The sequence below is a fragment of the Yersinia ruckeri ATCC 29473 genome (genome assembly GCF_000754815.1).
GTDB lineage: Bacteria > Pseudomonadota > Gammaproteobacteria > Enterobacterales > Enterobacteriaceae > Yersinia > Yersinia ruckeri.
In genome coordinates, this window is record NZ_KN150747.1 from 1,245,937 (window position 1) to 1,303,607 (window position 57,671).

Below are 57,671 nucleotides of genomic sequence, written 5' to 3' on the forward strand. Positions count from 1 at the left end.
TGGCGAAATAAATGACAGATTATCGAGCAGGAAGGTTTTGGTACCAGGATGTCGCCAGTAAATTTTCCCAGCGGAGTTTCGACGAGCAGCATGCTGAGTCTTTCGACACGCTGGCAAGTTCAGATGTCATCAAACAGGGCTAAAATTTCGTTCGGCTATGTGCTTGATACCAAGCGATTTTGACTATTTATCCAAAATAGAGAAATTTATCAAAAATAGAGAAGTGCAGCGGAATAACTCAGTTCATGATTAATATATTGCCCTGTTCGCCAGCTCAAGGAAATAAATATTTTTATACCAAAGTGGTGGGGAAAAATAATATCCGAGTATTACGCCAGGATATAGAGTGGGCAAAAAAAGGAATGACTCGGTAGACCGGTTATTGCTTTCAATGTCATGAGTTAATGGACGGATTCGGCGTTGGTAAGGGTATCACTGGCAAGGGTATCACTGGCAAACTCCACCTTATTTCGTCCATTCTTCTTCGCCTGATAAAGCGCTTCATCAGCTGCTTTCAATGAAGCACCTAAATCAGTGGGGTGTAGTGGTGATATTCCTGCGCTTAGTGTCACGGTAGTTGATACTTTATGATTGAATACATGAGGAATATCAAAGCCTAATACGCGCTGACGTACTCTTTCAGCCAATTGAGAAGCATATTCCTCACTGACGTGGGTAAGCAGTACCAAGAACTCTTCACCACCGTAACGTACCACGATATCGCGGGAGCGTACTGCGTCACGGATGGCTGCTGCAACGCGAACCAACGCTTGATCGCCCATGGTGTGGCCATAATTATCGTTATAGGCCTTGAAATGGTCGATATCGAGTAGCAAAACATAATGATTACCCGGTGATTGTGCCAGTAACATCCCCAGTCTATTTTCCAGCCCACGGCGGTTATACAACCCGGTTAGTGGATCTATCATACTTAAATCACTAAATTTTTCTCGTTCATCGTAAAGATGATCAACCAGTTTTCGGGTGAATTCATCACTGCGTCGCAGCATTAGATGATGCAGGCAGAAGCCGATTAACGGCAGCATAATCGTGAATATGATACGGAAAATATTCTGGAAATCGTCGAGCACAATCACTGCGATGGCAGCCGGTGCAGAGTGTAGACAAAAGGCAATAAAATTATCTGATAACGCAATAGTGCTGATAAAGAAAATAGTAAACAGACTAATTAATAAGAAATTATTTTCATCCCGACCTAAATATTCATATTTTAAAGTGACTTGCCATGCCCATAAGATGCCAAAAAAGAATGCGAATAAATTCAGTTTAATTGCATGATTCTTTGGGAAAAAGGCAATATAAAGTAAGCCAACAATACTGATGATAGCAATCATTACCACAGGGATAGTCAATTTCGGCGTATTATGTGCCGGTAATAACATATTGAAAATAGATGAAGACGCATTTAAAAATAAAAAAAGGAGTAAAGAAAGCCGATGCTTACTTTTTAATAACTGTTCGTAGGAATGGCCGTTCATATTTGATTCACTCTGTGTATGTAGTGCTGTCAGCAGATAAACAGATAATAACTTCGCGACCCAAATTTTAGGACACACGATAAATAGTTTTAATTTGAAATTATTATTATTTAAATCTTTTTAAGATTTTTCTTAAACACAAAATTACCATCTTTGGATCGGCATGTCATCATGATGTCGACTGACTAAGCAAAATGATGCACTTGGCTATAGAATACTATATGATATTGGTTATCATTATCACTTGGTGTGGGCGTTATCATGTTTGCAGCGACAATGGCAGCCTGTCGTTCGTGGTGGCTGAATGACTACTTACTGCGTCGAATTGCCAGTGGATGGGGGGCATTGCTACTCAGTGCATGTTTACCTTTGCTAGGCTGGAGTAGTTTTAGCATGACTGAGCTGCGGGGCATCATTGTAGTGGCGATGTTGGTCACTTTGCTTATGTTGTACCATCGGCGTTTGCGGCACTTTTTGCTGCTTCCAGCCTGTTTGGCAATGGCGGGTGGCGTTATGGCTATTTTGATGCATATGGATATTAATTGAGCGGTATGATTTTTTGAACAAAATAAGTTTGAGCGGAGAATATCGGGGGAGTATCAAAAACAAACGAAACGATTTGGGGATAGACTGAAAAGCGGTAAAACGAGGGCGACTCAAAGAGTCATCAGTGTGGTGCGAAGGGAGGGACTTGAACCCTCACGTCCGTAAGGACACTAACACCTGAAGCTAGCGCGTCTACCAATTCCGCCACCATCGCACATCTGATTTTACTGCTTTGATTTATGTCACCAGCTTGGTGCGAAGGGAGGGACTTGAACCCTCACGTCCGTAAGAACACTAACACCTGAAGCTAGCGCGTCTACCAATTCCGCCACCATCGCATGTGCTGTGTAACATAAATCTTGTGATTGTTTGGTGCGAAGGGAGGGACTTGAACCCTCACGTCCGTAAGAACACTAACACCTGAAGCTAGCGCGTCTACCAATTCCGCCACCATCGCGTACCTGTTCATCACTTTTGTGATGCAACCACGGAGGCGAATTCTAGAGATTTTCCTGTGCAGGTCAATACTTATTTCCCTTTATCGGGACGGTTGCTGTAAAAAACAGCGTATCCGCTTTGATTGTGCGGATTCATTGAGATATTTGGTTTTCCGGCCATATTGGTTGACAGAAGAGTGGGGCGTGGTGATAACAATCCTGAAGGTAAGCGCTGCTATTCATCCTCGATAGATTCGATAGACTCGTACAGCGTTTGGTCATAAGCCGATCGCGGTATCAACATGTTTAAGTCGTTTGATTCCGCGCAGTGAGATTGAATCTCACTGCGCGGTTTTCAAGACACATTTCAGCGTCCAGATTTAACGCTTGGTTTTTGCCCGAGGTGCGCGACCAACCGTAGCCTGATAGACCTTGAAACGACCATTCTGGGCCAGAACTTCATGGCTGCCAAAAGCCGCATCCAGCAGCGCCGGGTACGGCAAGAAGGAGTTGGCTACAATACGCAGCTTCCCCCCCACATGTAGATGGCCGGTTGCGCCACGAATTAACATTTCTGCGGCGTGGAAGCTGGTTTGTAGCCCGTCGTGGAACGGCGGGTTGGAAATGATCATATCGAAACGGCCCTGAATATCAGAGTAAACGTTGCTGGCGATGACTTCGGCTTCAATATCATTGGCTGCCAGCGTTGCACGGCTAGCATCAATGGCCGCTGCGCTAACATCGCTCAATGTCCACTTGATTTTCGGTGACTGTTTGGCCAACACTGAGGCCAGAACGCCTGCACCGCAGCCGACATCCAGTACCCGGCCTTTAAACGGCTCATTGAAGGTAGACAATAACAGGTAGCTGCCTGAATCCAGAGCATCTTTGCTGAATACACCTGGCAAGGTTTTCACCGTGACCTCACCGATTTGATAGCTGTGCCACCAAGCATCGGCATCGAATTCCGGCTGTTTATCCAAACGTCCATGATATAAACCGCAGCGACGAGCACTGTCAATTTTGTTCAATGTCACGAATTTGGCCAGCATTTCTTCTGCACTACGCACGCCACAGCGGTTTTCACCCACAATGAAAATATCGGTGCCGGTAGGCAAAATAGATAACAGATTAGCCAGTTGGAACTGAGCTTCCTGCTTGCTTTTTGGCCAGTAGTAAATCAGCGTGTCACATTGCGCCAGAAAATCGGCATCAGCCAGCAGACCGAATTGAACATTGTCTTCCAGCGTATTGCTCAGTAATTGCCAGTGGTGATATTGGTTAGTGTGAACACGCACCTCGGCGGCTTCAAACTGCGCCGGTAACGCGTCCTGTAAGTCGCCGGCAAAGATCACGCGGCGTTGAATAAACTCATCACTATGGCGCAGCATCACTTCACTGGCTGGGGTTAATGCGGACATCAGTCGTTGGCTCCTTAATAATATGATCGGGGATTATAGAGGTTTGTTGGCGCATATTCGATGTGTTTGCTAGCATAGCGCCGAAACACGGGTATCTTGACAGGAAATAGCATGGCATCAAGACGAGACTGGCTATTGCAACAGCTTGGCATTACGCAGTGGACGCTACGCCGTCCAGCCGTATTGCAGGGCGAAATTGCAGTAAGTTTACCCGAGGATATTCGCCTGCTTATTGTGGCGCAAACGCTCCCCGCTCAGGACGATCCGTTGTTGTGTGATATTCTGCACAGCCTTGGCCTGAGCACGGCTCAGGTATATAGCCTAACGCCGGATCAGGTGGCGATGTTGCCGGAAGATACGCAGTGTAACAGTTGGCGATTAGGTATCAGCGAGCCACTTGCGCTGGCCGGTACCCAATTACACAGCCCGGCGCTGGCCGAGCTTTATCAAGATGCGGGCGCAAAGCGCGCACTTTGGCAGCAGATTTGTCACCATGAAGCAGATTTCTATCCTGACACCGGTCGATCTGGCCACCGCGTTTCAGATTGAGCAAGCCAGCCACGATTTTCCGTGGACGGAAAAGACCCTGGCCAGTAATCAGGGCGAACGTTACCTCAACTATAAGCTGACGGTCGATCAGCAAATGGCTGGCTTTGCTATTACACAAATTGTATTAGACGAAGCTACGTTGTTTAATATCGCCATTGCTCCGCAGCATCAACGTCAGGGTTATGGTCGCTTGCTGCTAGAACACCTGATTGAACAGTTGGAGACGCGTGATGTCGTCACTCTCTGGCTGGAAGTCAGAGCCTCAAACGCCCGCGCCATCGCGCTGTATGACAGCCTTGGCTTTAATGAAGTGTCGGTGCGGCGTAACTACTATCCCAGCGCGAATGGGCGCGAAGATGCCATCATGATGGCGTTACCTTTGGCTTAAAGCCGGTTTCGCTGTCGTTGCTATCTTCAGCGATTGTCTATCCCGGTTAAATCAGGGAAAATATCGCGCTATAACACTGATTCTCGCTTTCCTGAATCACGCATGACCATGATGTGATGCCAGATCAGGACGGCCTAAAGTAGAAATATCTAATTATGTCTCCAAGTGAATACGCACAAGAAGTTGCGAAAAGACGCACTTTCGCCATTATTTCCCACCCCGATGCCGGTAAGACTACCATCACTGAAAAAGTGCTGTTGTTCGGACAGGCTATTCAGACCGCCGGTACGGTAAAAGGCCGTGGTTCCAACCAGCATGCCAAGTCTGACTGGATGGAAATGGAGAAACAGCGTGGTATCTCCATTACTACCTCGGTGATGCAATTCCCATATAAAGAATGTCTGGTAAACCTGCTGGATACTCCGGGACATGAAGATTTCTCTGAAGATACATACCGTACTTTGACCGCCGTCGACTGCTGTCTGATGGTGATCGATGCGGCGAAAGGGGTCGAAGACCGGACGCGTAAGCTGATGGAAGTGACCCGTCTGCGCGATACACCGATTTTGACCTTTATGAACAAACTGGATCGTGAAGTTCGCGATCCAATGGAAGTGCTGGATGAAGTAGAACGTGAGCTGAGAATTGCCTGCTCACCTATCACTTGGCCGATTGGCTGTGGTAAGTCGTTTAAAGGGGTTTATCACCTTTATAAAGATGAAACTTACCTGTATCAGACCGGCAAAGGCCATACTATTCAGGAAGTTCGTATTGTTAAGGGCTTGAATAATCCAGATCTGGATGTGGCGGTCGGTGAAGACCTGGCCAAACAATTCCGTCAGGAACTGGAACTGGTGCAGGGCGCGTCTCATGAGTTCGACCATGAGGCTTTTCTGTCCGGTGACTTAACACCGGTATTCTTCGGTACAGCATTGGGTAACTTCGGCGTGGATCACATGCTGGATGGCTTGGTTGCTTGGGCTCCAGCACCGATGCCGCGTAAAACCGATACCCGTGAAGTCGTGGCTGCGGAAGATAAATTTACCGGCTTCGTGTTTAAAATTCAGGCCAACATGGATCCGAAACACCGCGACCGCGTGGCATTTATGCGCGTGGTTTCTGGCCGTTATGAAAAAGGCATGAAACTGCGTCAGGTACGGACCAAAAAAGACGTGGTGATTTCCGATGCGTTGACCTTTATGGCCGGTGACCGTTCTCATGTGGAAGAGGCTTATGCTGGCGATATCATTGGCTTGCATAACCACGGCACGATCCAGATTGGTGATACCTTCACTCAGGGTGAAGATATGAAGTTCACCGGTATTCCGAACTTTGCACCTGAATTGTTCCGTCGTATCCGTCTGCGTGACCCGTTGAGACAGAAACAGTTATTGAAAGGTTTGGTTCAGCTTTCGGAAGAAGGTGCGGTGCAGGTATTCCGTCCTATCTCCAATAACGATTTGATCGTGGGTGCGGTCGGGGTACTACAGTTCGAGGTGGTATCTTCACGCTTGAAAAGCGAATACAACGTCGAGGCGGTGTATGAGTCGGTTAACGTCTCTACCGCTCGTTGGGTTGAATGCAGCGATGTGAAGAAATTTGAAGAGTTCAAACGTAAAAATGAACTTAATCTGGCGTTGGATGGTGGCGATAATCTGAGTTATATCGCACCAACCATGGTGAATTTGAATATTACTCAAGAACGTTATCCTGAAGTGACTTTCCGTAAAACCCGCGAGCATTAATTTCCGCTGTCAGCCTGACTCATCGGGGTATTCATTACCCCGATTATTTAATTTTATTTATTATTTTCCCAACGAAGATATTTCTAACTCATCCTTTATCGTTACCCCTTTAGGCGTATTCCTACTGTTTTTCCTTTCTAATGGTCTATATTAATTAAGGTGTTCAGTCATCATCAGGCGTAAAACATCACGCCGAATCAGCGGCTTTGACCATATCGTCGGCTGGCATTACCTTTGTAGCCAGCCTAACCATATCAGTCTCAGGCCGGCGGAGGATGATGACTGAAGATACCATTATTGTGAAGTATCCATTGAGTGAGCCACGAACGCAGTGGCTAAATAATCTGACACTGATTGGATTCACACCAAAAAGGAAAATCGATGAAAAACACTACTTTTGCCCGTTCAGTGATGGCTGTTGTTTTAGGTTCTGCTTTAATTGGCGGGAGCGTAATGGCTGAAGACACTTTACTTAATAAAGCATCCAGCACAATTGACAGCACCGGTGCGAAAATCGATAGCTCCATGAAAAAAGTGGATAACTATATGGATGAGAGCGTAACTACGGCTAAAGTTAAAAGTGCGCTGCTTGAAAATAAAAAGATTAATAGTGGTGATATTTCAGTGAAAACTGACAACGGTGTCGTCATTCTTAGTGGTTTTGTATCCAGCCAGGCTGTGGCCGAGAGTGCGGTTGCGATAGCTGGCAAAGTGGAAGGCGTAAAATCTGTCAGTGATAAACTGCATGTAAAAGATCAAAAAACACAGTCGGTTAGCGAATATGCCGGTGATGCAGCAACCACCAGTAAATTAAAAGCAAAGCTGCTGGCTGATGACATCGTACCATCACGAAAAATTACCGTGGAAACTACCGATGGCGTGGTTTTGTTGACGGGTAGTGTAGAAAATAAAGCGCAGTCTGAGCGAGCGGAAAGCATCGCCAAGAGTATTGACGGCGTGAAAAGTGTAAAAAACGATCTGAATATTAAGCCTTAACACTGCTTCTGGCCGTTGGCGAGTGCGTCAGTCTGACTTGAGAATTTAAGACTAGAAAATTGACTTGCTAGCCGTTACTTCAGTGACCAAAGGGATTTGGTCAATAGGTCATCAACGGCCAGCACGTTTGTGAGGCCGTTTTTTTAATACGAATATGAGGAGAGGCTTATGCTTCGTTGGGGCATTATTTTCTTGGTCATCGCGTTGGTCGCGGCGGCGCTCGGTTTTGGTGGTTTGGCGGGTACCGCTGCTTGGGCTGCCAAAGTCGTGTTTATCGTCGGTATCATCCTTTTCCTGATCAGCTTGTTTACCGGACGTAAACGGCTTTAGTCAAATAGCTTGATCATTCTGAACCTTTGCCGGTATCGAGGGTGACATCACTATGGTTAGTGTTAGCCAATGGACAAGCCGGTTTACCGGAGCACGGACTGGAGGGTTTAATCGCGATGGTGATGGTATATGACTGACTGCCTACTTGATTGATTATGTCTTCAGTGTTGACAAGATGGTGACGCAAGAGAGCAAGAAAGGGTATCCTCGGAGCCTATTGCTACTCATTGAGGATGGATGGTGGGATACAGAATACCTATCACTCTCGGCAATATTGAGCCGTTAGCGTATAAACCCTATCAGCCCGGAAAAATGGCGCTGGTATGCGAAGGGGGCGGTCAACGGGGGATTTTTACCGCCGGAGTGCTGGATGAGTTTCAACGCGCCCGCTTTAATCCATTTGATCTGATGATTGGAACTTCTGCCGGTGCGCAGAATTTGTCAGCTTTTGTCTGTGGCCAACCTGGCTATGCCCGCCGCGTGATCACGCGCTATACCACCAACGCCAATTTCTTTAATCCGCTACGTTTTGTGCGTGGTGGTCATCTTATTGATCTTGATTGGCTGATCACTATTACCTCTGAACAACTGCCGTTGGCGCTGGATCATGCGGAAAAATATCTGTCTGATGGTCGCGAGCTTTTAATGTGTGCTTGTCGCAGTGATGATTTCACTCCAACCTATATTGCACCGACTAAAGAAAACTGGCTGCCGGTCATCAAAGCTTCCAGTGCTATTCCTGGATTCTATCGTTCTGGCGTCGATTTGGACGGGATCAGTTATTTGGATGGTGGAATCAGCGATGCCATTCCGGTGGAAGAAGCCCATCGCCGTGGGGCAGATACGATTGTCGTGATTCGTACCGTACCGTCCCAAATGTATTACACACCGCAATGGATTAAGCGGATGGAACATTGGCTGAGTGAAAGCAGTCTGCAACAGATGGTACATATTATGCAGCAGCATGAGCACAGCTATCACCGCATTCAGAAATTCATTGAAAAGCCGCCGGGAAAATTACGTATCTTTGAAATTTTCCCACCGAAGCCTCTGGCCAGTAATGCGCTGGGCAGTCGGATAGCTTCTCTTAACCAGGATTATCATCTAGGACGCCGTTGTGGCCGTTATTTCCTGGCGGCAGTAGGCCATTGGCTATTGCCGAAAGATAATCAATTACATGAAATCAGTGACGTCACTTTCTCCCGTCGCTGGCTGAAAGCTCGCGATGAGACATTACCCACTATTAGCGCCGGACCGTTGTTTACCGAGTCTGGCAAGCTACTGCCGCCGAAACAGCTCCCCATGCCCAGCGGATTGATTTTACCGTCAAACATCAGGAAGAAAATGGCAAAGGTCATCACCCAGATGACGGCATCAGGCAAGGTGGAAAAGTCGAAAGGTGAGCAATCCTGATGTCAGCGCCTGCAATTCACACCAGTGGCTTTATCGACACGCACTGCCATTTTGATTTCCCGCCTTTCAGCGGAGCAGAGGCAGCGAGTTTGTTGTCTGCAGCAGAGGCGAATGTACGCCAGTTGATTATTCCGGCGGTCGGTGCTCAATATTTTGAGCGCATACTGAGCTTGATCAATACTTATCCACCACTCTTCGCTGCGTTGGGATTGCATCCGCTTTATATCGAACAACATCAGGAGCAGCATCTGATCCAATTGGATGCGTTGTTGGCAGAAAAATCGGAAAAAGTAGTGGCGGTTGGCGAAATTGGGTTGGATCTGTATATGGAAAACCCGCAGTTTCCCCATCAGTTGACGTTATTACAGGCGCAACTTACATTAGCCAAAAAGCATGATTTACCGGTCATTTTACATTCCCGACGCACTCACGATCAGTTAGCGGCTGCTTTACGCAAAGCGGCGTTACCGCGAACGGGCGTGGTACACGGTTTTGCCGGTAGCCTGGAACAGGCGCAAGCGTTTATCAAACTGGGTTATTACATTGGCGTCGGTGGCACCATCAGTTACCTACGGGCGCAGAAAACCCGTAACGTGATGGCGGCGTTACCATTGAGTGCTCTAGTGCTGGAAACCGATGCGCCAGATATGCCCTTGGCCGGTTTTCAGGGGCAACCAAACCGACCAGAAAGAGCGGTGGAGATTTTTTCTATCCTATGTGAATTGAGAACAGAATCAGCCGAAGAAATCGCCAAGCAACTTTATACCAATAGTTTGTGCCTGTTTAATCTCCCTCCTGCATCATAATTAATCGTCTTAATCTTTCAGGCTATCACTACGTTGGCGGCTTTTATTTGCCCTGATTATTTAGCAATGCCTTGGTTTTAGTGAGGCAACGTCCTATTACTACTAATTCAAATCATTATTATGTGAACAATCTCACAAAATTAATTTTTTTATTGCTTCTTTTTGTGTTTATTTGTGACAAGGATTGTATGCGATTTAAACCATAACGCTATAATCCCCCGCATTCAAACCGAGGTATGTGACCTGATCGCATATCAAATAACGTTATATTTAATTTTAATACATACAAACAGGGATCATCGGATGCAACCCATCATGAGTTTGGTCGGGATGGCGGTACTGATATTCATTGCCGTTCTGCTCTCCAGCAACTTTAGAGCAATTAATATCCGCACCGTTGTCGGTGCCTTTATTCTTCAAATCGGTATTGGGGCGTTAGTGCTATACGTCCCAATTGGCCGCCGCATCTTGGGTGGCATGTCTGAAGGCGTTGCGAACGTTATTGCTTATGGTAATGAAGGCATTTCATTTATTTTCGGTGGCCTGGTTTCCGATAAAATGTTTGAAGTCTTTGGCGGCGGTGGCTTCGTGTTTGCGCTGCGCGTGCTGCCGGTTATTGTTTTCTTCTCATCTCTGATTGCGGTGCTGTACTACCTTGGCATCATGCAGTTGGTGATCCGTGTATTGGGTGGCGGTTTACAAAAACTGCTGGGTACTTCCCGTACCGAATCCCTGTCAGCAACGGCTAATATCTTTGTCGGCCAGACTGAAGCTCCATTGGTTGTTCGTCCCTATATCTCCACCATGACTCAATCCGAACTGTTCGCTGTCATGTGCGGTGGCTTGGCATCCGTCGCTGGCTCGGTGTTGGCGGGTTATGCGCAAATGGGCGTGCCGTTGGAATATCTGATTGCGGCGTCCTTTATGGCTGCTCCGGGTGGTTTACTGTTTGCCAAATTGATGGTGCCAGAAACGGAGAAAACCCATGACCATGAAGATGCAACCAAGTTAATTCCTGAAGCTGATCGCCCGGCTAACGTTATTGATGCTGCGGCATCCGGTGCGGCTGCGGGGATGCAATTGGCGCTGAACGTGGGTGCAATGTTATTGGCATTCATTGCATTGATTGCTTTACTGAATGGAATGTTGGGGGGCATTGGTGGTTGGTTTGATTATCCGCAACTGTCGCTGGAATTGATTCTTGGCTGGGTCTTCTCGCCGATTGCGTTCCTGATTGGTGTGCCGTGGAGTGAAGCCATGGTTGCCGGCTCCTTTATCGGTCAGAAAGTCATTGTCAACGAATTCGTAGCCTTTATGAACTTCGGCCAATATCTACAGGCTGATGATCTGGTTATCGCTGCTGGCCTGCCGGTGCTTTCGGATCATACCAAAGCGATTATTTCTTTCGCTCTGTGCGGTTTTGCCAACCTATCATCCGTCGCGATTTTACTGGGTGGTTTGGGCAGTATGGCACCGAATCGTCGCCATGATATCGCCCGTTTCGGCTTGAAAGCTGTCGCGGCGGGTACTTTGTCTAACCTGATGAGTGCCACTATCGCCGGTTTCTTCCTGGCTCTGTAATACCGGCGATTTTGTCATCTCCGAGCTGGTGGGGTGTCTCTTTCACCTCGCCAGCCCGCTTCCTCGCCATACTGTTCCTCACTCTTTGTGGACCTATCAGTCACGGGTACCACGCGTCATTCGATGGATAGGCTATTCTTGATGCAAGTGATAAAGATAGGTTGCACTCATCGATAAAATCAGGTTATTTCGTGACTGTATTCACATATAATCCAAGTCTGTTACAAATAACTGTTAATTAATGTGAGCACTAACACATCTCATTTGGGCGCTACATGTTCAAATAGAGATAGCTGGCTTTTCTTGCGGAAAAGCTATGTGCGGTGAGATGGATCTCAGTTGCCGCTACGGGAGCAATCCCAAAGGCGCTATCTTCAAGGAACCAAGTCCGCTCGCCAACGTGTTGAACGACATGGCCTCGAATTTCCATCGGAAATCACTGTCAGTTCATAAATAAATGCTCGGTTTTGGCACAGTGCCGAAGCTGAAATAGAGTTGGAGAGTTTTATGACCGATTTAACCGCCAGCGCCAAGCGTGCGCTCAGTTTGATGGATTTAACCACCCTGAATGAAGATGATACCGATCAGAAAGTCATCGATCTTTGCCATCAGGCAAAAAGCCCGGCGGGTAACACTGCGGCTGTCTGTATTTATCCTCGTTTTATTCCGGTAGCCCGCAAAGCGCTGCGTGAGCAGGGTACGCCTGATATCCGCATTGCAACGGTGACCAATTTCCCTCATGGCAATGACAATATCGAGATCGCATTAGCGGAAACTCGTGCGGCAATCGCCTACGGCGCAGATGAAGTGGACGTGGTCTTCCCTTATCGTGCGTTGATGGCCGGTAACGATAAAGTGGGCTTTGAGCTGGTAACAGTGTGCAAAGAAGCTTGTGCGGCAGCCAATGTTTTGCTGAAAGTGATCATTGAAACTGGTGAACTGAAACAAGCGCATTTGATCCGTCAAGCATCGGAAATTGCGATTAAAGCCGGTGCTGATTTTATCAAAACCTCAACTGGGAAAGTGCCGGTTAACGCGACGCTGGAAAGTGCGGACATTATGATTCGTACGATCCATGATTTGGGCGTTGGCAAACAGGTTGGCTTTAAGCCTGCAGGCGGTGTGCGCACTGCGCAAGATGCGGCGGCGTTCCTGAAACTGGCTGATGACATCATGGGAGAGGGTTGGGCTGATGCTCGTCACTTCCGCTTTGGTGCCTCCAGTTTGCTGGACAGCTTATTGACCACCTTGGGTCATCAAAGCACCGCCAAAACCAGCGGTTATTAACCATTATTGACAGGCGACGGGCAAAAGCCCGCCGTATTGCTATTGCTGAAAGGGTTAAATGACCTTTTCAATTTCCTATTCAGGTCAAACAGGGGGATGCCTTGTTTCTGGCACAAGAAATTATCCGTAAAAAGCGCGACGGTCATCCATTGAGCGAAGAGGAAATTCGTTTCTTTATCAATGGTATTCGCGATAACGTTGTTTCCGAAGGTCAAATCGCTGCTTTGGCGATGACCATTTATTTCCATGATATGAGCATGCCTGAACGTGTGGCACTGACCATGGCGATGCGCGATTCTGGCACCGTACTGGATTGGAAAAGCCTCAAACTGAACGGCCCTATTGTGGATAAGCATTCCACCGGTGGTGTCGGCGATGTGACTTCTCTGATGCTCGGGCCAATGGTTGCTGCTTGTGGCGGTTATGTGCCGATGATTTCAGGTCGTGGCCTTGGTCATACCGGTGGCACCCTGGATAAACTGGAAGCCATTCCGGGGTTTGATATTTTCCCAGATGATCATACATTCCGTCAGATTATTCAGGACGTTGGTGTGGCGATTATTGGCCAAACCAGTTCATTGGCACCGGCAGATAAGCGTTTCTACGCCACCCGTGATATCACGGCGACCGTGGACTCCATCCCACTGATTACCGCCTCCATTCTGGCGAAGAAACTGGCCGAAGGTCTGGATGCGTTGGTGATGGACGTGAAAGTCGGCTCTGGTGCCTTTATGCCTACCTATCAATTGTCTGCCGATCTGGCACAGGCGATTGTTGGCGTAGCCAACGGCGCAGGTTGCAAAACGACGGCGCTGCTGACAGATATGAATCAGGTATTGGCTTCCAGCGCCGGTAATGGCGTCGAAGTGCGTGAAGCTGTACGTTTCCTGACTGGCGAATATCGCAATCCACGTTTGCTGGAAGTGACGATGGCGTTGTGCGTCGAAATGCTGCTTTCCGGTGGATTGGCGGATTCCGATGCAGATGCGCGCACCAAATTGCAGGCGGTGCTGGATAACGGCAAAGCGGCCGAAATATTGGGTCGTATGGTTGCGGCACAGAAAGGCCCGACTGATTTCATTGAACGCTACGACAGTTACCTGCCAGTGGCCATGCTTAGTAAGCCGGTATTTGCCGAAGCTCCGGGCATTATCACTGCGATGGATACCCGAGCGCTAGGGATGTCGGTGGTAGCGCTGGGCGGTGGTCGTCGTCGTGCCACCGATCCCATTGACTACAGTGTCGGCCTGACCGATATGGCGCGTCTGGGTGATCAAATGGATCAAGAACGGCCATTGGCTGTGATCCATGCCAATAATGAAGACGATTGGCAGCAGGCAGCCGATGCGGTTCGCGCTGCAATGACGCTGGGTGATAAAGCGCCAGAAGAGACCCCGGTGGTTTATCGTCGGATTATCGAATAAGCTTCATTTATTCATTACGAATTTGGCGCAGTACGGCAGGTGGTCGTACTGCACCCACAGCGTGAATGCACGCAGGAGAACATGATGAAACGTACATTTATTATGGTATTAGACTCATTCGGTATCGGTGCCAGTGCTGACGCGAACAAGTTTGGTGATGAAGGTGCCAATACATTGGGCCACATTGCTGAAACCTGCGCCCGTGGTGAGGCTGATATCGGCCGTAAAGGCCCCCTGACGTTGCCTAACCTGAGCCGTCTGGGATTGGGTAAAGCAGCGGAAGAATCCTGCGGAACTTTCCCGGTTGGTTTGGATAAAAATGCTGAGATCATCGGTGCTTACGGCTATGCTAGCGAGCTTTCTTCCGGTAAAGACACGCCGTCAGGTCACTGGGAAATCGCGGGTGTTCCTGTGTTGTTTGATTGGGGTTATTTCAGCGACGTGGAAAACAGCTTTCCACCAGAATTGCTGGAAAAACTGGTTAAACGCGCCAATTTGCCGGGTTATCTGGGCAACTGTCACTCTTCCGGGACCGTGATTCTGGATCAACTGGGCGAAGAGCACATGAAAACCGGTAAGCCGATTTTCTATACTTCCGCTGACTCGGTATTCCAGATTGCTTGCCACGAAGAAACCTTTGGCCTCGATCGTTTGTATGAACTGTGTGAAATAGCGCGTGAAGAACTGACTGAAGGCGGCTACAACATTGGTCGTGTGATCGCTCGTCCGTTCCTCGGTGACAAGCCAGGCAACTTCCAGCGCACTGGCAACCGCCACGATTTGGCGGTAGAGCCACCGGCACCGACCGTGCTGAAAAAACTGGTAGAAGAGAAGCAGGGCAACGTGGTTTCTATCGGAAAGATCGCCGATATCTACGCCAACGTCGGTATCACCCATAAAGTCAAAGCTACGGGCATTGATGCACTGTTTGATGCGACGCTACAAGAAATAGAAAAAGCCGGTGATAACACCATCGTCTTCACCAATTTTGTTGATTTTGATTCTTCCTACGGACATCGCCGTGATGTTGCGGGTTATGCTGCTGCATTGGAACTGTTCGACCGCCGCCTGCCAGAATTGCTGGCACGGGTGAAAGATGACGACATGATTATCTTTACCGCCGACCACGGTTGCGATCCAACCTGGCCAGGCAGCGACCATACCCGTGAGCACATCCCGGTTTTGGTTTATGGCCCAAAAGTAAAACCGGGTTCTCTGGGGCACCGCGATACCTTTGCCGATATCGGTCAGACCGTGGCCCAATACTTTGATTTGTCACCGATGGATTACGGCAAACCCATGCTTTGATTACCCATACCGGATCGCATCGCGCGCTCCGGTCAGTAATTTATTATTTTAATTTTTTGATTTATAAGGAAGATAATTATGGCTACGCCACATATCAATGCTGAAATGGGTGATTTTGCTGACGTTGTTCTGATGCCAGGCGACCCGCTGCGTGCAAAATTCATCGCAGAGAAATTCCTGCAAGACGTTCGTGAAGTCAACAACGTGCGTGGCATGTTGGGTTTCACCGGGACTTATAAAGGCCGTAAAATCTCTGTCATGGGCCACGGTATGGGGATCCCATCCTGCTCAATTTATGCCAAAGAATTGATCACGGATTTTGGCGTGAAGAAAATCATCCGCGTAGGTTCTTGTGGTGCGGTACGTAACGACGTAAAACTGCGTGATGTAGTGATTGGTATGGGGGCTTGCACCGATTCTAAAGTGAACCGTATGCGTTTCAAAGATCACGATTATGCCGCTATTGCTGATTTTGATATGGTGCGTAACGCAGCCGATGCCGCGAAAGCGAAAGGTATTCCTACTCGCGTCGGTAACATTTTCTCCGCTGATTTGTTCTATACGCCAGATCCGCAAATGTTCGACGTGATGGAAAAATACGGCATCTTGGGTGTAGAAATGGAAGCTGCTGGTATCTACGGCGTAGCGGCAGAGTTTGGTGCGAAAGCGCTGACTATCTGTACCGTTTCCGACCATATCCGTACCGGTGAGCAAACTACGGCAGAAGAACGCCAGACGACTTTCAATGATATGATTGAAATTGCTTTGGAATCTGTTCTGTTGGGCGATAAAGAGTCCGCATAAACTATTTTGCCAGAGTCGCATTGTTCGCTGCGGCTCTGGTTAATCGTGACTGATTACTCCAGATATCTCTATTGAGTCACCCTTGGCAAAAACATTATCCGGTGTGCCGTAAAACCTCGGCCTTCTGAACTAAACCTATTTCTTGTCCTCTGCGGCGGTTTTTTCCGCCGGACGATCAGCAGATATCGGTTCCTCGCTGTCACTACTGTCTTCTTCCACTGGCGTATTCGCGGTAAGCAGATAAGGGGATTGCTGCCAGCGGCTGCGGCGGTGCTGTAACAAGGTGCGAGCCAGAATAATGCCGACGGCCAGTGCCACCAAGATCATCAAACGCAGTAAGTTGGTGGTATTGTCCACCTGCTTGGATTCGGTGGCCAGTACGTGAGTATCCAAAGTCATACGTAAAAAACCGCTCGGCCCATTTTTGCCGGGAATCATCTCTACAATCTGATGATTGAAATAGCTACCGGGGCGTTTGCCATCCAATGCTAATCGATCCCGAACCTTGACCTTTTCCCCTGAATCCGCCACCAAAGTACCGTCAATGAGATACACACTGGCGTCCAATATACGACTGGACTGCGTCAATTGCGTAAGGACTTCGTCGACTTTCTGGCTGTCTACATCATCATTATTGCTATCCATTATCGGTGACAAGCTAAAGGCCACCTGTCTCGCCAACGTTTTTGCCAGCTCCTCCACTTGTTCGGAACGCGCCAACTGATGGCTGAGACTGAAATAGGATGCGCCCTGCATCAAAATAACCAGCAAAGCAAGACAAATCAATACGATAGCAGTGCGATGTAACCGAAATTTTAATTTAGCCCGTGCCATGCGGGATCCTTGTGCGTTTGGGTGACTTTATGTTGCCAGAAGCAAGGGCGATAGGATAGCTTGATGCGTCGTTTTGCCCTTCATCTTTCGCGCTGTTGCGGTCCCCAGTCACTTGACGGACCAAGCTACTGAGGCGTTGCTCAGTTGTCATCTTGCTGCAACGGGAAAACGATGGGGTATATTATGATTCATTTTTCGTCGCACTAAGGTGTTGGCGGTTTTTGTTTACATTTGTTCGCTTCCGCAATAGCGAAAGCTATTAGGTATATAATGATCCATCTTTCACGTTGTTGTCTTATCGCTACGGTGAATCTATTGGGTTTACCTTACCGAGTCTGGTTTTCTACAGGAGTTTTTTCATGTCTAACAGTCTGACCTATTGCGATCTCCCAGCGGAGATTTACCAGTGGCCGGGTTTGCCGCTTTCATTGAGTGGTGACGAAGTCATGCCGCTGGATTATCGGGCGGGCCACACAGGTTGGCTGTTATACGGCAAAAAGCTGGATAAACAACGAATTACTGACTTCCAGCGTAGATTGGGCGCAGCGATGGTGATTGTCTCAGCCTGGTGTGTGGATAATTATCAGGTAATTCGTCTGGCCGGCAGCCTGACACCACGCATCAAAACGCTGGCAGATGAAAGCGAGCTGGATGTGGTTCCATTAGGTGCGATTCCCCATTTACGTTCGCCAGGCCTATTGGTGATGGATATGGATTCGACCGCCATTCAAATCGAATGTATCGATGAGATCGCCAAGTTGGCCGGCGTAGGCGACGAAGTGGCCGCCGTAACTGAGCGAGCGATGCAAGGGGAACTGGATTTCTCTACCAGCCTGCGCCAGCGGGTCGGAGCCTTAAAAGGAGCCGATGCCAATATCCTTAAACAAGTGCGGGATACCTTGCCGCTGATGCCCGGTCTGGTCACTTTAGTACAAAAATTACAGGCGCTCGATTGGCACGTAGCCATAGCTTCAGGCGGATTCACCTATTACGCCGAATATTTGCGAGATAAGCTGCACTTAGTCGCGGTAGCAGCCAATGAACTGGAAATCAGAGATGGCAAACTCACCGGCAAAGTTCTAGGGCCAATCGTCGATGCGCAATATAAAGCAGATACCCTAATCAAACTAGCCGAAAAATTGTCCATTCCAATCCAGCAAACGATCGCCATAGGTGATGGAGCCAACGACCTGAAAATGATACAAGCCGCAGGCCTGGGCCTAGCGTTCCACGCCAAGCCAAAAGTGTACGCCAAAGCCAAAGTGGCGATTCGGCATGGTGATTTAATGAGTGTTTTGTGTATTCTTAGTGGCAGTTTGAAACACGAGGAGCGGTAATCCCCTGCGTCCTTGACGCTACAGCGTTGTTAGCGGCTCTCACGCACCCGAATCACTTACTGATGTAAGCTCATCGGGATTTGCTCGTTTGCTGCCTAGCTGTAACGCCAATGCCTTTGGGGATGGTTGTCTGCGTCCTTGATGCTACAGCGTTGTTAGCGGCTCTCACGCACCCGAATCACTTACTGATGTAAGCTCATCGGGATTTGCTCGTTTGCTGCCTAGCTGTAACGCCAATGCCTTTGGGGATGGTTGTCTGCGTCCTTGACGCTACAGCGTTGTTAGCGGCTCTCACGCACCCGAATCACTTACTGATCTAAGCTCATCGGGATTTGCCTAGCTGCAACGCCAATGACTTTGGGGATGGTTGTTTAAATTGACTATTAAATCGTAACCTTGAGGAAAAAACGTGGCTAAAGCACCAAAACGCGCATTTGTTTGTAATGAGTGCGGCGCAGATTACCCGCGCTGGCAGGGGCAATGTAGTGCCTGTAATGCCTGGAATACCATTACCGAAGTGCGTCTGGCTGCGACAACGCCTTCTTCACGCAACGATCGTCTGGGTGGCTATGCGGGTGACGCGGGAATTAGCCGGGTACAGAAACTATCAGATATCAGTTTGGACGAATTACCGCGCTTCACTACCGGTTTTCTTGAGTTTGACCGAGTACTGGGCGGTGGCGTCGTGCCCGGCAGTGCCATTCTCATTGGTGGTAATCCCGGTGCCGGGAAAAGTACACTATTGTTACAAGTATTGTGCAAGCTGTCCGAAAACATGAAAACCCTGTATGTCACCGGCGAAGAATCACTGCAACAGGTCGCGATGCGTGCCCATCGTTTGGGATTGCCGACCGCCAATTTGAATATGTTATCTGAAACCAGTATTGAACAGATTTGCCTGATTGCCGAACAGGAACAGCCAAAACTGATGGTGATCGACTCCATTCAGGTGATGCATATGGCGGATATTCAATCTTCGCCAGGCAGCGTGGCTCAGGTGCGTGAAACTGCTGCCTATCTGACGCGTTTTGCCAAAACCCGTGGCGTCGCTATCGTGATGGTTGGTCATGTCACCAAAGATGGGTCGCTGGCTGGGCCGAAAGTATTAGAGCACTGTATTGACTGCTCGGTCATGTTGGATGGCGACGGCGACTCCCGTTTTCGGACGTTACGCAGCCATAAAAACCGTTTTGGTGCGGTCAATGAGCTGGGCGTGTTTGCCATGACCGAACAAGGCCTGCGTGAAGTCAGCAACCCGTCGGCTATTTTCCTTAGCCGTGGCGATGAAGTGACCTCGGGTAGCTCGGTGATGGTGGTGTGGGAAGGAACTCGGCCGCTGTTGGTAGAGATTCAGGCGCTGGTGGATCATTCGATGATGTCCAACCCGCGCCGGGTTGCCGTTGGTCTGGAACAGAATCGACTGGCGATCCTGCTGGCGGTATTGCATCGTCACGGCGGGTTACAGATGTCGGATCAGGATGTCTTCGTTAACGTGGTCGGCGGTGTTAAGGTCACGGAAACCAGTGCAGACCTGGCGCTATTAATGTCACTGGTATCCAGCCTGCGGGATCGGCCGTTGCCGCAGGATTTGGTGGTATTCGGTGAAGTGGGGCTGGCGGGTGAGATTCGTCCAGTACCCAGTGGCCAGGAACGTATTTCTGAAGCGGCCAAACACGGATTTAAACGAGCGATAGTGCCATATGCCAATATGCCGAAGAAACCGCTGCCGAATATGCAGGTTTTCGGGGTCAAGAAACTGGCGGATGCGTTGGCGGTTTTAGACGATCTGTAGCGCCATTTAGTCGTGTCGTTCAGGCAGCATATTGTGGTATTTTTGTTTAGCGTGCTAAACAGGAGGCAGTATGTTGCAGTTCGATTATTTAAAAATGGCCATTAAGCAAAAAGGCTGCACGCTACAACAAGTGGCAGAAGCCAGCGGGATGACTAAAGGTTATTTAAGCCAACTTCTCAACGACAAAATCAAAAGCCCCAGTGCGCAAAAACTTGAAGCCTTGCACCGTTTTCTCGGGTTAGAGTTTCCTCGCCGTGAGAAAAAGGTCGGCGTGGTGTTTGGTAAATTTTACCCTCTGCATACCGGCCACATCTATTTGATTCAGCGCGCCTGTAGCCAAGTAGACGAACTGCATATCATTCTTTGCCACGATGAGCCGCGGGATCGGGAACTGTTCGAGAACAGCTCGATGTCACAGCAGCCAACGGTCAGTGACCGTTTACGCTGGTTGTTGCAAACCTTCAAATATCAGAAAAATATTCGCATTCATTCTTTTGATGAGCACGGAATCGAGCCTTATCCGCACGGTTGGGATGTCTGGAGTCACGGCGTCAAAGAATTTATGGCAAATAAAGGCATAGTGCCGAGCTTTATCTATTCTGGCGACAGTCAGGATGCGCCTCGTTACCGCGAACAGCTCGGTATCGAAACAATTTTAATCGATCCACAACGCTCATTTATGGAGATCAGTGGCCGTCAAATCCGCCGTGATCCTTTCCGTTATTGGGACTATATCCCAACGGAAGTGAAGCCGTTTTTCGTACGTACGGTGGCTATTCTGGGAGGCGAATCCAGCGGGAAATCGACGTTGGTCAACAAGTTGGCCAACATTTTCAATACCACCAGCGCCTGGGAATACGGGCGGGATTATGTCTTTTCCCATTTAGGTGGCGACGAGATGGCGCTGCAATATTCCGATTACGACAAAATCGCGCTGGGACAGGCTCAATACGTCGATTTTGCGGTTAAATATGCCAATAAAGTGGCCTTTATCGATACTGATTTTGTCACCACTCAGGCGTTCTGCAAGAAATATGAAGGGCGAGAGCATCCCTTTGTGCAGGCGCTGATTGATGAGTATCGTTTCGATCTGGTTATTTTGCTGGAAAACAATACCCCGTGGGTGGCTGATGGCCTACGCAGCCTGGGCAGTAGCACTGAGCGAAAATCCTTCCAAAATCTGCTGGAAGAAATGCTACAGGCTAATAATGTCGAGTATGTGCATGTGGAATCAGCGGATTATGATGAGCGCTTCCTGCGCTGCGTCGAGTTGGTGCAGCAATTGTTGGCTGCCGACTCATTGCGTGTATCTCGAACATCGTACACTGAGGACAAGTTAAAAATCAGCCTGATGGAATGATCTCCGATCCGTTTCTCCGAGTGTCGGCGACGCGGTGTTATGTCCATAACCGCCTGAAAATAATACTGCCCACCGAATGGCGGGCAGCATAGTCATAACTTTATGGCCGATTACTTGGTCATTTTCTTATACTTGATACGATGTGGTTCTAAGGCTTCAGCGCCCAGAGTCCGTTTTTTCCATTCTTCGTATTCCGTAAAGTTACCTTCAAAGAATACGACTTTGCCTTCATCCTGATAATCGATGATATGGGTAGCAATTCGGTCAAGGAACCAACGGTCATGGGAAATAACCATTGCACAGCCTGGGAATTCCAGTAAGGCGTTTTCCAGCGCCCGCAGCGTTTCAATATCCAGGTCGTTGGTAGGTTCATCCAGCAGCAACATATTGCCGCCAACCTGCAACAGTTTTGCCAAATGGATACGGCCACGCTCACCACCGGACAGTTCACCCACGCGTTTACCTTGATCGACGCCTTTGAAGTTGAAGCGGCCAACGTAGGCGCGACTGGGTAATTCAAAGTTACCGATCTTCATGATGTCCTGACCGCCGGAAACTTCTTCCCATACGGTTTTACTGTCATCCATGCTGTCACGGAACTGATCAACAGAGGCCAATTGCACGGTATCACCGAGGCTAATGCTGCCGGAGTCGGGTTGTTCCTGACCTGATAACATGCGGAACAGGGTGGATTTACCGGCACCGTTCGGCCCGATAATACCGACAATAGCCCCTTTGGGTAGGGCAAAGGTCAGATCGTCAATTAATACCCGGTCGCCATAAGACTTGCTCAGGTGCTCGACTTCCAGCACTTTGTCACCTAAACGTGGACCCGGTGGAATAAATAGCTCACTGGTTTCGTTACGTTTTTGGTACTCAACGCTATTCAGTTCTTCAAAGCGAGCCAGACGCGCTTTGCCTTTGGCTTGACGACCTTTCGGATTCTGGCGAACCCATTCCAGCTCTTTCTCGATGGATTTGCGACGAGCGGCTTCGGAAGAGGCTTCCTGTGCCAGACGGGCATCTTTCTGTTCCAACCATGAGGAATAGTTACCTTCCCACGGAATACCTTCGCCGCGGTCCAACTCCAGAATCCAACCCGCCACGTTGTCGAGGAAGTAACGGTCATGGGTGATTGCCACTACGGTACCTTCATAGTCATGCAGGAAGCGCTCCAACCAAGCCACGGATTCGGCATCCAAGTGGTTGGTAGGTTCATCCAGCAGCAACATATCCGGTTTTTCCAACAGCAGGCGGCAAATGGCGACGCGGCGACGCTCACCACCGGATAGATTGGCGATTTTGGCCTCCCAAGGTGGCAGACGCAGAGCATCGGCAGCACGCTCCAACTGGTTATCCAGATTATGGCCATCGTGAGACTGGATAATCGCTTCCAGCTCGCCTTGTTCTTTCGCCAGCTTGTCGAAATCAGCATCCGGATCGGCATAGAGCGCGTAAACCTCGTCCAGACGGCTCAGAGCACGTTTTACTTCGCCAACGGATTCTTCCACCGCTTCGCGAACCGTTTGCTCCAAATTCAGCTTGGGCTCCTGCGGCAGGTAACCGATTTTGATACCTGGCTGCGCGCGTGCTTCACCTTCGATATCCGTATCGACACCGGCCATGATGCGCAGCAGCGTGGATTTACCCGAGCCATTGAGGCCCAGCACGCCGATTTTTGCACCGGGGAAGAAACTTAGGGAGATGTTTTTCAGAATATGACGCTTCGGCGGAACCACTTTGCCGACGCGGTGCATGGTATAGACGTATTGAGCCACGTTGCTCTAGCCTCTCTATATCAGTTTTTATTAGGATGTCTGGTTGCGGAGTGTAGCCCGTTTTGATCGTGGATCCCAGACATCCATGAAGATATGAGAGTATAACCGTTTCTGCTCTTTTTCTGCTGGTGTCACCCCGCAGAATGCGGTATTTCAGGCATTAGGGCGCGGTAACGATCATGGCAACCCGGCGATTTTCAGCCCGACCTTTGGCTGTGTGGTTATCGGCGACAGGATTCAGCTTGCCCAATCCACGGACGTCGATATTCGCTCTTGGCATGCCAATGGTCGCCAGCGTATCGGCAACGGCGCTAGCGCGGCCATAGGATAACCGATCGTTATAGCTATCTTCCCCCATGGAATCCGTATGTCCATTAAGGCGGATATGATTGATATCAACGGCTTTCAACGCCCGACCAATTTTTTCGACGGTTTGCACGCCTTGTGGGTTCAGTTTGCCAACATGACTGCTGAACAGTACTTTATCCGACAGGCCAAACTCCCAGCCGTTATCGGTTAATTTAAACCCTTGTTCTTGTAGTGCAGCAATCCATTAAAGTCATGACTTAACTCATTCAGTTCCGCGATAGGTGCAGATGGTACCCGTTGGCCAAAACTACGGTGGAGGCTCACGTTGTGAGCGACTTCGGTGATCTGGTTCAGAGAGCCTACAATCCCTCGCAGCATACGGCGTGAGAGAAATAGGGCACCACAATACTGATAATCAAACCTGCCAGCATGGCTAGCAAGCCTTGCACCAGGAAACTGACCAGACCGCCACCGTAGCTGGTCATAATAATGGTACCGAGCCGATCCGTGCCACGGGTGATTGGCATCTCTACCGAACCGGTCAGTACCCAGCGAGCCACGCTTTGCTCTATCTGGTGGAAAGGACCATTTTCAGGCATTGTCCAACTGGCAATTAACTTTCCATTGGCACCCATAATTTTGGTTTCAGCCACTTCTTCATTCGCCGCAATTACCGCCAAGGCTTCATTGGCTGCAATATTATCGCCAAATACAACGGCAGCCTCAGTGGTATAGCTGATGGAGCGGGCGATTAAATGCAAATTGTGGTCGACATAAACCCGCAATGCCACCACGGCGAACAGGGTAATGAAAATACCGGCCATTCCTACCGCAACCAGCGCAACCGTTAAGTGTACCCGTTGGAGAACCTTCCTAGTTGCAATGCTGGTAATGGTATCGGCAGACCGAGAGATTAAATGAATTTTTATTCTGAGGTTGGATAACCGCCCGGTTTTATTGCCGGGCGGTAAAGTACCGTGAGGTATTAGTGAGTTCTCACTGAAGATTTAAAGCGTTGGATGACCCATTTTTCAATTTCAACCAGCATAAAGATGGCGATGCTGACCAGTAATGTCAGGCCCCAATAATAGGCTGGCAGTGGTTCGGTACCAAAGGCGGTGTTCATAAATGGTAGATAGATAATTGCCAATTGCAGTAACACCAACACACCAGAGACTAACCAGAGTCCTTTATTGACGAATACTTCCTTATTCAGTGGGAAGCGGTCGGTCACACGGCAGTTAAACATGTAGATCCATTGTGCGGTAACCAGCGTTTGCATTAACACGGTACGGATAAACTCGGTGCTATAACCGCGTGGTTCCAGGTAGGCTTCCAAAATAAAGGCACTGATAGCAATCAGTATACCAACAAAGGCGATACGCCAGATGGCGTGCCCATCCAATACATGGCGTGACGGATCGCGCGGGTTGCGGCGCATAATGCCTCTTTCCGACGGTTCGAATGCTAAACCAAAGGAAAGCGTGGTCGATGTCGCCATGTTAATCCACAGTATTTGCAGCGGTGTTAACGGAATCACTGCACCGGCGAGAATAGCAAAGATGATGAGCAGGCCTTGTGCCAGGTTGGTAGGAAGAATAAACAGAATGGTTTTTTTCAGGTTGTCGTAAACTCGGCGGCCTTCTTCTACCGCACTGGCGATCGTGGCGAAGTTATCATCGGAGAGCACCATATCGGCGGCTTCTTTGGTCACTTCGGTTCCTTTGATCCCCATGGCAATACCGACGTCAGCTTGTTTCAGCGCCGGTGCATCATTGACGCCATCGCCAGTCATCCCGACGATTTCACCTTTGGCTTGTAGCGATTTTACCAGCCGCAATTTATGTTCCGGACTGGTACGGGCGAAAATGTCGTAACGCATAGCCGCTTCAGCCAATTCGTCATCGTCCATATGTTCCAGTTGGCTACCGGTAATAGAATCGATACCATTACCAATACCGAGCATTGCGCCAATCGCCATTGCGGTTTCCTGATGGTCACCGGTGATCATTTTGACGCGAATCCCTGCTTGCTGACAGGTGGCAATGGCATCAATGGCTTCAGGACGCGGTGGATCCATCATGCCCGCGATGCCGACAAACACCATTCCCTGCTGAATATCACTGTGATCCAGTTCACTCACCGCTTCATCTGTCGGTCGGAAAGCGGCTGCCACCATGCGCAAGCCCTGCTTCGCATAACGAGCCATTTCGGCTTCCCAGTAGTCACGACGGAAAGGTGCTACGCCGTTAGCGGTCAGTTCCTGCTGACAGAAGGTGAATAATACATCCGGCGCACCCGTCAGGAAGATACTGCTGTCCGACTGAACCTGATTACTGGTCGCCATGTATTTATAGGCGGAATCAAATGGAATTTTACCAAGTTGGCTAACCTGACCCAGCTCAAGGCCGGATTTTGCCGCCAATACTTTCAGCGCTCCTTCCGTTGGCCCACCGGTGATGATCCAGTGCCCCTGATCGTTTTTCTGAATCTGGCTGTCATTACATAGATTCACTGCCGTGATAAATGTTTTCAGATTGGCATTAGCATCCAGATCGGCTTTTTGGTCGCTACCTTCCTGATAAATATTACCTACCGGCTCGTAGCTTTCGCCTTCGACGCGGTAACAATGGTCAGCCAGAATAACCGCTTTTACGGTCATTTCATTCATCGTCAGGGTGCCAGTTTTATCCGAACATACGACCGTCATCGCGCCCAGAGTTTCCACTGTGGGTAGCTTACGAATAATTGCCCGTTTGCGGGCCATTGACTGCACGCCCAATGACAGAATAATCGAGATAATTGCCGGTAACCCTTCTGGCACCGACGCCACAGCCAAACTGATCAAAGCCAGTAGCAACTCATTAACCGGCAGGTCGCGCAGCAGGAAGGCGAAGACAAACAAGAAAGCCATCATGACCAAAATGAGGATGAAGATCGCCTTACCCAGTCGGTCCATCTGTTGCAGCAGCGGGGTGCGCTGCGTGTCGATGGTCGACATCATCTGGTTAATATGGCCCAGTTCGGTATCACCACCAGTTGCAATCACGACACCCTTTGCCGTGCCTGCACTGATGGTGGTGCCCGAGAAGAGTAGGTTTTTACGATCACCAATCACCGCTTCATTCTCGATAACGCCGATCTGTTTCTCCACGACGGTAGATTCACCCGTCAGAATGGCTTCTTCGATCTGGAGGTTATGCGCTTCCAGCAAACGCAAATCGGCTGGAATTTTGTCGCCGGGTTTTAGCGTGACAATATCCCCAATAACCAGATCTTGAGCGTTAATGATTTGAGTCACACCTTCTCGAATCACTACCGCTTTGCTGGACAACATATTTTGAATGCTTTTGAGCGATTTCTCGGCTTTATTTTCTTGTACAAAACCGATTAAGGCATTGATCACCGCTACGCACAGAATAATGATGGTATCAACGGCGTGACCCATTAAGCCTTTAACTAAAGCTGCGGCGAGCAGGATGTAGATTAAAACATCATTAAAGTGGGCGAAAAATTGGATAAGTGGGTGTTTACGCTTCTTTTCAGGAAGAGAGTTTGGACCATGCTTTTTTAAGCGTTCAGCCGCATCCTGCTGGCTCAGACCTTCGGTAGTGGTATTCAACTGCTGTAAGCTTTCTTCCGTCGTGAGCTGATACCAATTCTTCCCTGATAGGGGCGGCGATGCCAATTTGTCATTTGATGTGTTATGCATTGAAGGAACCTTCTCCAAAGAATTAATAAATCTAGAATTAGCTGTCCTTGTATCCGTTATTTATCGGAAATTTTGGCACTTTAGCATGAAGCTAAAATACCTTTTTTCTTTACGCCGTTAGTATTTTTCTATTAGTTGTTGATTTTTATTAAAAATAAATCAAAAAATTTCAGTGGAAACAGCAAAATAAACATGAATATATTTAGGAATAATAGTAGATAATTATCAACTTAGCGTTTTGATCTGAGATAATACTCACTGAGTAACGACTTATTCTCTCATCTGTCGGCCAAGCGTTTCTCCTTACAGCGAGAATGAAAGTTTGTAGTGTTTCTATTCTTGTTGATAATTTTTTCATTAAGCATAAGCAGGTAGTTAACTAACTGTTTAATAAAATCATTAATCTGTGCTCAGGGGGGTTCTTTTTTTATTCTTATTCAACAGATTATCGTAGGCGGTTAAGGCCAAAAATTTGTATGGTAGGAATCTGTGCAATAGTGAGTAAAGAGTGTGGCGAATCATTGTTTATCGGGCGAAACTCTCGATTAGCATAATTCGCGATTAGTATAATTATCTAACCTGAACTCATTATGACTATGCTAATCAGAAGACTCTGTGAATGTGATGTGAAGCCAACAACCCGTGAGGAAACAGTGAGTATGGACAAGTGGCGATATCTGGCGATTGGCGTATGTCTGGCGACGGCATCAGGAGTGGCTTCCGCAGATTCTCTTGATGCCCAGCGACAGCGCTATCAACAAGTTAAACAGGCGTGGGACAGCAATCAGATGGCGACGGTGGAACAATTATTACCGACGCTGCGTAATTATCCCCTGTATCCGTATCTGGAATATCGTCAATTAACGCAGGATCTCAGCCAGATCAGTCCGGCACAGATCAGTGATTTTCTCAGCCGAAACCCGACGCTACCACCGGCACGCTCTCTTTCTTCCCGCTTTGTGAATGAACTGGCTCGTCGTGAGGATTGGCGTGGGTTATTGAGTTTTAGTCCGCAGGCACCCAAGCCGGTTGCCGCTCGCTGTAACTACTATTATGCCAAGTGGGCTACGGGTGAGCAGCAGGTGGCTTGGGACGGCGCCAGTGATATCTGGTTAAACGGTCAGTCATTGCCGGGAAGCTGCGATAAGCTGTTTACGGTTTGGCAGCAGGCTGGGCATCAAACGCCGCTGGCGACACTGGCGCGTATGCGTCTGGCACTGAAAGAAAGCAATGCCAGCCTGGTGAGTTTCCTGTTGAAACAGTTACCCGATGATTATCAAACCATGGGAACGGCGCTGGCTAAACTACAGAGCGATCCGACCAGTGTGGAAAGTTTTGCCCGCACCGTCGGGCCAACCGATTTTACCCGTTCGGCCACCACAATTGCCTTTACCCGTTTGGCCAGACAGGATGTTGAAAATGCTCGAGCCATGATCCCGATATTGGCACGACTGCAAAAGATGAGCGACAAAGAGAAGTTGGAGCTGGAAGAAGCGGTTGCCTGGCGTTTAATGGGCAATGACGCCACTGATCAACAAGCCAAATGGCGTGATGAAGTGACGTTGCGCAGCCATTCCAGCCTGTTGCTGGAACGCCGTATCCGTATGGCACTGGGAAGTGGCGATCGCAAAAGTTTGCAAGCTTGGCTGGCGCGTTTGCCATCGGATGCGAAAGACAAGGACGAATGGCGTTACTGGCGTGCCACGTTACTGATCGATCAAGGCAATAAAACTGAAGGGGAGGCGATGCTGCGTGAGTTGACCAACGCCCGTGGATTCTATCCGATGGTAGCGGCGCAGAAGCTGAATATTCCTTATCCAATTATGGTGGAAGTTGCTACCAAACCTGATGCCTCTTTGGCTAAGTTGCCGGAAATTGCCCGGGTACGTGAGCTAATGTATTGGAATATGGATAATCTGGCCCGTAATGAATGGAGCTATCTGGTTGCCAGCCGCAGTAAACCGGAGCAGGAAGCTCTGGCGCGTTACGCGTTTGAGCAGAAATGGGCTGATCTGAGCGTACAAGCCACGATTGTTGCCAAACTTTGGGATCATCTAGAAGAACGCTTCCCGCTGGCTTGGCCACAGGAGTTCCGTCGGGCTACGGAAGGTAAGGGTATCACGCCAAGTTACGCGATGGCGATTGCGCGGCAGGAAAGTGCCTGGAATCCCAAAGCTCAGTCACCGGTTGGTGCTGCTGGCTTGATGCAAGTCATGCCGAGAACCGCAGATCATACGGTAAAACTGAATAATATCAGTGGCTATGTTAATAGCAGTCAATTGCTCGATCCGGTCACAAATATTGCAATTGGTACCAGCTATCTGGAAGAGGTTTATCAGCAGTTTGGCCGCAACCGCATTTTGGCCAGTGCGGCTTATAATGCTGGTCCGTCACGGGTGAATACCTGGTTGGGAAACAGTGGCGGACAAGTGGATGCCGTGGCTTTTATTGAGAGTATTCCTTTCTCTGAAACCCGTGGTTATGTCAAAAATGTGCTGGCCTATGACGCTTTTTATCGCCACTTTATGAATCGTCCCGCTAAAGTGCTGAGTGATGCGGAGTTGCAGAGACGTTATTGATCTTTGCCACTTTATGCTATGCTGCTGTACTAGTTAAATAGTATGGCAGCCTACCATGACCCAGAACGCCGTAATTGATCCCGCACTCTCCGCTGAAGATAACCAGAACTGGTTAAGCTTTGTTGCATTGCTGCAACAGGCTGTTGCGCAAGATCTCCACCAACCATTATTACAATTAATGCTGACACCTGACGAGCGAGCCGCTTTGGGCACCCGCGTTCGTATTATTCAGGAATTAATGCGTGGTGAACTGAGCCAGCGAGAGTTGAAAAATCAGCTTGGTGCCGGTATTGCCACCATTACCCGTGGTTCCAATAGCCTGAAAGCCTCTTCGCCACAGCTGAAAAGCTGGCTGGAAGCGCAATTGCTGGGGGGGAATGAGTCTTCACCATCCTAAGCGCATGGTTTCTGGGTGGTTCGGATTTATTTCCCTCTATTAATCAATAGAGTGACGGTTTATTTTTGATAAACTGGGTTATGAAAGGGTACCAGAGCCAGCAGTAACGCCTGATGATAAACGCTGGTGCGTGACAGTTTCCCGTCAGTGAAAAAACCAATTGCGCCACCCTGACGTTTGACTTCGGTATTTCCAGTCAAAAGTGCCATTTCGTCGCCCAGTTCACGGCCTTGTTTTATTCCATGTAATATAATTTGCGGCAGCATTAAACTGGCAGAGCGGGATTCTCCCCGTAGCTGCAAGTGTTCAACGACGATCCAGGCATAGGTCATATTATCTTCAATACCGGCTTCCACTCCGACCCAAAAATCTGCTCCCGGCACCATTTGACGTGCAGTGGTCACTCGCTGACGCGCACCGGTGCGTGTTTCGGTATCGCCGATGGGTTGAAGGGATACACCACTATTCACATGAATACCTTCGATGTGACAGCACTCTGAACCATAAACGTCGTTAAATGCGCAAGTAATAGCCTTAATTTTTGCAGGGTTGGTGGTGGCAGCAACAACATGGTACATAATGAGTTTAAGCATCCTTAGCTAATTTTACGCAGTATAACGGAAAACAGACATGTTACAGGTATATCTCGTTCGTCATGGCGAAACCGAATGGAACGCGGCACGGCGTATTCAAGGCCAATCAGACAGCCCTTTGACTGCAATCGGCGAGCATCAGGCTCGGTTGGTGGCGCGGCGGGTTAGCGGCGAGGGAATTACCCACGTCATCACCAGCGATCTGGGGCGAACCCGGCGCACGGCCGAAATTATTGCTGATACCTGTGGCTGCGGGATAATAACGGAACCGCGTCTGCGTGAGCTGAATATGGGGGTGCTGGAAACGCGAGGCATTGACAGCTTAACCGCCCAAGAAGAGTTATGGCGTAAGCAAATGGTTGATGGCACACCTGATGGGCGAATCCCTGATGGCGAGTCGATGACGGAGTTGGCGGCGCGTATGCATGCGGCGTTGGAAAGTTGCCGAGAGTTACCGCCGGGCAGTAAGCCGTTGCTAGTCAGTCACGGAATTGCGCTGGGATGTCTGCTAAGCACCATTTTGGGGTTGCCGCCTTATGCTGAGCGTCGCTTGCGTTTGCGCAACTGTTCGCTATCTCGCGTGGATTATCAGCAAAGCCTGTGGCTGGCATCAGGTTGGATTGTGGAGACCGCGGGCGATATCACGCATCTGGATATGCCCGCGTTGGACGAACTACAGCGCTAACGGCGAATAGGAATCAGATATTCGCAGCGCAATACCGCAGGCGGCTGATCTTTTGGTCGCCCTTGCGGGAAGAAACGTTCGATATCGTATCCTTTCCGGCGAGTCAGCTCTTGCTGTGGTAGGCAGGTGCCATACAGTGTCAGAATAAAGTTCTGTAACCCTTCGGCTGGCCCTTCATAAACAAACTTAACGTATTCACCGCCCTGCAAAATCACCGGCTGGCCTTCTTGCACGTTGGCTGGTGTATGCTGAGGCTCGATGGCCGTGGTGTAGAAAATCTCCTGTTCATCATCCTTTTCCTGATTCGGTCGAGAATGGTGCAGGCCATATAGCACTGGCGGTAACTTATCTGCTCCCCCAAGATATTGATGCCAGAAATGGGAACGCAATTCGGTACGGAAGGTCGAAATTTGCTCCAGCGTGCATGAATAGCTTTGGGTTAAACCAACCAAATGCTGTTCCGGCAACGTAATAAACTCGGCCTGAGGCAAGGTATAAGAGCCTAACCGAATGGGCGGGCAGATGCCTAATGAATGCCAGTCTTCCGCCCGACGATAAAGCGCTGGCGTTTGCGCAAATTGTTTCTTAAATGCGCGGGTAAAGGTTTGCTGGGAGTCGAAACGGTATTGCAATGCAATATCCAAAATGGGCCGACTGGTTAAACGCAGGGCAACCGCAGCTTTAGATAGCCTTCTTGCGCGAATATAGGCACCGATGGCATTACCAGTGACGTCTTTAAACATCCGCTGCAAATGCCATTTAGAGTAGCCTGCTTTTGCGGCAACGTTGTCCAGTGATAACGGCTGGTCTAAATGACTTTCCAGCCAGCTAAGCAGATCACGAATGATACTGGCTTGATCCATAGATCTTCCTCTTAAAGCAGCCTGGATTAGGATAAATCGCTCAGGAGCTGAATTGGCTCCGCCGCATAGTAACAACTTTTCTTGCCTGAGACTGCCTAAGATTTTTATGGGTAATGGTACTAAATCGGCATCTGAAGGCGTTAAAAACGAATTATTAATGAATACTTGTATAATGGTATAAAAGATCGATCTTGGGTAATGATGCCGAGCATAATGGAGTAAGTATATGAAAAAAAATTGGATATTACTTTGTGGGCTGCTCTCTTTCGGCACCATAAGTCTACATGCTGAAGAAATTGGTTCGGTAGATACGGTATTTAAGCTCTTTGGTCCTGACCATAAAATAGTCATTGAAGCTTTCGACGATCCTGATGTTAAAAATGTAACTTGTTATATCAGTCGAGCTAAAACCGGTGGAATTAAAGGTGGGCTGGGATTGGCAGAAGATACGGCCGATGCCGCTATTTCTTGTCAGCAGGTTGGCCCGATCGAACTGTCAGATAAAATCAAGAAGAGCAAAACCAAAGGGGAAGTCGTATTTCAGAAACGAACCTCGCTGGTATTTAAAAAGCTCCAGGTTGTGCGTTTCTATGATGCTAGCCGCAATGCATTGGTGTATTTAACCTATTCTGACAAAGTCGTCGACGGTTCACCAAAGAACGCCATCAGCGCCGTACCTATTATTCCCTGGGCGCATAGCAATTAAGTCTGATCAATGGATAAAAAAAAACCAGCACTTCCGCGCTGGTTTTTTTGCCTATCAGGCAATCAGTCTTCCAGATCGCCGCAGAATCGATAACCTTCGCCATGGATGGTGGCAATGATTTCTGGGGTATCAGGCGTGGATTCAAAGTGTTTACGAATCCGACGGATAGTGACGTCTACCGTGCGGTCATGAGGTTTCAGCTCGCGGCCAGTCATTTTTTTCAGCAACTCACCACGGGATTGAATTTTGCCTGGGTTTTCGCAGAAGTGCAGCATGGCGCGGAATTCGCTGCGTGGCAGCTTATAATTTTCACCAGTCGGGCTGATCAGTGAGCGGCTATTGATATCCAGCTCCCAACCGTTGAATTTATAGCTTTCAACCAGACGACGCTCTTCGCCCACGCTACCCAGATTCATGGTACGTGACAGCAAATTACGGGCACGAATGGTTAACTCGCGTGGATTAAAAGGCTTGGTGATGTAGTCATCAGCACCGATTTCCAGACCAAGGATTTTATCCACTTCATTATCGCGGCCAGTCAGGAACATCAGGGCAACGCTCGCCTGTTCGCGAAGTTCTCGTGCCAGCAATAAACCATTCTTGCCCGGCAGGTTAATATCCATGATAACCAGATTGATATCATTCTCAGACAGAATGTGGTGCATTTCTGCGCCATCATTGGCTTCATGGACTACGTAGCCTTCCGCCTCGAAAATGCTCTTCAAGGTGTTACGAGTGACGATCTCGTCTTCTACGATCAGAATGTGCGGGGTCTGCATGTTTGCTACCTAAAATTGCCAACAAAATAGAAATAGGAAGTACAGAAGTCTTTGTTATATAAGGATTTTTATTGACTTTTAACTCGTCATCCCATTTATCACATGACTAAAGTACGTAAACGCGTTCTTGATGCACTTTCCATCAACGTCAACAACATCGCTAGCTCGGTCGGGGTGTTACTCCCTACAGCCCCAAAGGTGACAAAAGCGGCGCATATCCTAACCCTATTAACAGCAACATAACAGTGTGAGCCGAATCTACCACCCAACAAAACTACGCTTTGTTGACATATATCAAATTCAATTGTAGCACGTTAACACTTTTGTGAAAAACACTTACAAGAATACCAGTTTAAGGGATAGTTGGTTAAAATATGTGATCGTTTCAGTGTATTTAATATTAAATAATTCATTTAATATTTAGATAAATAATTAAGTATGTAATGCATTGATTTTTATTGTTTAAAATCAATATACTCTGAATATTGTCGTTCAGTCTTGGTTTTCTCTCTTAGGTGAGCTTTTCACCGAATAGATAAGATAAACCACCACCAGTGTTATCAGTATGTAAATAAAATGATCTTATAATTCACATTATGTGTTTGCCTAAAAATCTGGCCACCTGATAGCCTGATTTTGGCAGTGCTTTATCGATATAGAGAGGCAGCATTATCCATTTTTGCGGTGCGATTCAGTCTTGAGCAACAAAAAAATACGAGTGTATATCCTAGGGATAAATTGCAAATGGTGAGTTTTATATTCCAATATTAAGATTATATTGGTTGTTAAATTCTTATTATCGAACTTTAAGTGATTTTATCTGCCGTTTAATGGTGACTGAATGCGCAAGGTCAATGGACAAAAAAGTTTGACTTGCAGCAAGGATTGCTTTAACCAATAGAGGGAGAGCTTCAGTAATTAAATGAGACAGACAAAATGCGCGACATCAGCCTGACTACAACGATTATTACCACCACCGAAACCACAGGTTACGGGGCGGGCTGACGCGTACAGGAAACACAGAAAAAAGCCCGCACCTAAACAGTGCGGGCTTTTTTTTCGGCATAAATTCAGGAGAGAAACAGAAATGCGAGTGCTGAAATTTGGCGGAACCTCAGTTGCAAACGCAGAAAGATTTATGCGTGTTGCTGATATTATCGAAAACAATGCGCGTCAAGGACAGGTTGCCACCGTGCTTTCGGCACCGGCAAAGATTACCAACCATCTGGTTGCCATGATTGATAAGACCGTCTCCGGGCAGGATATTTTTCCGGTCATGAGCGAATCGGAAACGATTTTTGCCGAGTTGTTGCGCGGATTAGCTCTGGCACAACCCGGTTTTGCCTATGATCGTCTAAAAGCGTTTGTGGCACACGAATTTGCGCAACTCAAACAGCAATTGCACGGTATATCTCTGCTAGGGCAGTGCCCAGATAGCGTTAATGCAGCCATTATCTGCCGTGGCGAAAAAATGTCTATCGCCATCATGGAGGCGGTGTTTCAGGCGAAAGGCTATCCGGTAACAGTGATCAATCCGGTCGAGAAGCTGCTGGCACAAGGGCACTATCTGGAGTCCACCGTTGATATTGCTGAATCTACCCGACGTATTGTGGCGAGTGGCATTCCGGCTGACCATATCATCTTGATGGCCGGATTTACTGCCGGTAATGATAAAGGTGAACTGGTAGTGCTTGGCCGCAATGGTTCTGATTATTCGGCGGCGGTATTGGCGGCCTGTTTACGCGCGGACTGCTGTGAAATCTGGACTGACGTTGATGGTGTCTATACCTGCGATCCACGTACCGTACCCGATGCCCGATTGCTGAAATCGATGTCCTATCAAGAAGCGATGGAACTGTCCTATTTTGGCGCCAAAGTTCTCCATCCTCGCACCATCGCGCCCATTGCCCAGTTCCAGATCCCTTGCCTGATAAAAAATACGGCCAACCCGCAAGCTCCTGGAACCTTGATCGGTGGTGAAGGCATGGATGATGGCTATCCGGTCAAAGGTATCACCAACCTGAATAATATGGCGATGATCAACGTTTCAGGGCCAGGAATGAAAGGTATGGTGGGGATGGCGGCGCGGGTGTTTGCCGTCATGTCACGCAGCGGAATTTCCGTGGTGTTAATCACTCAATCCTCGTCTGAATACAGCATCAGTTTCTGTGTGCCACAAGGCGAACTGTTACTCGCTCGCAAGGCGCTGGAAGACGAATTCTATCTTGAGTTGAAAGATGGCGTGCTGGATCCACTGGACGTCATGGAGCGGCTGGCGATTATCTCCGTTGTCGGCGATGGTATGCGTACTTTGCGCGGTATTTCAGCGCGCTTCTTCTCCGCGCTGGCGCGAGCCAATATCAATATTATCGCTATTGCACAAGGTTCTTCCGAACGATCCATTTCCGTGGTCGTCAATAATGACTCCGTGACAACCGGTGTACGCGTTTGTCATCAAATGCTGTTTAATACCGATCAGGTTATTGAAGTGTTTGTGATTGGCGCAGGCGGCGTCGGTGGTGCGTTGATCGAACAGATCCACCGTCAGCAGCCGTGGCTAAAACAGAAACATATTGATTTACGAGTATGTGGTATCGCTAATTCTAAAGCGTTGCTCACCAATGTTCATGGGATCGATTTGAATAACTGGCAGGATCAACTGGCGGTAGCGCAAGAGCCGTTTAATCTGGGCCGCTTGATTCGTTTGGTAAAAGAGTATCATTTGCTGAATCCGGTCATTGTCGATTGCACCTCTAGCCAGGCGGTGGCCGATCAATACGCCGACTTCCTGTCGGATGGTTTCCACGTAGTGACACCAAACAAGAAAGCTAATACTTCATCAATGAATTATTACCGACAATTGCGCACGGCGGCGGCGAAATCTAGCCGTAAGTTTTTGTATGACACCAATGTTGGTGCCGGTTTACCAGTGATTGAAAACCTGCAAAATTTGCTCAATGCTGGCGATGAACTGCTTCGCTTCTCCGGCATTCTTTCTGGTTCACTTTCCTTTATTTTCGGCAAGCTGGACGAAGGTATGTCGCTCAGTGAGGCCACATTGCAGGCCAAATCGTTGGGTTACACCGAACCCGATCCACGTGATGATTTGTCTGGGATGGATATTGCGCGCAAGTTATTGATTTTAGCCCGTGAAGCGGGTTACAAATTAGAACTGACCGACATTGAAGTGGAATCAGTTTTACCGGCATCCTTCGATGCCTCTGGCGATGTAGAGAACTTCCTGAAACGCTTACCATCGCTGGATGCCGACTTTAACCGCCGAGTCACCAATGCCAGCGAACAGGGCAAAGTGCTGCGTTATGTCGGGGTGATTGAAGACGGGCGCTGTCAGGTTCGTATGGATGCAGTTGATGGTAATGATCCCTTGTATAAGGTCAAGAACGGTGAAAATGCGCTGGCCTTTTACACTCGCTACTATCAGCCGATTCCTTTGGTTCTACGTGGTTACGGCGCTGGTAATGATGTTACCGCTGCTGGCGTATTTGCCGATTTATTACGCACATTATCCTGGAAGCTGGGAGTTTAAATATGGTTAAGGTCTATGCTCCGGCATCGATTGGCAATGTTAGCGTGGGTTTTGATGTGCTGGGGGCGGCGGTTTCTCCGGTTGATGGTGCCTTGCTTGGCGATTGCGTTAGCGTGGTGGCGGCAGACAGTTTCAGTTTACACAACGAAGGTCGTTTCGTTAGCAAGCTGCCGGACGATCCCAAAGAGAATATTGTCTATCAATGCTGGCAGCGTTTTTGTCAGGAGATTGGCAAAGAGATTCCAGTGGCGATGCGGTTGGAAAAAAATATGCCGATCGGTTCTGGTTTAGGTTCTAGCGCTTGTTCGGTCGTGGCTGGGCTGATGGCGATGAACGAATTCTGTGGACAGCCGCTGGATAAAATCACATTGCTGGGCATGATGGGCGAGCTGGAAGGACGTGTCTCGGGCAGTGTGCATTATGACAATGTCGCACCTTGTTATCTCGGTGGTATGCAATTGATCCTCGAACAAGAGGATCATATCAGCCAACAAGTACCTGGTTTTTCCGATTGGTTATGGGTTATGGCATATCCGGGAATCAAAGTGTCTACCGCTGAAGCCCGGGCGATTTTGCCTGCACAATATCGCCGACAGGATTGTATCGCGCATGGCCGCAATCTGGCTGGTTTCATCCATGCCAGCCATACGCAACAGCCAGTGTTAGCCGCTAAACTGATGAAAGATGTCATCGCCGAGCCTTATCGTACGCAATTGCTTCCGGGTTTTTCTGCCGCACGTCAGGCTGCACAGGATATTGGTGCGCTGGCCTGCGGTATTTCCGGTTCCGGCCCGACGTTGTTTGCGGTGTGTAACGAAAATGACACCGCTCACCGCATGGCGGAATGGCTGCAAAAAAACTACCTGCAAAACGACGAAGGTTTTGTACATATTTGCCGTCTGGATACCGCAGGCGCACGACTACTGGGATAATGCATGAAACTTTACAACCTTAAAGATCACAATGAGCAGGTCAGCTTTGCGCAGGCCATCAAGCAAGGCTTGGGTAAGCATCAGGGGCTGTTCTTCCCGCTGGAGTTACCCGAGTTCGAACTCACAGAGATTGATAAGCTGCTGGATCAGGATTTTGTGACCCGCAGTAGCCGTATTTTATCTGCTTTTATTGGCGACGAAATCGCCCCTGAAACACTGACCAAACGCGTTAAAGCTGCTTTTGAATTCCCTGCGCCAGTTGCAGCGGTTGAAAACGATATCTCGATTCTGGAGTTATTCCACGGCCCGACATTGGCATTCAAAGACTTTGGCGCACGTTTTATGGCGCAGATGCTGGCAGAAGTCGCGGGTGATCAGCCTGTTACCATTTTGACCGCCACTTCTGGTGATACCGGCGCGGCAGTGGCACATGCGTTTTACGGGCTGAAAAATGTGCGAGTCGTGATTCTGTACCCGCGAGGAAAAATCAGCCGCTTGCAGGAAAAACTGTTCTGCACTTTGGGTGGCAACATTCATACCGTGGCGATTGACGGCGATTTTGATGCTTGTCAGGCGCTGGTAAAACAATCTTTTGACGATGAAGAGTTAAAACAAGCGCTGCATCTCAACTCTGCCAACTCCATCAATATCAGTCGATTGTTAGCGCAAATCTGTTATTACTTCGAAGCTGTGGCGCAGTTGCCGCAAGAGGCACGTAATCAACTGGTTATTTCTGTGCCGAGTGGCAACTTTGGTGATCTGACCGCAGGTCTATTAGCCAAATCGCTGGGTCTTCCGGTGAAACGCTTTATCGCCGCAACTAACGCCAATGACACCGTACCGCGTTTCTTGGTTAATGGTCAGTGGCAGCCTCAGCCAACGGTTGCTACCTTGTCCAATGCGATGGATGTCAGTCAGCCAAATAATTGGCCACGAGTGGAAGAATTGTTCCGTCGTAAGATCTGGCAGTTGAAAGAGCTGGGTCATGCTGCCGTTAGCGATGAAGTGACCAAAGAAACTCTGCGGGAACTGGCTGAAATAGGTTATATCTCTGAACCTCATGCAGCGATTGCCTATCGTGCATTACGTGATCAATTGCAAGATGGTGAATTCGGTTTGTTCCTCGGTACGGCTCATCCGGCAAAATTCAAAGAAAGCGTAGAGGAGATTTTGACGCAGGAGTTACCATTGCCAAAGGAACTGGCGGTCAGAGCATCAATGCCGTTGTTATCGCATGACTTACCGGCAAATTATGAGCAACTCCGTGTGTTCCTCATGGCATTGCCACAATAAATAGGGCGGGTCATCGCGGAAATCGACATCGCAAAAGCAGAAAAGGGCCGGTTGGCCCTTTTCTATTAATGATGACGTATTTGTTGCCTAAACGGAGAGTCTAGTGCTGTTCCGGTCGTTTAAATACCAACTCGTTCTTCGCAGATAACGCAGGGTCGAACTGATAACCCTCAAGATTGAAACCGATCAGTTGCTCGGTTTTTTCTAGTCTATTTTGAATGATAAAGCGGCTCATTAATCCGCGAGCTTTCTTGGCATAAAAACTGATGATTTTATATTTTCCGTTCTTCTGATCCAGAAATACCGGTTTGATCAACGTGCCATTCAGCTTGGCGGGTTTTACTGCTTTGAAATACTCATCCGAAGCCAGATTAATCAGCACATTATCACCTTGCTGCTCTAACGCCTGATTCAGTTTGTCAGTGAGAATATCCCCCCAGAATGCGTATAAATCCTTGCCCTGCGGGTTAGCCAGTTTGGTTCCCATTTCCAATCGATAAGGTTGCATTAAATCCAGCGGACGCAACACACCGTATAAACCGGAAAGCATACGTAAATGCTTTTGGGCAAAGGAAAAATCGGCTTTGCTGAAATCCTGCGCCTGCATACCGGTGTAAACATCGCCTTTAAACGCCAATATGGCCTGACGTGCATTTTCCGGCGTGAAATCAGGTTGCCACTCACTGAACCGGGCAGCATTCAAACCAGCCAGTTTATCGCTGATATGCATCAAACTGGCAATCTGGGGAGGTGTCAGTTCACGGCAAATCTCAATAAGTGCCTGAGACTTATCCAGCAACTCAGGTTGAGTGAAGGTCGTTGTGACCAACGGACTTTGGTAATCAAGAGTTTTAGCCGGAGAAATAATAATAAGCATGACGACATCCTGTTTATCCAGATAGACACACTGTAGCAAAAAGTGGGCATCAACCAAACGAAGAATAGTCAATTGCTAGGATAGGAAGGATGACTTGGCTAAATCGTCTCAGCACCGTGATAATGAAGAAAGTTGCTATTAATCTACGGGGTTCAGCACCTTTTGCCAGGCGAAAACGGTTGCTCAGAGAAGTCGGTGCAACCGATGTTTTTTTAAACAGTTGAACTGCCTTGCGCCGGGGCTTCTGCGTGTTATTATCAAGAAAAGGCAGGGTGACAGAATGCCAAAAGTTCATGCACAAACGATGAGAAACGACAACATGACCGATAAACTGACTTCCCTACGTCAATTGACTACCGTTGTAGCTGACACCGGGGACATTGCGGCGATGAAACTGTATCAGCCACAAGACGCGACAACTAACCCATCACTGATTCTGAATGCTGCTCAAATCCCGGAATACCGTAAACTGATTGATGACGCCATTGCTTGGGCTCGTGAGCAAAGCCATGACAAAGCACAGCAAGTTATTGATGCGGGTGACAAACTGGCCGTTAATATCGGTCTGGAAATTCTGAAGCTGATCCCTGGCCGTATTTCTACCGAAGTTGACGCCCGTCTGTCCTATGACACTGTTGCCAGTGTAGCGAAAGCAAAACGCTTGATCAAAATGTATGGCGATGCTGGTATCAGCAAAGATCGCATTCTGATCAAACTGGCTTCAACTTGGCAGGGTATCCGTGCCGCCGAACAGTTAGAGCAAGAAGGTATCAACTGTAACCTGACTCTGCTGTTTTCCTTCGCTCAGGCACGCGCCTGTGCTGAAGCGGGTGTCTACCTGATTTCTCCGTTTGTTGGCCGTATTCTGGACTGGTACAAGGCGAATGGCGACAAGAAAGAGTTCGCACCAAACGAAGATCCAGGCGTGATTTCAGTTAAAGAAATCTACCAGTATTACAAAAAACACGGTTATAAAACCGTGGTAATGGGCGCAAGCTTCCGTAATATCGGTGAAATTATTGAACTGGCAGGTTGTGACCGTTTGACCATAGCCCCGACTCTGCTGAAAGAATTGGCAGAAAGTGAAGGCGCTTTGGAACGTAAGCTGTCTTACACCGGTAAAGTTGAAGCTGCGCCAGCGCCGCTGACCGAAGCCGAGTTTTATTGGGATCATAATCAGGATCCAATGGCGGTTGAAAAACTGACTGACGGCATTCGCAAATTTGCTGTCGATCAGGGCAAACTTGAGAAGATGATTGCCGACCTGCTGTAATCTTTATGCTGGCAGGCCGATTGAAAGAAAAAGGTGGCGTAAGCTGCCTTTTTTTATGGAAAAAATAAGCAATTCAGGTTAGTGATTGGAACAAAACCAGGCTTGATTCTGTGAGTTAATAGGGTTGAGGTAATGGCTTTGCGTAGTATCATCCTGCCCACAGAGAATGATTTTTTATCAAGGTGATTGTATGCATACATTACGTATCGGTTTAGTGTCCATTTCCGATCGCGCGTCGAATGGAATCTATCAGGACAAAGGTATTCCGGCTCTGGAAGCATGGTTGAAGGGGGCAGTGACCACTGAATTTACTCTTGAAACCCGCCTGATTCCTGATGAGCAAACTCTGATAGAACAAACACTGTGTGAACTGGTAGATGAAATGGGTTGCCATTTGGTACTGACGACGGGTGGAACTGGCCCTGCGCGACGTGATGTGACCCCTGATGCCACATTGGCAATCGCTGACCGAGAAATGCCTGGTTTTGGCGAACAAATGCGTCAAATCAGCCTACACTTTGTACCTACGGCGATTTTATCCCGTCAGGTAGGCGTGATCCGTAAACAGGCGCTAATCTTGAATTTACCCGGTCAGCCCAAAGCAATTAAAGAGACGCTGGAAGGAGTCAGAGATACCGAAGGAAAGGTGGTCGTTCACGGTATTTTCGCCAGTGTTCCTTATTGTATTCAATTGTTAGATGGCCCTTACATTGAGACGGATAATAACGTGGTAGCAGCTTTTCGTCCCAAAAATGCCGTACGTGATACAAAAATCTAAATTCAGATAATTTCTGACATAAGATGCCATTCTAGATGTGTGAGAAAATTTGTACGGTATAGTAACTTTTACTTTACAAATGGTTGTATTGGTTTTAACTCTCCACTCTGTTTTCTCACGGTGTCTTATGAATCAACAACAAAATCGCCGATTAAATCGGCAAGATTATAAAACTCTGACGTTAGCGGCTCTGGGCGGCGCATTGGAGTTTTACGACTTCATTATCTATGTTTTTTTTGCTGTGATTATCGGTGAGCTATTTTTCCCGCCAGATATGCCGGAGTGGCTACGTCAGGTGCAGACGTTCGGTATTTTTGCCGCTGGCTACCTGGCACGTCCTCTGGGTGGCATTATCATGGCGCATTTTGGTGATCTGGTCGGCCGTAAGAAAATGTTTACACTGAGTATTTTGTTAATGGCATTACCAACACTCGCGATTGGTATGCTACCAACTTATGCGTCTATCGGTATTGCCGCGCCATTATTATTGCTATTGATGCGTGTGCTGCAAGGGGCTGCTATTGGTGGTGAAGTCCCCGGAGCCTGGGTTTTCGTTGCCGAACATGTGCCGCGTAAACGCATTGGTTTTGCCTGTGGCACCTTAACTGCGGGTCTGACAGCCGGTATCTTGCTGGGTTCTCTGGTGGCGACCGGCATGAAAACCACCCTTAGCCCACAGGCGATGATGGATGGCGGTTGGCGTATTCCATTTTTCCTCGGTGGTATTTTTGGTCTATTTGCCATGTATTTGCGCCGCTGGTTGCAGGAAACCCCGATCTTTAAGGAAATGCAGGCGCGAAAGGCGCTGGCGGAAGAACTTCCGTTGAAATCGGTAGTGGCTAACCATAAAAAAGAAATAGTGGTTTCAATGCTGCTAACTTGGCTACTCTCCGCCGGTATTGTGGTGGTCATTTTGCTGACACCGACCTATCTGGAAAAACAATATGGTGTGATTTCGACGTTGGCGATGCAGGCGAATAGCGTGGCGATTGTGGCACTAGTCTGTGGCTGCGTACTCTCTGGGCTGGCTATTGATCGCTTTGGCGCGAGTAAAACCTTTATCGTCGGCAGCGTGTTATTGGCGGTAGCGACTTGGTCGTTTTATCAGACTGATTTAACCGATCCGGCCAAGCTATTCACGCATTATACCTTTGCTGGATTCAGTGTTGGGATTGTCGGTGCGGTGCCTTATGTTATGGTGCGGGCTTTTCCGGCAGAAATCCGCTTTACTGGAATTTCATTCTCTTACAATGTGGCCTACGCCATTTTTGGCGGGTTGACACCTATTTTGGTCACGTTATTGATGAAAGTTACGCCTATGGCACCTGCCTATTATATGCTGCTGTTATCAGTGGTCGGGTTCCTGTTGGGAATATATTTACGTAATGATATTAATAGTGATGTGAAAGTACCGTTGTCAAAGAAGGCATTAGCTGAGTAAGGTAACCATCAATTAGATTCTTTTCTCAATAAATAGCCCATGCATCATGGGCTATTCTTAACTTATCTAATTTAAAATTCGTTCTTAAAATTAAAACCAACTTTTTGCTTAACCCGCGCCGAGGGTTGAGAAATAACTTCAGAGAATAATGTTCTGGCACCTTGTTGTTGTAAATATCTCGCCAACTCTCTAACTGCTGCGGTTCCCGCTCCTCTGACTGTACCGTCGCGTTCGGGGAATAAGACATAGTCTGGTAGTGTTGCTGATGCAACCAACTCAACTTCATCTTTGCTGTTAAAGCGGTCAGCAAGAACAACCGCGATAATTCTTCCCTGTAGTTTGACCACCACATAGATTTCACCGGGACGTTGAAGCCTTAATCTGCGATGGATAATACCTGTAACAATATGTCCAGCATGGAGGAGTTTACTGAAGGCGCTGTTATTTTCATCTGCACTGGAGTCTGCACTTGAGTCTGCACTGGAGTCTGCACTTGAATCTGCACTGGAGTCTGCATTAGCACCTTGTTCGACATGCGTTCCTTGGTACTGTTGTCCCCACTGAGCAATAGTTTCACTGAGTTTTTTGCGCATGGCTCGAGCATTCTTCACTTCAGCATCTGAAAGCTTTTCTTCTTCTTCTGGTGTTAGGGTTGGGATTATCTCTACTTCGAATTCAATATTGTTTTGCTCAATAGTTTCACCTTGTGACATTATTGTTGGAGGCGTATTTATATAAATAAACGCCTCTAATAGTAGCTCGTAAATACCCAAAGGTAGCCGTTCCACCTGAACGGGTGATTCATCGGAAGAGTAATAAAAACTATAACTTAAATAACTCAGTTGGGCATAGTCAAATGCAGTCTTAATATGACCAAGAGCATTCTCAGAGGTTCTTTCTGCTATCTTTTCTTTTACAGACTGAACTAATCTATTCTCTACCTCTTTATTTTCTACTGTAATACCTATATTTCCAGTCCTGATAATAGAATCTAGTGTTCTACCAAAAAACTCTGAATTCCAAGTTTCAGTACTGCCGCCAAATAATAAGGTAAAGTCAGTCATGATATCCAGCGTCCAATCAATACAGTGAGGCCTTATTTGACGTGGTTGACGAGAGTTAAGTAAAGAATAAAGTGAAACGCTACAGGCTTTTGCTACAGCTGGAAGACTCAGCGCTTGGCTATGTTGATTGTTATCGATATAAGTTAATGTCATATACCGATCAACAATTTCTTGTATTTGTAACGCTGATGCTCTTGACTGCTTTTTCTTAAGTGAGTCGCTGGGTCCGGCAATATGTAAGGTTTTACCTTTGGTATTACTGCTAAAGTATTTATCTGCACGGAATACGATACCATCCAATTGTTGACATTTGTCTTGTACGAGATAGTTATAAATATTTAAAAAAGGAGTAAAGGCGCATAGTATTTTACTGGTTTGCGCCAAGTCTCTTTTTTCTAAAAAATTATCGCCTGTATCTGCGGTGAGTATAGATTTTGCGAGAACTAAAGGATTATTTTTATTATAGTTGGTTATGAATATCTCTGGATATAAAGTGATTTTATTATTCCAGCCAAAAGAGACAATGGGAGATATATCAATCAACTCATTTTCAAATATTTGAATATATTGAACTTGTATAGTGTCTGTTTTAATTTGTATAATAAAAGCCAAGTTGTCGACATCTTTGTCATGCTCAAAGTAAAATTTATTATTCATTTCTTGATCATAAAAAATGACACCAATTTTACTTATGCTAATGTCAGGGCCATTAAAAATAGTGATATTATAATTTTCGCCTTCATTCATGCCTTCACTCTTGAATTCCAGCAGAACTTGTTTATTTTGTAACCGTTCATCATTCCAGTATTGACCGAAAGCATCAACAATATTTATTCTATGACTGTCTATAATGACACATTTTTGGTCGCAGCTAAGGCCTTCATTTTCTGATGCTTTGATACTTGTGATGACATTACTCATTTTCAGCGTTTGTAAATGACTATCAGTGACATCCTCTGTTAATTCGAAAAAAGGAGGGTTAAAATTATCATTCTTATAGATTGTTGCGAGCATGCCTGGCGGGATTCTGATGGATTTTATACTATCATTGGGAATGGGTAATTCTTTTTGTCCTGACTCAATAATGATTTCGCGATCGCCATATAAATCTATTTTCTGACTTGATGCTAAACAAGTACTTTCACCTTGGAAGTCATCTTCTGTATAAAAACAGATCGCAGGCTCTACCTGATAGGAGCTTATTTTATTATATAATTCCAACTTTTTTAACTCAAACAGATTAATATCATATTTAATGGTTGTTTTTCTACCAGAAAAATACATATCACTATAGAGGGTGACAGCCATGCCTGGAGGGACGGAAATGGATGCGATTTCATTATCAAACTCGTCATTGTAAATAGAACCAGCTTCCCTTTCTGCGGAGCAAAATGATTCTCCTTCAAAATTGTCAAGTTCATAAAAACAGACTTTCGCCTCATCTGAGTAAGCTGATTGTGATATTATTAATATGATACTGGATAATATTTTTGCAACTATATGCATAGGCACTCCCTTTGATGTTATTGATTTTTATTTTCCATATCATCGACAGGGCTTCAATACTATATGATGCGTATTTTATTTACTTTATCTATTTTCATTACTCTATTTTATTATTTTGTAGTATTAATTTTAGATTAGTATAGTTTGGCTTTAAATATAATAAAATAAGAATAAAAAAACTCCGAATATGAATATTCAGAGTTTTTTGGGATGTGTATTTTTCAAGCAAACTGTAATTAAACTATCGGTTGCTTAGGCAAAGTCTAGCGTGGTTCGCCAATCGGTAACACTGTGCGACCATATTGTTCGTTCAATACTTCAGCCATTGCCAGATAAATCGCGCTGGCGCCGCAGATGATGCCTTCAAAACCAGCGAAGACCAACAGCGAGTGATTACCGGTAAAGTTACCGATAGCCAACAGGGCAAATAGCAGTGTCAGGCTGGCAAACACGAATTGAAGCGCGCGGTTGGCAGGCAAGGTGCCGAAGAACATAAATAGGGTAAAGATGCCCCAGATCCCGAGGTAAACGCCAAGGAACTGTGCGTCAGTGGCTTCTGCCATACCCATTTTAGGCAGCATTAGCAAGCCGACCAGACTCAGCCAAAATGCGCCGTAAGAAGTAAATGCAGTCGCGGCAAAGGTATTCCCTTTCTTATATTCCAGCAAACCCGCCAGAATTTGTGCCAGACCGCCGTAGAAAATCCCCATGCTCAGGATAACGGAAGTCAGGGGGAAGAAGCCTGCGTTGTGCAGGTTGAGCAAGACGGTGGTCATCCCGAAGCCCATAAGGCCTAACGGGCCAGGATTCGCCAACTTGTTGGTGTTCATAAGTCCTCTGTAATAACAGATTGCTAAAAAAATGGATAAATATCCGAATAAGTATAAATCGCATGAATGAGTAAAAAGTCGTCTATATCCCTCAGTGCGCGCGGCATAATAATGATCTGTGCGATCGGAAACAATGATCTTGAGTGAGATAAAAAGTAATTTTTTTTCATCTGCCCCCTTGATGATGGCTTTCATGGCCCCATCTTATTCCCAACCGCAGGGACTAATCGTGGCATAGCGAAAACGTTGCCAGTAAATCAGGGCAGTTGAAAATTAGAAATCCGCCCATATATAGATTAGTAACTTGACCGATTATGACTTTTTTCGTGGAGGCGTTTTAGATGGGTAAAATTATTGGTATCGACTTGGGTACTACCAACTCTTGTGTAGCAATTATGGATGGTACAAAAGCACGCGTGCTGGAGAACAGTGAAGGCGATCGCACAACGCCCTCTGTTATCGCGTACACCCAAGATGGTGAAACTCTGGTTGGTCAACCTGCTAAACGTCAGGCTGTTACTAACCCACAAAATACACTGTTTGCCATCAAGCGTTTGATTGGCCGTCGTTTCCAGGATGAAGAAGCGCAGCGTGATAAAGACATCATGCCGTACAAAATCATCCCGGCAGATAACGGCGATGCATGGCTGGAAGTGAAAGGCCAGAAAATTGCACCACCGCAGATCTCTGCTGAAGTGCTGAAGAAAATGAAGAAAACGGCGGAAGATTATCTGGGCGAACCAGTGACTGAAGCGGTTATCACTGTACCTGCGTATTTCAACGATGCTCAGCGTCAGGCAACGAAAGATGCTGGCCGTATCGCTGGTCTGGAAGTAAAACGTATCATTAACGAACCAACCGCAGCAGCGCTGGCCTACGGTCTGGACAAAGAAGTCGGTAACCGTACTATCGCGGTTTACGACCTCGGTGGTGGTACTTTCGATATTTCTATCATCGAAATTGATGATGTTGATGGCGAAAAAACCTTTGAAGTTCTGGCAACCAACGGTGATACCCATTTGGGTGGTGAAGACTTCGATAGCCGTCTGATCAACTACCTGGTTGAAGAATTCAAGAAAGACCAGGGTATGGATCTGCGTACCGATCCATTGGCTATGCAACGTCTGAAAGAAGCTGCCGAAAAAGCGAAAATCGAGCTGTCTTCTGCGCAACAGACTGACGTTAACCTGCCATACATCACCGCTGATGGCAGTGGTCCAAAACACATGAACATCAAAGTGACCCGTGCCAAACTGGAGTCACTGGTAGAAGATCTGGTTAACCGCTCAATGGAACCGCTGAAAGTGGCTCTGAAGGATGCTGGCCTGTCTGTATCCGATATCCAGGACGTTATTCTGGTTGGTGGTCAGACCCGTATGCCAATGGTTCAGAAGAAAGTAGCTGACTTCTTCGGTAAAGAGCCACGTAAAGACGTGAACCCAGATGAAGCGGTTGCTATCGGTGCGGCTGTTCAAGGTGGCGTTCTGTCTGGTGAAGTTAAAGACGTGCTGCTGCTGGACGTGACTCCATTGTCTCTGGGTATCGAAACAATGGGTGGTGTGATGACTCCGCTTATCACTAAAAATACCACTATCCCGACCAAGCACAGCCAGGTGTTCTCTACTGCAGAAGACAACCAGTCTGCGGTAACCATCCATGTGCTGCAGGGTGAACGTAAACGTGCACAGGATAACAAGTCTCTGGGTCAGTTCAACCTGGATGGTATTCAAGCTGCGCCTCGCGGTATGGCACAAATCGAAGTGACCTTCGATATTGATGCTGACGGTATCTTACATGTGTCTGCAAAAGACAAGAATACCGGTCGTGAGCAGAAGATCACCATTAAGGCATCTTCTGGTCTGAACGAGGAAGAAATCCAGAAAATGGTACGCGATGCAGAAGCTAACGCTGAAGCAGACCGTAAGTTTGAAGAACTGGTTCAGACTCGTAACCAGGCCGACCATCTGATTCACGGTACTCGTAAACAGTTGGAAGAAGCCGGTGATAAACTGCCAGCAGAAGACAAGACAGCCATTGAAGATGCGCTGAAAGCGTTGGAAGCCGCAGTTAAAAGCGAAGACAAAGCGGAAATTGAAGCGAAAACTCAGGCACTGGTCCAGGTTTCTGGCAAGTTGCTGGAGATGGCTCAGCAGCAGCAAGCCGCAGCTGGTGAAGCAGGCGATGCCAACGCGAAAAAAGAAGACGACGTTGTTGACGCCGAATTCGAAGAAGTAAAAGACAAAAAATAATCGCCCTTCAGCGGGCACAGCAGTGGTAAGACATACTGTTGCTGGAAACCAGCACGGGCGTCGAGGCAACTCTACGCCCGTGCACGCATGTTAAGGGTAGGAAAAAACAGAATGGCGAAGAGAGACTATTACGAGGTTTTAGGCGTCCCCAAGACGGCGGATGAGCGTGAAATCAAAAAGGCCTATAAACGCTTGGCGATGAAATTCCATCCGGATCGTAATCAGGAACAGGACGCCGAAGGTAAATTCAAAGAAGTTAAAGAAGCCTACGAAATTCTGATCGACGCGCAAAAACGTGCTGCTTACGATCAATATGGCCATGCGGCTTTTGAGCAAGGTGGTATGGGCGGCGGCGGCGGATTTGGCGGCGGTGGTGCTGATTTTAGCGATGTCTTTGGTGATGTTTTTGGTGACATTTTTGGCGGCGGACGCCGTCAGCAGCGCGCCAGTCGTGGTTCAGACCTACGTTACAACATGGATCTGACGTTGGAAGAAGCGGTTCGTGGTGTAACCAAAGAAATCCGCATTCCAACGCTGGACGAGTGTGACGTTTGCCACGGCAGCGGTGCGAAACCAGGCAGTTCTCCGATCACCTGTCCGACTTGCCACGGCGCGGGTCAGGTACAGATGCGTCAGGGCTTTTTTACCGTGCAACAGGCGTGTCCTCATTGTCATGGTCGTGGCCAGATTATCAAAGATCCATGCAATAAGTGTCATGGTCATGGGCGCGTCGAAAAATCCAAAACCCTTTCGGTCAAGATTCCGGCGGGTGTCGATACCGGCGACCGTATCCGCTTGGCAGGTGAGGGTGAAGCGGGTGAACACGGTGCTCCATCAGGTGATTTATACGTTCAGGTTCAGGTGAAATCACACCCGATATTCGAGCGAGAAGGTAATAACCTGTATTGTGAAGTGCCAATCAACTTTGCGATGGCTGCGTTGGGCGGTGAAATTGAAGTACCCACGTTGGATGGCCGGGTTAAGTTGAAAGTTCCTGCTGAAACACAAACCGGTAAATTGTTCCGTATGCGCGGTAAAGGTGTTAAATCAGTACGCGGTGGTAGCCAAGGCGATCTATTGTGCCGAGTCGTCGTTGAAACCCCGGTAAGCTTGAGCGAGAAGCAGAGACAATTGTTACGTGAGTTGGAAGAAAGTTTCGTTGGTGCGGCGGGCGAGAAAAACAGCCCACGTTCTAAAAGCTTCTTGGACGGCGTAAAAAAGTTTTTCGATGATTTGACCCGCTAATCATAAGTTCTATTATTAGTTTATTGAAAATAAAATCCTCGGTTGATACCGGGGATTTTTTTCGTCAGGAGCGATAGTATCAATGTGATGTTAATCATCAAATGATCGGTTTTTACGATTGATTCATGCAATAAAAACGACTTTTTTCGAGTTAACAAGTATCTTATAATTTGTAAATTATTTGCCAGCTATTTTGGTTGGCTTCTCTGTCCGATGTAGGGAGTATTCATTGTGACAAATATTATTCGCCAATTTTTACGTTTAGAAGCAGCGGGGGGCATGATTTTGATCGTGGCCGCCGTTGTCGCCTTGTTGATGGCTAACAGCCCGCTACAAGGCGTTTATCAGATGTTTTTAGATATCCCTGTTGCAGTAAAAATTGCTTCACTGGATATCAGTAAGCCTTTACTGCTGTGGATTAATGACGGATTGATGGCGATATTCTTCTTGGTCGTTGGGCTGGAAGTTAAGCGCGAACTGATGGAAGGCTCATTAGCCGGACGGGATAAAGCCGTCTTCCCTGCGATCGCGGCTTTAGGCGGGATGTTGGCTCCCGCGCTGATTTATTTGCTATTTAACGGTGCCGATGAAGTGACCCGTCAGGGCTGGGCTATTCCGGCAGCAACTGACATTGCTTTTGCGCTGGGAGTGATGGCGTTATTGGGCAACCGTGTGCCGACGAGTCTGAAAGTGTTTCTACTGGCGCTGGCCATCATTGATGACTTGGGTGTCATTATTATTATCGCGTTGTTCTATACCCATGATGTTTCCCTGGTGGCATTGGGTGTCGCTGCGGCGGCAATTGCACTGTTGGCGTATATGAACTGGCGTGGCGTCGGCAAAACCTCCCCTTATCTCCTGGTGGGGTTGGTGCTGTGGGTCTGTATCCTGAAGTCTGGGGTTCATGCGACTCTGGCCGGTGTGATCGTCGGCTTTATGATTCCGCTGCATACGAAAGATAAACGCTCACCATCAGAATCATTGGAGCACGGCATGCATCCGTGGGTGGCTTATTTAATCTTACCGCTATTTGCTTTTGCTAACGCGGGGGTTTCTCTTGAGGGTGTTTCAGTCTCGGGACTGACGTCTTTACTGCCTTTAGGCATTGCCAGCGGGTTGTTCATCGGCAAGCCACTGGGGATTTTCCTCTTCAGTTGGTTGGCGGTTAAGCTGGGGATGGCCAAGTTGCCAGACTCTATCAACTTTAAACAGATCTTTGCTGTGTCCGTGCTATGCGGTATTGGTTTTACCATGTCGATCTTCATTGCCTCACTGGCGTTTGAAGGAGGGGATCTTGCCTTGAGTACCTATTCTCGACTGGGAATATTATTGGGTTCTACCGCCGCAGCGATTGTAGGATACAGCCTGTTGCGTTTGGCATTGCCAATGAAAACCCACGCCGCCGTAGCAAAGTAATCTGATCCAGCGGTTGAAATAAACAGACAAAACTGTCGATGCGGTGTAATGCTGTGATATCGGCAGTTTTGCTTGATGGGTTCCCGAGATCGCATTATGTTTTGATCTCAGAACAAGGGAAGTTGATCGCTCGGGAAATTGATCACCCTATCCGGCGATACGTTAAGGAGATCACTGCATGCGAATGTCACATATTAATTTTAATCATCTCTATTATTTCTGGCAGGTTTGTAAAGAAGGTTCGGTTGTGGGGGCTGCAGAAGCATTATTTCTTACGCCTCAGACGATTACCGGGCAGATTAAGGCGTTGGAAGAACGCTTGAGTGGCAAACTTTTCAAGCGGCAAGGACGTGGTCTAGTACCTTCTGAACTAGGCCAATTAGTTTTTCGTTATGCCGATAAAATGTTTATGCTCAGCCATGAAATGCTGGATATCGTTAATTACCGTAAAGAATCCAATCTGTTATTCGATGTCGGGGTAGCGGATGCTTTGTCCAAGCGCCTGGTTAGTCGAGTCTTGGAAACGGCCGTGGTCGATAATGAGCAAATACACTTACGTTGCTTCGAATCTACCCATGAAATGTTATTAGAGCAGCTTAGTCAGCACAAACTGGATATGATCTTATCGGACTGTCCCGTTGATTCCAGCCAGCAGGAAGGGCTATTTTCCGTCAAATTGGGTGAATGCAGTGTCAGTTTTTACTGCCAGCAACCCATTCCGGAGGCACCTTTCCCTGCCTGCTTGCAGGAACGGCGGTTATTGATCCCCGGCCGACGCTCAATGTTGGGGCGTAAGTTACTGAACTGGATTAACAGTAAAGGGATTCAGGTTGAAATCTTGGGTGAGTTTGATGATGCTGCGCTGATGAAGGCGTTTGGTCTCTATCATAATGCGATTTTTGTCGCACCATCCATGTATGCTCATACTATCTATGCAGATGAGCAGATCGTAGAAATTGGACGTTTGGATAATGTACACGAAGAGTATTACGTGATTTTTGCGGAGCGGATGATCCAGCACCCGGCGGTACAGCGGGTATGCAATAAGGATTTCACTTCGTTGTTTGGTGGTTGATAGCAGCTGCTCAACAGTAAAAAATTTAAGGTAAAGGGCAAGGATGCTCTGTCAGGCAGGAATATCTGGTGGGGCATTTAAACTGTGAATATAAAAAAACCGGCCTAAGCCGGTCTTTTTACTAAGCAGTCAACTTAATGCATTACTGCATTGCGTTGATTTGCGCTGTCAAATTTGACTTATGACGCGCTGCTTTGTTCTTGTGGATCAGACCTTTACAGGCCTGACGGTCCACAATTGGTTGCATTTCGTTAAATGCGTTTTGCGCTGCGGTTTTATCGCCAGCTGCAATTGCCGCATATACCTTCTTAATGAAGGTACGCACCATTGAGCGACGGCTAGCGTTATGCTTGCGGCGTTTCTCAGACTGTACGGCGCGTTTCTTAGCTGATTTGATATTAGCCAAGGTCCAACTCCCAAATATATTCTATTGAGGACAATTCAAAGGCCGAGGAATATCCCCTTTTTGCCTTCGTTTGTCAATGGATTTGTGCAAATAAGCGCCGTTTGTACGGGCGGCACTTGCTACGTTGTGATGGAGCGGGATTTTACCAGCTTCGAGCGGCGGAATACAGTCTTTCGAAAGAAAATTCCACCGGCCGCACCTATTAAGCATTTGGCGGTAGTTTTGCAAAAGTCTTAACAGGGGGTCAGTATCCAACTGCTCGCGCATTCTACAGGATAAACTGGCATAAAAGGGTTTTAACTGCGTATTATCGATAAATTGCCATGACTATTGGAGTAAAGGTGCCAATCGCGGGTTAACCTTAACCGCTGTACAAGGTATAATCCGGCGATTTCCACTGTTTTGAGCCAGCTATGGAGCTAATTCGCGGTATACATAATATCCGGGCACGCCACCATGGTTGCGTGCTGACTATCGGTAACTTTGACGGTGTCCACCGTGGGCATCTGGCATTACTGGAGCAATTAAAGCGCGAAGGCCGGCGTTTAGGGCTGCCGGTAATGGTAATGATATTTGAGCCGCAGCCTTTAGAATTGTTCGCGGCAGATAAAGCTCCTGCCCGGTTAACGCGTTTACGCGATAAAGCCAAATATTTGGCGCAGGTCGGCGTTGACTATCTACTGTGTGTTAAATTCGATCCGCGTTTTGCTGCCAACATGGCCCAGACATTTGTGGTTCAGTTGCTGGTAGAGAAGCTGGGCGTGCAGTTTTTAGCGGTGGGTGATGATTTTCGCTTTGGCGCAGGGCGTCAGGGCGATTTTCAATTGTTACAGCAGGCCGGAGCCGAATTCGGTTTTGATGTGATCAGTACCGACAGTTTCTGTGACGGTGGTTTGCGCATCAGCAGCACGGCGATCCGCCAAGCGCTGCATGATGATGATTTGGCACTGGCAGAAACCTTACTTGGGCACCCTTACAGTATTTCTGGCCGGGTTGTCCACGGTGATGAACTGGGGCGAACCATCGGTTTTCCTACGGCGAATTTACCGTTGAAACGTTTGGTTGCTCCGGTTAAAGGAGTGTATGCAGTTGACGTGTATGGTTTGAGCGCTGAGCCATTGTCTGGCGTTGCCAATATTGGCACCCGGCCAACCGTTGCAGGTATCCGTCAGCAGTTGGAAGTTCATCTGCTTGATGTCAATATGGATCTTTACGGGCGTCATATTGATGTGGTGCTCCGCGCAAAATTGCGCGACGAACAGCGATTTGCTTCCCTTGATGCTTTGAAGCAGCAAATCGCCAATGATGTGGTGACGGCCCGAAATTTCTTCGGGCTAAAGACACCGGTTTAATATTTCTAGCCGAAAACGGAACCGAGAATCTAATGAGTGACTACAAGAATACCCTGAACTTGCCGGAAACAGGGTTCCCGATGCGCGGCGATCTGGCAAAACGCGAACCTGAGATGCTGAAACGCTGGTATGAGCAGGATTTGTACGGAAAAATTCGTGCGGCTAAGAAAGGTAAAAAATCCTTTATTTTGCATGATGGCCCTCCGTATGCGAACGGCAATATTCATATTGGTCACTCGGTTAATAAAATTCTCAAAGACATTATTATTAAATCGAAAGGCATGGCTGGCTTTGATTCGCCTTATATCCCTGGTTGGGACTGCCACGGCCTGCCTATCGAGCTGAAAGTTGAGCAATTGATTGGTAAACCAGGTGAAAAAGTCACCGCGGCTGAGTTTCGCGCGGCCTGCCGTAACTATGCGGCCGAGCAAGTTGAAGGGCAGAAAAAAGACTTTATCCGCCTAGGGGTGTTGGGTGATTGGGATCATCCTTACCTGACCATGGACTTCAAAACCGAAGCCAATATTATCCGAGCGCTGAGCAAAATCATTGATAACGGTCACCTGCACAAAGGCGCCAAGCCGGTGCATTGGTGTACTGATTGCGGTTCGTCTCTGGCCGAAGCGGAAGTGGAATATTACGACAAAATTTCTCCGTCTATCGACGTGCGTTTTAATGCCGTTGATGCTGAAAGCGTGGCTGCCAAATTCGGTGTTTCTGGCGTAACTGGCGCGGTTTCTCTGGTTATATGGACCACGACGCCTTGGACTTTACCGGCTAACCGTGCCATCTCACTGAATCCAGAGTTCGTGTACCAACTGGTTAACGTTGGCGATGAGAACATGATTCTGGCGGCTGATTTGGTGGAAAGTGTCATGAAACGCGCGGGGATCACTGAGTGGACTGTGCTGGGTAACTGCCAGGGTGCCGATCTGGAGCTATCACGTTTCCATCATCCGTTCATGGGTTTCGACGTTCCTGCGATTCTGGGCGATCACGTTACGCTGGATGCCGGTACCGGTGCAGTACATACCGCACCAGGCCACGGTCCGGACGACTTTGTTATCGGTCAGAAGTACGCTCTGGAAGTGGCTAACCCGGTTGGCCCGAATGGTTGCTATTTGAGCGGAACCTACCCAACGCTGGATGGCGTCTTCGTCTTTAAGGCCAACGATATGATCGTTGCGCTGTTACGTGAAAATGGCGCGTTGCTGCACGTTGAGAAAATGTCTCATAGCTATCCGTGCTGCTGGCGTCACAAAACGCCGATTATCTTCCGTGCTACGCCACAGTGGTTTATCAGCATGGATCAGAAAGGCTTGCGTAAGCAGTCGCTGCAAGAAATCAAAGACGTAAAATGGATTCCTGACTGGGGCCAGGCACGTATTGAAACTATGGTTGCGAACCGTCCTGACTGGTGTATTTCCCGTCAGCGTACCTGGGGCGTGCCTATGTCGCTGTTCGTGCATAAAGAAACCGAAGCGTTGCATCCACGCAGCACTGAGCTGATGGAAGAAGTCGCAAAACGTGTAGAACAAGAGGGTATTCAGGCTTGGTGGGATCTGGATCCGGCAGATATTCTGGGTGCTGATGCCGATCATTACATGAAGGTGCCAGATACGCTGGATGTGTGGTTTGACTCTGGTTCGACCCATTCTTCAGTGGTTGATGTGCGTCCTGAATTTAATGGTCACACGCCGGATATGTATCTGGAAGGCTCCGATCAGCATCGCGGCTGGTTTATGTCATCACTGATGATTGCTACGGCAATTAAAGGCAAAGCGCCCTATCGTCAGGTTCTGACTCACGGTTTCACCGTAGATGGTCAGGGGCGCAAGATGTCCAAGTCTATCGGCAACACCATCAGTCCACAGGATGTGATGAACAAGCTGGGTGGCGATATTCTACGTCTGTGGGTGGCATCAACGGATTACACCGGTGAAATCGCAGTTTCAGATGAAATTCTGAAACGTTCAGCGGATTCTTACCGTCGTATCCGTAACACGGCGCGCTTCCTGTTAGCCAACCTGAATGGTTTTGATCCGGTTCAGCATCGGGTTGAACCGGAAGATATGGTGGTGCTGGATCGTTGGGCGGTAGGTCGCGCTCAGGCAGCACAGGCCGGTATC

The 57,671-nt window shown here is 47.9% G+C and carries 46 protein-coding genes, 3 tRNA genes, 2 pseudogenes and 1 other annotated feature (1 of these 52 running past the window's edge); of the genes and pseudogenes, 34 read left to right on the forward strand and 17 right to left on the reverse strand.

Translation table 11 applies throughout. The annotated features are described in order from the left end of the window. Positions 1-401 precede the first annotated feature (401 nt). The gene (locus DJ39_RS05520; RefSeq protein ID WP_004722902.1) at positions 402-1,499 is read right to left on the reverse strand and encodes a GGDEF domain-containing protein; all 1,098 of its coding nucleotides are present in this window, start codon (positions 1,497-1,499) and stop codon (positions 402-404) included. A 261-nt stretch (positions 1,500-1,760) separates the two neighbouring features. On the opposite strand from DJ39_RS05520, the gene DJ39_RS05525 reads away from it, so the two are divergent. After that, on the forward strand, positions 1,761-2,045 hold the full coding sequence (locus DJ39_RS05525) for a DUF1435 family protein (protein ID WP_038245363.1): 285 nt from the start codon (positions 1,761-1,763) through the stop codon (positions 2,043-2,045). A 127-nt stretch (positions 2,046-2,172) separates the two neighbouring features. Here DJ39_RS05525 and DJ39_RS05530 read toward each other — a convergent pair. The 4 genes from DJ39_RS05530 to rsmC form a co-directional block, all read right to left on the reverse strand. After that, a tRNA-Leu gene (locus DJ39_RS05530) sits at positions 2,173-2,259 on the reverse strand. Between the two features lie 37 nt (positions 2,260-2,296). After that, positions 2,297-2,383: transfer RNA gene (locus tag DJ39_RS05535), tRNA-Leu, on the reverse strand. Positions 2,384-2,415: 32 nt separating this feature from the next. Then, a tRNA-Leu gene (locus tag DJ39_RS05540) sits at positions 2,416-2,502 on the reverse strand. A 360-nt stretch (positions 2,503-2,862) separates the two neighbouring features. Continuing rightward, positions 2,863-3,903, reverse strand: a complete 1,041-nt coding sequence (gene rsmC / locus DJ39_RS05545; RefSeq protein WP_004723207.1) for a 16S rRNA (guanine(1207)-N(2))-methyltransferase RsmC — start codon at positions 3,901-3,903, stop codon at positions 2,863-2,865. Positions 3,904-4,014: 111 nt separating this feature from the next. On the opposite strand from rsmC, the gene DJ39_RS05550 reads away from it, so the two are divergent. The 12 genes from DJ39_RS05550 to deoD all read left to right on the forward strand — a co-directional run bounded on the left by DJ39_RS05550 (position 4,015) and on the right by deoD (position 16,534). Then, entirely contained in the window at positions 4,015-4,452 is a 438-nt protein-coding gene (locus tag DJ39_RS05550; RefSeq protein ID WP_004723205.1) for a DNA polymerase III subunit psi, read from the forward strand. After that, positions 4,397-4,840, forward strand: coding sequence for a ribosomal protein S18-alanine N-acetyltransferase (rimI, locus tag DJ39_RS05555; RefSeq protein ID WP_038245366.1), 444 nt, complete (start codon positions 4,397-4,399; stop codon positions 4,838-4,840). Before DJ39_RS05550 ends, rimI begins: the two co-directional genes overlap by 56 nt. Before the next feature lie 155 nt (positions 4,841-4,995). Continuing rightward, the gene (gene prfC, locus DJ39_RS05560) at positions 4,996-6,585 is read left to right on the forward strand and encodes a peptide chain release factor 3 (protein ID WP_004723203.1); all 1,590 of its coding nucleotides are present in this window, start codon (positions 4,996-4,998) and stop codon (positions 6,583-6,585) included. Between the two features lie 381 nt (positions 6,586-6,966). Beyond that, positions 6,967-7,581 (forward strand): molecular chaperone OsmY, encoded by a 615-nt coding sequence (gene osmY / locus DJ39_RS05565; protein WP_004723200.1) that lies wholly within the window; start codon positions 6,967-6,969, stop codon positions 7,579-7,581. Positions 7,582-7,749: 168 nt separating this feature from the next. Beyond that, positions 7,750-7,911, forward strand: coding sequence for a DUF1328 domain-containing protein (locus DJ39_RS17340; protein WP_004723199.1), 162 nt, complete (start codon positions 7,750-7,752; stop codon positions 7,909-7,911). Between the two features lie 237 nt (positions 7,912-8,148). Beyond that, positions 8,149-9,324 (forward strand): patatin-like phospholipase family protein, encoded by a 1,176-nt coding sequence (locus tag DJ39_RS05570; protein WP_004723196.1) that lies wholly within the window; start codon positions 8,149-8,151, stop codon positions 9,322-9,324. Then, entirely contained in the window at positions 9,324-10,130 is an 807-nt protein-coding gene (locus DJ39_RS05575; protein ID WP_038245372.1) for a TatD family hydrolase, read from the forward strand. Before DJ39_RS05570 ends, DJ39_RS05575 begins: the two co-directional genes overlap by 1 nt. Positions 10,131-10,445: 315 nt before the next feature. Continuing rightward, entirely contained in the window at positions 10,446-11,711 is a 1,266-nt protein-coding gene (locus tag DJ39_RS05580) for a NupC/NupG family nucleoside CNT transporter (protein ID WP_170854664.1), read from the forward strand. 507 nt (positions 11,712-12,218) lie between these two features. Further along, complete coding sequence (gene deoC, locus DJ39_RS05585; protein ID WP_004723191.1) at positions 12,219-12,998, forward strand: deoxyribose-phosphate aldolase; 780 nt, start codon at positions 12,219-12,221, stop codon at positions 12,996-12,998. 101 nt (positions 12,999-13,099) lie between these two features. Then, positions 13,100-14,422 (forward strand): thymidine phosphorylase, encoded by a 1,323-nt coding sequence (gene deoA / locus DJ39_RS05590; RefSeq protein ID WP_004723189.1) that lies wholly within the window; start codon positions 13,100-13,102, stop codon positions 14,420-14,422. An 84-nt stretch (positions 14,423-14,506) separates the two neighbouring features. Continuing rightward, the gene (gene deoB / locus DJ39_RS05595) at positions 14,507-15,730 is read left to right on the forward strand and encodes a phosphopentomutase (RefSeq protein WP_038245376.1); all 1,224 of its coding nucleotides are present in this window, start codon (positions 14,507-14,509) and stop codon (positions 15,728-15,730) included. A gap of 78 nt (positions 15,731-15,808) precedes the next feature. Beyond that, positions 15,809-16,534 (forward strand): purine-nucleoside phosphorylase, encoded by a 726-nt coding sequence (gene deoD / locus DJ39_RS05600; RefSeq protein WP_004723185.1) that lies wholly within the window; start codon positions 15,809-15,811, stop codon positions 16,532-16,534. Between the two features lie 135 nt (positions 16,535-16,669). Here deoD and DJ39_RS05605 read toward each other — a convergent pair whose 3' ends face one another. After that, positions 16,670-17,368: a YtjB family periplasmic protein gene (locus tag DJ39_RS05605; protein WP_004723183.1), complete on the reverse strand. Its 699-nt coding sequence runs from the start codon at positions 17,366-17,368 to the stop codon at positions 16,670-16,672. Between the two features lie 359 nt (positions 17,369-17,727). Here DJ39_RS05605 and serB point away from each other — a divergent pair, with 359 nt between their 5' ends. The 3 genes from serB (at position 17,728) to nadR (ending at position 21,857) form a co-directional block, all read left to right on the forward strand. Then, on the forward strand, positions 17,728-18,705 hold the full coding sequence (gene serB / locus DJ39_RS05610) for a phosphoserine phosphatase (RefSeq protein ID WP_038245378.1): 978 nt from the start codon (positions 17,728-17,730) through the stop codon (positions 18,703-18,705). Positions 18,706-19,114: 409 nt separating this feature from the next. Further along, positions 19,115-20,497: a DNA repair protein RadA gene (gene radA / locus DJ39_RS05615; RefSeq protein WP_004721071.1), complete on the forward strand. Its 1,383-nt coding sequence runs from the start codon at positions 19,115-19,117 to the stop codon at positions 20,495-20,497. A 70-nt stretch (positions 20,498-20,567) separates the two neighbouring features. Next, positions 20,568-21,857, forward strand: a complete 1,290-nt coding sequence (gene nadR / locus DJ39_RS05620; RefSeq protein ID WP_004721073.1) for a multifunctional transcriptional regulator/nicotinamide-nucleotide adenylyltransferase/ribosylnicotinamide kinase NadR — start codon at positions 20,568-20,570, stop codon at positions 21,855-21,857. A gap of 110 nt (positions 21,858-21,967) precedes the next feature. Here the strand turns inward: nadR and ettA are convergent, their stop codons facing one another. The 4 genes and pseudogenes from ettA to DJ39_RS05640 form a co-directional block, all read right to left on the reverse strand. After that, positions 21,968-23,635 carry an energy-dependent translational throttle protein EttA gene (gene ettA / locus DJ39_RS05625; protein WP_038240930.1) on the reverse strand — a complete coding sequence of 556 codons (1,668 nt, stop codon included), beginning with the start codon at positions 23,633-23,635 and terminating at the stop codon, positions 21,968-21,970. Positions 23,636-23,795: 160 nt separating this feature from the next. Continuing rightward, positions 23,796-24,185: pseudogene (yfiB, locus tag DJ39_RS05630) on the reverse strand (outer membrane lipoprotein YfiB); the annotation flags it as partial. After that, positions 24,179-24,873: pseudogene (locus tag DJ39_RS05635) on the reverse strand (CHASE sensor domain-containing protein); the annotation flags it as partial. The pseudogenes yfiB and DJ39_RS05635, both read right to left, overlap by 7 nt. 56 nt (positions 24,874-24,929) lie before the next feature. Further along, positions 24,930-27,656 carry a cation-transporting P-type ATPase gene (locus DJ39_RS05640; RefSeq protein ID WP_004721081.1) on the reverse strand — a complete coding sequence of 909 codons (2,727 nt, stop codon included), beginning with the start codon at positions 27,654-27,656 and terminating at the stop codon, positions 24,930-24,932. Between the two features lie 659 nt (positions 27,657-28,315). On the opposite strand from DJ39_RS05640, the gene sltY reads away from it, so the two are divergent. Beyond that, positions 28,316-30,235, forward strand: a complete 1,920-nt coding sequence (sltY, locus tag DJ39_RS05645) for a murein transglycosylase (RefSeq protein WP_004721083.1) — start codon at positions 28,316-28,318, stop codon at positions 30,233-30,235. Positions 30,236-30,290: 55 nt separating this feature from the next. Next, a complete protein-coding gene (gene trpR / locus DJ39_RS05650; RefSeq protein WP_004721085.1) occupies positions 30,291-30,632 on the forward strand; it encodes a trp operon repressor in 342 nt (113 codons plus the stop codon). A gap of 59 nt (positions 30,633-30,691) precedes the next feature. Here trpR and yjjX read toward each other — a convergent pair whose 3' ends face one another. Continuing rightward, positions 30,692-31,210, reverse strand: a complete 519-nt coding sequence (yjjX, locus tag DJ39_RS05655) for an inosine/xanthosine triphosphatase (RefSeq protein ID WP_004721087.1) — start codon at positions 31,208-31,210, stop codon at positions 30,692-30,694. A 52-nt stretch (positions 31,211-31,262) separates the two neighbouring features. On the opposite strand from yjjX, the gene gpmB reads away from it, so the two are divergent. Continuing rightward, the gene (gene gpmB, locus DJ39_RS05660; RefSeq protein ID WP_038240924.1) at positions 31,263-31,910 is read left to right on the forward strand and encodes a 2,3-diphosphoglycerate-dependent phosphoglycerate mutase GpmB; all 648 of its coding nucleotides are present in this window, start codon (positions 31,263-31,265) and stop codon (positions 31,908-31,910) included. Here the strand turns inward: gpmB and robA are convergent. Further along, complete coding sequence (gene robA / locus DJ39_RS05665) at positions 31,907-32,773, reverse strand: MDR efflux pump AcrAB transcriptional activator RobA (protein ID WP_004721089.1); 867 nt, start codon at positions 32,771-32,773, stop codon at positions 31,907-31,909. The genes gpmB and robA overlap by 4 nt on opposite strands. Positions 32,774-32,999: 226 nt before the next feature. On the opposite strand from robA, the gene creA reads away from it, so the two are divergent. Beyond that, positions 33,000-33,479, forward strand: coding sequence for a protein CreA (gene creA, locus DJ39_RS05670; RefSeq protein WP_004721092.1), 480 nt, complete (start codon positions 33,000-33,002; stop codon positions 33,477-33,479). Between the two features lie 62 nt (positions 33,480-33,541). On the opposite strand, the gene arcA is transcribed toward creA, so the two are convergent. After that, positions 33,542-34,258: a two-component system response regulator ArcA gene (arcA, locus tag DJ39_RS05675; protein ID WP_004721094.1), complete on the reverse strand. Its 717-nt coding sequence runs from the start codon at positions 34,256-34,258 to the stop codon at positions 33,542-33,544. Positions 34,259-34,360: 102 nt separating this feature from the next. On the opposite strand from arcA, the gene yjjY reads away from it, so the two are divergent. The 5 genes from yjjY to thrC all read left to right on the forward strand — a co-directional run bounded on the left by yjjY (position 34,361) and on the right by thrC (position 40,030). Beyond that, the gene (gene yjjY, locus DJ39_RS18240; protein WP_087931085.1) at positions 34,361-34,501 is read left to right on the forward strand and encodes a YjjY family protein; all 141 of its coding nucleotides are present in this window, start codon (positions 34,361-34,363) and stop codon (positions 34,499-34,501) included. Between the two features lie 693 nt (positions 34,502-35,194). Beyond that, entirely contained in the window at positions 35,195-35,263 is a 69-nt protein-coding gene (gene thrL, locus DJ39_RS17345; protein ID WP_071665735.1) for a thr operon leader peptide, read from the forward strand. Beyond that, positions 35,202-35,319, forward strand: a sequence feature (Thr leader region). It overlaps the preceding gene by 62 nt. A 26-nt stretch (positions 35,320-35,345) precedes the next feature. Next, positions 35,346-37,805, forward strand: coding sequence for a bifunctional aspartate kinase/homoserine dehydrogenase I (gene thrA / locus DJ39_RS05680; protein ID WP_004721096.1), 2,460 nt, complete (start codon positions 35,346-35,348; stop codon positions 37,803-37,805). 2 nt (positions 37,806-37,807) lie between these two features. Next, the gene (thrB, locus tag DJ39_RS05685) at positions 37,808-38,737 is read left to right on the forward strand and encodes a homoserine kinase (protein WP_004721097.1); all 930 of its coding nucleotides are present in this window, start codon (positions 37,808-37,810) and stop codon (positions 38,735-38,737) included. A 3-nt stretch (positions 38,738-38,740) separates the two neighbouring features. Then, positions 38,741-40,030: a threonine synthase gene (thrC, locus tag DJ39_RS05690; RefSeq protein ID WP_004721099.1), complete on the forward strand. Its 1,290-nt coding sequence runs from the start codon at positions 38,741-38,743 to the stop codon at positions 40,028-40,030. A gap of 100 nt (positions 40,031-40,130) precedes the next feature. Here the strand turns inward: thrC and yaaA are convergent, their stop codons facing one another. After that, on the reverse strand, positions 40,131-40,907 hold the full coding sequence (yaaA, locus tag DJ39_RS05695) for a peroxide stress protein YaaA (RefSeq protein ID WP_038240920.1): 777 nt from the start codon (positions 40,905-40,907) through the stop codon (positions 40,131-40,133). 319 nt (positions 40,908-41,226) lie between these two features. On the opposite strand from yaaA, the gene tal reads away from it, so the two are divergent. From tal to DJ39_RS05710, 3 genes are all read left to right on the forward strand, one after another. Beyond that, positions 41,227-42,180, forward strand: coding sequence for a transaldolase (tal, locus tag DJ39_RS05700; RefSeq protein ID WP_038251214.1), 954 nt, complete (start codon positions 41,227-41,229; stop codon positions 42,178-42,180). Positions 42,181-42,370: 190 nt separating this feature from the next. Continuing rightward, positions 42,371-42,958 carry a molybdopterin adenylyltransferase gene (gene mog, locus DJ39_RS05705; RefSeq protein WP_038240917.1) on the forward strand — a complete coding sequence of 196 codons (588 nt, stop codon included), beginning with the start codon at positions 42,371-42,373 and terminating at the stop codon, positions 42,956-42,958. 127 nt (positions 42,959-43,085) lie between these two features. Then, complete coding sequence (locus DJ39_RS05710; protein ID WP_004721107.1) at positions 43,086-44,399, forward strand: MFS transporter; 1,314 nt, start codon at positions 43,086-43,088, stop codon at positions 44,397-44,399. Positions 44,400-44,470: 71 nt separating this feature from the next. Here DJ39_RS05710 and DJ39_RS05715 read toward each other — a convergent pair whose 3' ends face one another. Continuing rightward, on the reverse strand, positions 44,471-46,969 hold the full coding sequence (locus DJ39_RS05715) for a peptidase inhibitor family I36 protein (protein WP_004721108.1): 2,499 nt from the start codon (positions 46,967-46,969) through the stop codon (positions 44,471-44,473). A gap of 263 nt (positions 46,970-47,232) precedes the next feature. After that, positions 47,233-47,799 carry an acetate uptake transporter gene (gene satP, locus DJ39_RS05720; RefSeq protein ID WP_004721110.1) on the reverse strand — a complete coding sequence of 189 codons (567 nt, stop codon included), beginning with the start codon at positions 47,797-47,799 and terminating at the stop codon, positions 47,233-47,235. A gap of 341 nt (positions 47,800-48,140) precedes the next feature. On the opposite strand from satP, the gene dnaK reads away from it, so the two are divergent. The 4 genes from dnaK (at position 48,141) to nhaR (ending at position 53,784) form a co-directional block, all read left to right on the forward strand. Beyond that, entirely contained in the window at positions 48,141-50,048 is a 1,908-nt protein-coding gene (gene dnaK, locus DJ39_RS05725; protein WP_004721112.1) for a molecular chaperone DnaK, read from the forward strand. 111 nt (positions 50,049-50,159) lie between these two features. Then, positions 50,160-51,293 carry a molecular chaperone DnaJ gene (dnaJ, locus tag DJ39_RS05730; RefSeq protein WP_004721115.1) on the forward strand — a complete coding sequence of 378 codons (1,134 nt, stop codon included), beginning with the start codon at positions 50,160-50,162 and terminating at the stop codon, positions 51,291-51,293. Between the two features lie 231 nt (positions 51,294-51,524). Beyond that, positions 51,525-52,709 carry a Na+/H+ antiporter NhaA gene (gene nhaA, locus DJ39_RS05735; protein WP_004721116.1) on the forward strand — a complete coding sequence of 395 codons (1,185 nt, stop codon included), beginning with the start codon at positions 51,525-51,527 and terminating at the stop codon, positions 52,707-52,709. 178 nt (positions 52,710-52,887) lie between these two features. Beyond that, on the forward strand, positions 52,888-53,784 hold the full coding sequence (gene nhaR / locus DJ39_RS05740) for a transcriptional activator NhaR (RefSeq protein WP_038240911.1): 897 nt from the start codon (positions 52,888-52,890) through the stop codon (positions 53,782-53,784). 142 nt (positions 53,785-53,926) lie between these two features. Here nhaR and rpsT read toward each other — a convergent pair whose 3' ends face one another. After that, positions 53,927-54,190, reverse strand: a complete 264-nt coding sequence (gene rpsT / locus DJ39_RS05745) for a 30S ribosomal protein S20 (RefSeq protein ID WP_038240909.1) — start codon at positions 54,188-54,190, stop codon at positions 53,927-53,929. Positions 54,191-54,603: 413 nt separating this feature from the next. Between rpsT and ribF the strand changes: the two genes are divergently transcribed. Next, complete coding sequence (ribF, locus tag DJ39_RS05750; protein WP_038240907.1) at positions 54,604-55,542, forward strand: bifunctional riboflavin kinase/FAD synthetase; 939 nt, start codon at positions 54,604-54,606, stop codon at positions 55,540-55,542. A gap of 32 nt (positions 55,543-55,574) precedes the next feature. Further along, positions 55,575-57,671, forward strand: partial view of an isoleucine--tRNA ligase gene (ileS, locus tag DJ39_RS05755; RefSeq protein ID WP_004721124.1) — the 5' portion only. 720 nt of this gene lie beyond the right edge of the window; 2,097 of the gene's 2,817 nt are visible here — the first part of the coding sequence; its start codon is at positions 55,575-55,577; its stop codon lies off the right edge, out of view.

Bases quoted from the DNA above. Each gene is read 5' to 3' on its own strand.
- DJ39_RS05520 (WP_004722902.1), bottom strand. From the start codon at position 1,499: ATGAACGGCCATTCCTACGAACAGTTATTAAAAAGTAAGCATCGGCTT.
- DJ39_RS05525 (WP_038245363.1), top strand. From the start codon at position 1,761: ATGTTTGCAGCGACAATGGCAGCCTGTCGTTCGTGGTGGCTGAATGAC.
- rsmC (WP_004723207.1), bottom strand. From the start codon at position 3,903: ATGTCCGCATTAACCCCAGCCAGTGAAGTGATGCTGCGCCATAGTGAT.
- DJ39_RS05550 (WP_004723205.1), top strand. From the start codon at position 4,015: ATGGCATCAAGACGAGACTGGCTATTGCAACAGCTTGGCATTACGCAG.
- rimI (WP_038245366.1), top strand. From the start codon at position 4,397: ATGAAGCAGATTTCTATCCTGACACCGGTCGATCTGGCCACCGCGTTT.
- prfC (WP_004723203.1), top strand. From the start codon at position 4,996: ATGTCTCCAAGTGAATACGCACAAGAAGTTGCGAAAAGACGCACTTTC.
- osmY (WP_004723200.1), top strand. From the start codon at position 6,967: ATGAAAAACACTACTTTTGCCCGTTCAGTGATGGCTGTTGTTTTAGGT.
- DJ39_RS17340 (WP_004723199.1), top strand. From the start codon at position 7,750: ATGCTTCGTTGGGGCATTATTTTCTTGGTCATCGCGTTGGTCGCGGCG.
- DJ39_RS05570 (WP_004723196.1), top strand. From the start codon at position 8,149: ATGGTGGGATACAGAATACCTATCACTCTCGGCAATATTGAGCCGTTA.
- DJ39_RS05575 (WP_038245372.1), top strand. From the start codon at position 9,324: ATGTCAGCGCCTGCAATTCACACCAGTGGCTTTATCGACACGCACTGC.
- DJ39_RS05580 (WP_170854664.1), top strand. From the start codon at position 10,446: ATGAGTTTGGTCGGGATGGCGGTACTGATATTCATTGCCGTTCTGCTC.
- deoC (WP_004723191.1), top strand. From the start codon at position 12,219: ATGACCGATTTAACCGCCAGCGCCAAGCGTGCGCTCAGTTTGATGGAT.
- deoB (WP_038245376.1), top strand. From the start codon at position 14,507: ATGAAACGTACATTTATTATGGTATTAGACTCATTCGGTATCGGTGCC.
- deoD (WP_004723185.1), top strand. From the start codon at position 15,809: ATGGCTACGCCACATATCAATGCTGAAATGGGTGATTTTGCTGACGTT.
- DJ39_RS05605 (WP_004723183.1), bottom strand. From the start codon at position 17,368: ATGGCACGGGCTAAATTAAAATTTCGGTTACATCGCACTGCTATCGTA.
- serB (WP_038245378.1), top strand. From the start codon at position 17,728: ATGTCTAACAGTCTGACCTATTGCGATCTCCCAGCGGAGATTTACCAG.
- nadR (WP_004721073.1), top strand. From the start codon at position 20,568: ATGTTGCAGTTCGATTATTTAAAAATGGCCATTAAGCAAAAAGGCTGC.
- DJ39_RS05640 (WP_004721081.1), bottom strand. From the start codon at position 27,656: ATGCATAACACATCAAATGACAAATTGGCATCGCCGCCCCTATCAGGG.
- sltY (WP_004721083.1), top strand. From the start codon at position 28,316: ATGGACAAGTGGCGATATCTGGCGATTGGCGTATGTCTGGCGACGGCA.
- trpR (WP_004721085.1), top strand. From the start codon at position 30,291: ATGACCCAGAACGCCGTAATTGATCCCGCACTCTCCGCTGAAGATAAC.
- yjjX (WP_004721087.1), bottom strand. From the start codon at position 31,210: ATGTACCATGTTGTTGCTGCCACCACCAACCCTGCAAAAATTAAGGCT.
- gpmB (WP_038240924.1), top strand. From the start codon at position 31,263: ATGTTACAGGTATATCTCGTTCGTCATGGCGAAACCGAATGGAACGCG.
- robA (WP_004721089.1), bottom strand. From the start codon at position 32,773: ATGGATCAAGCCAGTATCATTCGTGATCTGCTTAGCTGGCTGGAAAGT.
- creA (WP_004721092.1), top strand. From the start codon at position 33,000: ATGAAAAAAAATTGGATATTACTTTGTGGGCTGCTCTCTTTCGGCACC.
- arcA (WP_004721094.1), bottom strand. From the start codon at position 34,258: ATGCAGACCCCGCACATTCTGATCGTAGAAGACGAGATCGTCACTCGT.
- yjjY (WP_087931085.1), top strand. From the start codon at position 34,361: ATGACTAAAGTACGTAAACGCGTTCTTGATGCACTTTCCATCAACGTC.
- thrA (WP_004721096.1), top strand. From the start codon at position 35,346: ATGCGAGTGCTGAAATTTGGCGGAACCTCAGTTGCAAACGCAGAAAGA.
- thrB (WP_004721097.1), top strand. From the start codon at position 37,808: ATGGTTAAGGTCTATGCTCCGGCATCGATTGGCAATGTTAGCGTGGGT.
- thrC (WP_004721099.1), top strand. From the start codon at position 38,741: ATGAAACTTTACAACCTTAAAGATCACAATGAGCAGGTCAGCTTTGCG.
- yaaA (WP_038240920.1), bottom strand. From the start codon at position 40,907: ATGCTTATTATTATTTCTCCGGCTAAAACTCTTGATTACCAAAGTCCG.
- tal (WP_038251214.1), top strand. From the start codon at position 41,227: ATGACCGATAAACTGACTTCCCTACGTCAATTGACTACCGTTGTAGCT.
- mog (WP_038240917.1), top strand. From the start codon at position 42,371: ATGCATACATTACGTATCGGTTTAGTGTCCATTTCCGATCGCGCGTCG.
- DJ39_RS05710 (WP_004721107.1), top strand. From the start codon at position 43,086: ATGAATCAACAACAAAATCGCCGATTAAATCGGCAAGATTATAAAACT.
- DJ39_RS05715 (WP_004721108.1), bottom strand. From the start codon at position 46,969: ATGCATATAGTTGCAAAAATATTATCCAGTATCATATTAATAATATCA.
- satP (WP_004721110.1), bottom strand. From the start codon at position 47,799: ATGAACACCAACAAGTTGGCGAATCCTGGCCCGTTAGGCCTTATGGGC.
- dnaK (WP_004721112.1), top strand. From the start codon at position 48,141: ATGGGTAAAATTATTGGTATCGACTTGGGTACTACCAACTCTTGTGTA.
- dnaJ (WP_004721115.1), top strand. From the start codon at position 50,160: ATGGCGAAGAGAGACTATTACGAGGTTTTAGGCGTCCCCAAGACGGCG.
- nhaR (WP_038240911.1), top strand. From the start codon at position 52,888: ATGCGAATGTCACATATTAATTTTAATCATCTCTATTATTTCTGGCAG.
- ribF (WP_038240907.1), top strand. From the start codon at position 54,604: ATGGAGCTAATTCGCGGTATACATAATATCCGGGCACGCCACCATGGT.